General features: G+C 58.2%; 40 protein-coding genes and 1 pseudogene. 23 read left to right on the plus strand and 18 right to left on the minus strand.

Going from position 1 to position 41483, the window contains the following annotated elements; all coding sequences use genetic code 11:
- Positions 1 to 139: 139 nt before the first annotated feature.
- The 10 genes from nrdR to VGC62_RS02300 all read left to right on the plus strand — a co-directional run bounded on the left by nrdR (position 140) and on the right by VGC62_RS02300 (position 8040).
- Positions 140 to 604 (plus strand): transcriptional regulator NrdR, encoded by a 465-nt coding sequence (gene nrdR / locus VGC62_RS02255; protein WP_331185451.1) that lies wholly within the window; start codon positions 140 to 142, stop codon positions 602 to 604.
- 2 nt (positions 605 to 606) lie between these two features.
- Complete coding sequence (ribD, locus tag VGC62_RS02260) at positions 607 to 1740, plus strand: bifunctional diaminohydroxyphosphoribosylaminopyrimidine deaminase/5-amino-6-(5-phosphoribosylamino)uracil reductase RibD (protein WP_331185452.1); 1134 nt, start codon at positions 607 to 609, stop codon at positions 1738 to 1740.
- Positions 1741 to 1929: 189 nt separating this feature from the next.
- Positions 1930 to 2601 (plus strand): riboflavin synthase, encoded by a 672-nt coding sequence (locus VGC62_RS02265; protein WP_331185453.1) that lies wholly within the window; start codon positions 1930 to 1932, stop codon positions 2599 to 2601.
- A gap of 15 nt (positions 2602 to 2616) precedes the next feature.
- A complete protein-coding gene (ribBA, locus tag VGC62_RS02270; protein WP_331185454.1) occupies positions 2617 to 3708 on the plus strand; it encodes a bifunctional 3,4-dihydroxy-2-butanone-4-phosphate synthase/GTP cyclohydrolase II in 1092 nt (363 codons plus the stop codon).
- 133 nt (positions 3709 to 3841) lie between these two features.
- Positions 3842 to 4318, plus strand: a complete 477-nt coding sequence (gene ribE, locus VGC62_RS02275) for a 6,7-dimethyl-8-ribityllumazine synthase (RefSeq protein ID WP_331185455.1) — start codon at positions 3842 to 3844, stop codon at positions 4316 to 4318.
- Complete coding sequence (gene nusB / locus VGC62_RS02280) at positions 4315 to 4812, plus strand: transcription antitermination factor NusB (protein WP_331185456.1); 498 nt, start codon at positions 4315 to 4317, stop codon at positions 4810 to 4812. The genes ribE and nusB overlap by 4 nt, the downstream gene beginning before the upstream one ends.
- Before the next feature lie 41 nt (positions 4813 to 4853).
- Positions 4854 to 5819: a thiamine-phosphate kinase gene (gene thiL / locus VGC62_RS02285; protein ID WP_331185457.1), complete on the plus strand. Its 966-nt coding sequence runs from the start codon at positions 4854 to 4856 to the stop codon at positions 5817 to 5819.
- Positions 5816 to 6343, plus strand: a complete 528-nt coding sequence (locus VGC62_RS02290; protein WP_331185458.1) for a phosphatidylglycerophosphatase A — start codon at positions 5816 to 5818, stop codon at positions 6341 to 6343. Before thiL ends, VGC62_RS02290 begins: the two co-directional genes overlap by 4 nt.
- A gap of 265 nt (positions 6344 to 6608) precedes the next feature.
- Positions 6609 to 7226: a GTP cyclohydrolase II gene (gene ribA, locus VGC62_RS02295; protein WP_331185459.1), complete on the plus strand. Its 618-nt coding sequence runs from the start codon at positions 6609 to 6611 to the stop codon at positions 7224 to 7226.
- A 19-nt stretch (positions 7227 to 7245) separates the two neighbouring features.
- A complete protein-coding gene (locus VGC62_RS02300) occupies positions 7246 to 8040 on the plus strand; it encodes a cobalamin-binding protein (RefSeq protein WP_331185490.1) in 795 nt (264 codons plus the stop codon).
- A 121-nt stretch (positions 8041 to 8161) separates the two neighbouring features.
- Here the strand turns inward: VGC62_RS02300 and VGC62_RS02305 are convergent, their stop codons facing one another.
- From VGC62_RS02305 to VGC62_RS02330, 6 genes are all read right to left on the minus strand, one after another.
- A complete protein-coding gene (locus VGC62_RS02305) occupies positions 8162 to 10051 on the minus strand; it encodes a TonB-dependent receptor domain-containing protein (RefSeq protein ID WP_331185460.1) in 1890 nt (629 codons plus the stop codon).
- 100 nt (positions 10052 to 10151) lie between these two features.
- Entirely contained in the window at positions 10152 to 12053 is a 1902-nt protein-coding gene (gene dxs, locus VGC62_RS02310; RefSeq protein ID WP_331185461.1) for a 1-deoxy-D-xylulose-5-phosphate synthase, read from the minus strand.
- Between the two features lie 97 nt (positions 12054 to 12150).
- Positions 12151 to 13038: a (2E,6E)-farnesyl diphosphate synthase gene (ispA, locus tag VGC62_RS02315; protein WP_331185462.1), complete on the minus strand. Its 888-nt coding sequence runs from the start codon at positions 13036 to 13038 to the stop codon at positions 12151 to 12153.
- Positions 13035 to 13277 carry an exodeoxyribonuclease VII small subunit gene (locus VGC62_RS02320; protein ID WP_331185463.1) on the minus strand — a complete coding sequence of 81 codons (243 nt, stop codon included), beginning with the start codon at positions 13275 to 13277 and terminating at the stop codon, positions 13035 to 13037. Before VGC62_RS02320 ends, ispA begins: the two co-directional genes overlap by 4 nt.
- 577 nt (positions 13278 to 13854) lie before the next feature.
- Positions 13855 to 14865: a hypothetical protein gene (locus VGC62_RS02325; protein WP_331185464.1), complete on the minus strand. Its 1011-nt coding sequence runs from the start codon at positions 14863 to 14865 to the stop codon at positions 13855 to 13857.
- Positions 14866 to 15055: 190 nt separating this feature from the next.
- Complete coding sequence (locus tag VGC62_RS02330; RefSeq protein WP_331185465.1) at positions 15056 to 15346, minus strand: PsiF family protein; 291 nt, start codon at positions 15344 to 15346, stop codon at positions 15056 to 15058.
- Between the two features lie 215 nt (positions 15347 to 15561).
- Here VGC62_RS02330 and VGC62_RS02335 point away from each other — a divergent pair, with 215 nt between their 5' ends.
- Positions 15562 to 16446: a DMT family transporter gene (locus tag VGC62_RS02335; protein ID WP_331185466.1), complete on the plus strand. Its 885-nt coding sequence runs from the start codon at positions 15562 to 15564 to the stop codon at positions 16444 to 16446.
- A 38-nt stretch (positions 16447 to 16484) separates the two neighbouring features.
- On the opposite strand, the gene VGC62_RS02340 is transcribed toward VGC62_RS02335, so the two are convergent.
- Positions 16485 to 17375 (minus strand): triacylglycerol lipase, encoded by an 891-nt coding sequence (locus tag VGC62_RS02340; protein WP_331185467.1) that lies wholly within the window; start codon positions 17373 to 17375, stop codon positions 16485 to 16487.
- Between the two features lie 269 nt (positions 17376 to 17644).
- Between VGC62_RS02340 and VGC62_RS02345 the strand changes: the two genes are divergently transcribed.
- Positions 17645 to 18172, plus strand: a complete 528-nt coding sequence (locus VGC62_RS02345) for a ferritin-like domain-containing protein (protein ID WP_331185468.1) — start codon at positions 17645 to 17647, stop codon at positions 18170 to 18172.
- A 125-nt stretch (positions 18173 to 18297) separates the two neighbouring features.
- Here VGC62_RS02345 and VGC62_RS02350 read toward each other — a convergent pair whose 3' ends face one another.
- Positions 18298 to 20367, minus strand: coding sequence for an AsmA family protein (locus VGC62_RS02350; protein WP_331185469.1), 2070 nt, complete (start codon positions 20365 to 20367; stop codon positions 18298 to 18300).
- A 329-nt stretch (positions 20368 to 20696) separates the two neighbouring features.
- Here VGC62_RS02350 and VGC62_RS02355 point away from each other — a divergent pair, with 329 nt between their 5' ends.
- The 6 genes from VGC62_RS02355 to VGC62_RS02380 all read left to right on the plus strand — a co-directional run bounded on the left by VGC62_RS02355 (position 20697) and on the right by VGC62_RS02380 (position 25101).
- On the plus strand, positions 20697 to 20921 hold the full coding sequence (locus VGC62_RS02355; protein WP_331185470.1) for a hypothetical protein: 225 nt from the start codon (positions 20697 to 20699) through the stop codon (positions 20919 to 20921).
- Positions 20922 to 21081: 160 nt separating this feature from the next.
- On the plus strand, positions 21082 to 21714 hold the full coding sequence (locus tag VGC62_RS02360; protein ID WP_331185491.1) for a TetR family transcriptional regulator: 633 nt from the start codon (positions 21082 to 21084) through the stop codon (positions 21712 to 21714).
- 192 nt (positions 21715 to 21906) lie between these two features.
- A complete protein-coding gene (gene ureE / locus VGC62_RS02365) occupies positions 21907 to 22407 on the plus strand; it encodes an urease accessory protein UreE (protein WP_331185471.1) in 501 nt (166 codons plus the stop codon).
- Positions 22404 to 23078: an urease accessory protein UreF gene (locus tag VGC62_RS02370; RefSeq protein ID WP_331185472.1), complete on the plus strand. Its 675-nt coding sequence runs from the start codon at positions 22404 to 22406 to the stop codon at positions 23076 to 23078. The genes ureE and VGC62_RS02370 overlap by 4 nt, the downstream gene beginning before the upstream one ends.
- A 36-nt stretch (positions 23079 to 23114) precedes the next feature.
- Positions 23115 to 23732 carry an urease accessory protein UreG gene (gene ureG / locus VGC62_RS02375; protein WP_331185473.1) on the plus strand — a complete coding sequence of 206 codons (618 nt, stop codon included), beginning with the start codon at positions 23115 to 23117 and terminating at the stop codon, positions 23730 to 23732.
- Positions 23733 to 23949: 217 nt separating this feature from the next.
- Entirely contained in the window at positions 23950 to 25101 is a 1152-nt protein-coding gene (locus VGC62_RS02380) for an AGE family epimerase/isomerase (RefSeq protein WP_331185474.1), read from the plus strand.
- A gap of 151 nt (positions 25102 to 25252) precedes the next feature.
- Here VGC62_RS02380 and VGC62_RS02385 read toward each other — a convergent pair whose 3' ends face one another.
- The 8 genes from VGC62_RS02385 to VGC62_RS02420 form a co-directional block, all read right to left on the minus strand.
- Positions 25253 to 26017 carry an SDR family oxidoreductase gene (locus VGC62_RS02385; protein ID WP_331185475.1) on the minus strand — a complete coding sequence of 255 codons (765 nt, stop codon included), beginning with the start codon at positions 26015 to 26017 and terminating at the stop codon, positions 25253 to 25255.
- A gap of 784 nt (positions 26018 to 26801) precedes the next feature.
- Positions 26802 to 27518, minus strand: a complete 717-nt coding sequence (locus VGC62_RS02390) for an ABC transporter ATP-binding protein (protein ID WP_331185476.1) — start codon at positions 27516 to 27518, stop codon at positions 26802 to 26804.
- Complete coding sequence (locus tag VGC62_RS02395) at positions 27515 to 28390, minus strand: ATP-binding cassette domain-containing protein (RefSeq protein WP_331185477.1); 876 nt, start codon at positions 28388 to 28390, stop codon at positions 27515 to 27517. The genes VGC62_RS02390 and VGC62_RS02395 overlap by 4 nt, the downstream gene beginning before the upstream one ends.
- Entirely contained in the window at positions 28387 to 29685 is a 1299-nt protein-coding gene (livM, locus tag VGC62_RS02400) for a high-affinity branched-chain amino acid ABC transporter permease LivM (protein ID WP_331185478.1), read from the minus strand. Before livM ends, VGC62_RS02395 begins: the two co-directional genes overlap by 4 nt.
- Before the next feature lie 2 nt (positions 29686 to 29687).
- Positions 29688 to 30602 (minus strand): ABC transporter permease subunit, encoded by a 915-nt coding sequence (locus VGC62_RS02405; RefSeq protein ID WP_331185479.1) that lies wholly within the window; start codon positions 30600 to 30602, stop codon positions 29688 to 29690.
- Between the two features lie 188 nt (positions 30603 to 30790).
- The gene (locus VGC62_RS02410; protein ID WP_331185480.1) at positions 30791 to 31924 is read right to left on the minus strand and encodes an ABC transporter substrate-binding protein; all 1134 of its coding nucleotides are present in this window, start codon (positions 31922 to 31924) and stop codon (positions 30791 to 30793) included.
- A gap of 355 nt (positions 31925 to 32279) precedes the next feature.
- On the minus strand, positions 32280 to 33563 hold the full coding sequence (locus tag VGC62_RS02415) for an FAD-binding oxidoreductase (protein WP_331185481.1): 1284 nt from the start codon (positions 33561 to 33563) through the stop codon (positions 32280 to 32282).
- A 146-nt stretch (positions 33564 to 33709) separates the two neighbouring features.
- Positions 33710 to 35200, minus strand: coding sequence for an aldehyde dehydrogenase family protein (locus VGC62_RS02420; RefSeq protein WP_331185482.1), 1491 nt, complete (start codon positions 35198 to 35200; stop codon positions 33710 to 33712).
- Positions 35201 to 35358: 158 nt separating this feature from the next.
- On the opposite strand from VGC62_RS02420, the gene VGC62_RS02425 reads away from it, so the two are divergent.
- The 4 genes from VGC62_RS02425 to VGC62_RS02440 all read left to right on the plus strand — a co-directional run bounded on the left by VGC62_RS02425 (position 35359) and on the right by VGC62_RS02440 (position 40036).
- The gene (locus tag VGC62_RS02425; RefSeq protein ID WP_331185483.1) at positions 35359 to 36264 is read left to right on the plus strand and encodes a LysR family transcriptional regulator; all 906 of its coding nucleotides are present in this window, start codon (positions 35359 to 35361) and stop codon (positions 36262 to 36264) included.
- Between the two features lie 470 nt (positions 36265 to 36734).
- Entirely contained in the window at positions 36735 to 37934 is a 1200-nt protein-coding gene (gene pncB, locus VGC62_RS02430) for a nicotinate phosphoribosyltransferase (RefSeq protein WP_331185484.1), read from the plus strand.
- 63 nt (positions 37935 to 37997) lie between these two features.
- Entirely contained in the window at positions 37998 to 38825 is an 828-nt protein-coding gene (gene nadE / locus VGC62_RS02435) for an ammonia-dependent NAD(+) synthetase (RefSeq protein ID WP_331185485.1), read from the plus strand.
- 188 nt (positions 38826 to 39013) lie between these two features.
- On the plus strand, positions 39014 to 40036 hold the full coding sequence (locus tag VGC62_RS02440) for a DUF1338 domain-containing protein (protein ID WP_331185486.1): 1023 nt from the start codon (positions 39014 to 39016) through the stop codon (positions 40034 to 40036).
- A gap of 80 nt (positions 40037 to 40116) precedes the next feature.
- Here the strand turns inward: VGC62_RS02440 and azu are convergent, their stop codons facing one another.
- Entirely contained in the window at positions 40117 to 40563 is a 447-nt protein-coding gene (gene azu / locus VGC62_RS02445) for an azurin (RefSeq protein WP_331185492.1), read from the minus strand.
- Positions 40564 to 40977: 414 nt separating this feature from the next.
- Between azu and VGC62_RS02450 the strand changes: the two genes are divergently transcribed.
- Positions 40978 to 41160, plus strand: a complete 183-nt coding sequence (locus VGC62_RS02450) for a hypothetical protein (protein WP_331185487.1) — start codon at positions 40978 to 40980, stop codon at positions 41158 to 41160.
- A 133-nt stretch (positions 41161 to 41293) separates the two neighbouring features.
- On the opposite strand, the pseudogene VGC62_RS02455 reads toward VGC62_RS02450, so the two are convergent.
- Positions 41294 to 41483 (minus strand): annotated as a pseudogene (locus VGC62_RS02455) (transglutaminase family protein); the annotation flags it as partial.

A 41483-nucleotide genomic window follows, 5' to 3' on the forward strand; every position in this document is an offset into this window, starting at 1 on the left:
CAAGGGGGTGTTGCGCAGTATCGTCGAGGACGCCATCTTTCACAGCGTCTGATGCGCGTCTGTATACCGCAAACCCCGAGGCTTGTCTTGCCAGCGGGATGCGCTACCATGGCCTTCCCTTTTATTGTTGCCTGCCACCATGCACTGTCCCTTTTGCGGTGCCAATGACACCAAAGTCATTGACTCACGCCTTGTTGCCGAGGGCGATCAGGTCCGTCGGCGTCGTGAATGCGTTGCCTGCGGCGAGCGGTTCACCACCTTCGAGACTGCTGAACTGGTGCTTCCCCGGCTGATCAAGCAAGACGGCAGCCGCCAACCTTTCGATGAAGACAAACTGCGTGCCGGCATGCAGCGTGCGCTGGAAAAGCGCCCGGTCAGCGTCGAACGCCTGGAAGCGGCCATCGCCCATATCAAGAGCAAGCTGCGCGCCACCGGCGAGCGCGAGGTCAAATCGCTGATCGTGGGTGAATTGGTGATGGGTGAGCTGCAAAAACTCGATGAAGTCGCATACATCCGCTTTGCTTCCGTTTATAAACGGTTCCAGGACCTCAACGAATTTCGCGAAGAAATCGATCGCCTGGCACGTGAGCCGGCTAAAGAGTGAGCATGCCTTCAACTGAGCAAGCAGCACTGGATGCCTTTTATATGGCCCACGCGCTGGAACTGGCGCGCAAGGGTTGGTATTCGACACACCCCAATCCGCGTGTGGGCTGTGTCATCGTGCGCGACGGTGCGATAGTCGGCGAGGGCTGGCATGTGCGTGCCGGCGAGCCGCATGCAGAGGTCCACGCCCTGCGCCACGCAGGTGACAAAGCTCGCGGCGCAACGGCTTACGTCACCCTTGAACCCTGCAGTCATCACGGGCGTACGCCACCCTGCGCCGATGCGTTGATTGAGGCCGGTATCACGCGGGTCGTCGCAGCCATGCAAGACCCTAATCCTGAAGTCGGCGGGCGCGGTCTGCTTCGGCTGATGAGCGCCGGAGTGAGCGTACAAAACGGCGTGCTGCAAAGCGCAGCGCGTGCGATCAATAAAGGCTTTCTCAAGCGCATGGAGCATGGCTTGCCGTATGTGCGGGTGAAAATGGCGATGAGCCTTGACGGCCGCACCGCCATGGCCAGCGGCGAAAGTCAGTGGATTACCGGTCCTGAAGCACGTTCGGCGGTGCAGCGATTACGCGCGCAATCGAGCGTCGTGCTGACCGGCGCAGACACCGTGCTGGCCGACAATGCACGACTGACCGTACGCCCGGATGAGCTGGGTTTGAACGCAGAGCTCACAGCCCTTGCGATTACCCGGCCACCGCTGCGCGTATTGATCGATGGCCGTTTGCGGGTGCCGCTCGATGCGCCTTTTTTCAAAGCCGACAGGGCATTGGTGGTGACCTGCGCTGCGGCCTCGGCCCGCGAGCGCTATCACGCCGAAGGCCACGAGATGCTGGCGTTGGCGGGCAGCGGAGGGCATGTCGATCTGCGTAAATTACTGATCGAACTTGCCGCGCGTGGCGTCAACGACGTGCTGGTTGAAGCTGGGCCTAAATTGGCCGGAGCCTTCACTCGCATGGGGCTGGTCGATGAATTCCAGATTTTCGTTGCCAGCAAGTTCATGGGTTCCAGCGCACGTCCTTTGCTTGAGCTGCCGCTGGCACAGATGAGCGAGGCCCTGGAACTTGAAATCATCGAAATGCGCGCTGTCGGAAGGGATTGGCGTGTGATCGCCATACCTGCCAGCACCACGTGAAGCTGATGCGCCAGGTAATAGCGCGTTGAAAATAGGCTCGGACTGTTCATTTGAAGGCCAGCAGACTGTGCATCCTCGCCTGTTTTGCCTTGGTTTCCCTTTGTTCGCGACGTTTCACGCGGCGCTGGAACACTGACGTATAATCGCGGCTTTCGTTTTCAGCGCTGGCCTTGTTCTCCTGGAGGACCCATGTTTACCGGCATTATCGAATCTATCGGCAGCATCCGCGCCTTGACCCCTAAGGGCGGCGATATCCGCGTTTATGTAGAGACGGGAAAACTCGACCTCAGCGACGTCAAACTGGGTGACAGCATCGCAGTGAACGGCGTTTGCCTGACCGCCGTGGAGCTGCCGGGCGATGGTTTCTGGGCTGACGTCAGCCGCGAAACCCTGGATGTGACGGCGTTCGTCGATCTGAAAACCGGCAGCCGGGTCAACCTGGAAAAAGCCCTGACGCCGACCACCCGCTTGGGTGGTCACCTGGTCAGTGGTCATGTCGACGGTGTCGGCGAAGTCCTGTCCCGCGAAGAAAACGCCCGTGCGATTCAATTTCGCATGCGCGCACCACGTGAGCTGGCCAAGTACATTTCACACAAAGGTTCGATCACCGTCGACGGCACGAGCCTGACGGTCAACGCGGTCAACGGCGCCGAGTTCGAACTGACCATCGTCCCGCACACGCTGGCCGAAACCATCATGGGCGACTACCGTCCGGGCCGTAAGATCAATCTTGAAGTCGACTTGCTGGCACGTTATCTCGAACGCCTGTTGCTGGGCGACAAGGCGGCTGATCCGACACCAGCCCAGGGCGGCAACATCACCGAAAGTTTTCTGGCCGCCAACGGCTACCTAAAATCCTGATTAAGGGGGTGCCGCGTGGCGCTCAATAGCATCGAAGAACTGGTTGAAGATATTCGCCAAGGCAAGATGGTCATCCTCATGGATGACGAAGATCGCGAAAACGAAGGCGATCTGATCATGGCTTCCGAGTGCGTCAAGGCCGAACATATCAATTTCATGGCGCGTTTTGCTCGCGGCCTGATCTGCATGCCGATGACCCGCGAGCGTTGCGAGACCCTCAAGCTGCCGCTGATGTCCCCGCGCAACGGCTCAGGTTTCGGCACCAAGTTCACCGTTTCCATCGAAGCCGCCGAAGGCGTGACCACCGGTATTTCCGCCGCTGACCGCGCACGCACGGTGCAGGCCGCTGCGGCAAAAGACGCCAAGGCAGACGACATCGTCAGCCCCGGTCACATCTTCCCGTTGATGGCCCAGGCGGGCGGCACATTGTCGCGCGCCGGCCACACTGAGGCCGCCTGCGACCTGGCGCGCATGGCCGGTTTCGAGCCGAGCGGGGTGATTTGCGAAGTGATGAACGACGACGGCACCATGTCCCGCCGTACCGAACTCGAAGCTTTTGCCATCGAACACAACATCAAGATCGGCACTATTGCCGACCTGATTCATTACCGAATGATCCACGAGCGTACCGTTCAGCGGATTGCCGAGCAGTCGCTGGACAGCGAACTGGGTCAATTCAATCTGGTGACTTACCGCGATTCCGTCGAAGGTGATGTCCACCTGGCCCTGACGCTGGGCAAGATTTGTGCGGAAGAACCGACCCTGGTTCGGGTCCACAACATGGACCCCCTGCGTGACCTGTTGATGGTCAAGCAGCCCGGTCGCTGGAGCCTGCGTGCAGCCATGGCGGCGGTCGCGGAAGCTGGCAGCGGTGTGGTTTTGTTGCTCGGCCACCCGCTTGATGGTGATGTGTTGCTGGCGCATATCCGTGAAACGGCCGAGAACACCACCATCAAATCGCCGACCACTTACAGCACTGTCGGCGCCGGTTCGCAGATCCTTCGTGACCTGGGCGTACGAAAAATGCGCTTGATGAGTTCGCCAATGAAGTTCAACGCGATATCCGGTTTCGATCTGGAAGTTGTAGAATACGTGCCCTCCGAATAAAGACCGGCAGATGAGTGCGTGTGAAACCCTACTGATTTCGCACGCTTCGTCCCGTCGTTCTCGCTTCGTGACCTAAAATCCCTGAAAGCGTGCGCTAGATGCACGCTTGCTCTTTAAGACGAGACTCAGTCGAATGACCCTGAAGACCATCGAAGGTACCTTCATCGCCCCACAAGGTCGCTATGCCCTGGTGGTTGGCCGCTTTAACAGCTTTGTCGTGGAAAGCCTGGTGAGCGGTGCCGTTGATGCCCTGGTTCGCCATGGCGTGAGCGAAAGCAACATCACCATCATCCGCGCGCCGGGTGCTTTCGAAATTCCACTGGTCGTGCAGAAAGTTGCTCAGCGTAGTGAGTTCGCCGCCATCATCGCGCTGGGCGCTGTGATTCGTGGCGGTACGCCGCACTTTGAATACGTGGCTGGCGAATGCACCAAGGGTCTGTCCCAGGTGTCCATGGAGTTCGGCGTACCCGTCGCGTTCGGCGTGCTGACTGTCGATTCCATCGAACAAGCCATCGAACGTTCCGGCACCAAGGCCGGTAACAAAGGTGCTGAAGCTGCGCTGTCCGCCATCGAGATGGTCAGCCTGTTGGCGCAGTTGGAGGCCAAGTGATTAACGACGAAAGCGACCAGTTCAACCCGCGTGACGCCAAGTCGCCTGACGCTGCCAAGAACAGAAGCGCCAAACGCCGCGAAGCGCGTCAGCTTGCGACTCAAGCGCTGTATCAGTGGCACATGGCCGGTCATTCGCTGAACGAAATCGAAGCGCAGTTTCGCGTCGACAACGACTTCAAAGATGTCGACAGCGCTTACTTTCATGAGCTGCTGCATGGCGTTGCGACCAACAAGACCGAGATCGACACTGCCCTTGCACCTTGCATGGACATCACCATCGACGAACTCGACCCGGTTGAACGGGCTGTCCTGCGTCTGTCGACCTACGAATTGCTCAAGCGCATTGATGTGCCGTACCGCGTGGTGATCAACGAGGGCATCGAGCTGGCGAAAGTTTATGGTTCCACCGACGGCCACAAGTTTGTCAACGGCGTGCTCGACAAGCTGGCTCCGCGTCTGCGCGAAGTCGAAGTGAAGGCCCACAAGCGCTAAGGGCCTCCGGGTTTTGGCCCGGAACCTAAGTGTTTAGCGCCATGGGCGAATTCGAGCTGATCCGCAATTACTTCGCCGCAGCGCCCTGCGCGCAGGCGGGGGAAGGGGTTGTGCTAGGGATCGGCGACGACTGCGCCCTGTTGTCGGTGCCGCCGGGCGAACAGCTGGCGATTTCTACCGACACGCTGGTAGTCGGGGTGCATTTTCCCGACGCCTGCGATCCGTTCCTGCTGGGCCAGCGTGCCCTCGGCGTTTCTGCCAGCGACCTGGCGGCCATGGGCGCCACGCCCCTCGCGTTTACCCTTGCCCTGACCTTGCCAGAGGTTTCTGCCGACTGGCTGCAGGCGTTCGCTCAAGGTTTGAACCAAATGGCACAAGGCTGCTCGATGCGCTTGATCGGTGGCGACACTACCCGTGGGCCCTTAAGCCTGACCATAACGGTGTTCGGTCGCGTGCCTTCAGGCCTGGCCTTGACTCGTAGTGGCGCCACGCCGGGCGATCTGTTGTGTGTTGGCGGGCCGCTCGGCGATGGCGCCGGCGCGTTGCCGCTGGTGTTGAACCAGCGTCGCACCGAGGCGTCTACCGCTCAGGCCTTGCTGGCACGCTATTGGTCACCGCAGCCGCAACTGGAGTTGGGGCAGGCATTGCGGGGCAGGGCTACGTCGGCGCTAGACATTTCTGACGGGTTGCTCGCCGATTGTGGGCATATCGCACTGGCGTCGGGTGTCAGGTTGTTGGTCGAGCGCGACAGGGTTCCGCTGTCCGCGCCGCTACTGGCCTTTTTCGGACAGGATGCAGCATTGCAGGCAGCGCTCAGTGGCGGCGACGACTACATACTGGCGTTCACGCTGCCACCATCATTGCTGGCTGACCTGATTGACGAGGGTTGGCCGATATCAGTCATCGGTCATGTGGCCGAAGGGCAGGGCGTAACGCTCGTCGATGCCCATGGCCAGGACGTCACTCCGATCACTCGGGGCTATCAACATTTTCGGGAGACACGGTGACAGATCATCCTAATCAGGTCCCAGTGGAAAACGTTCCGCACTCGGTGTGGACCAATCCCTGGCATTTTCTGGCGTTCGGCTTCGGCTCCGGCACGCTGCCCAAGGCTCCCGGCACTTGGGGCTCGATGGTCGCAGTGCCGTTCATCCCGCTTTGGCAAATGCTGCCGGACTGGGGTTACTGGCTGATGCTAGGCATCACGATGCTGTTCGGCTTCTGGTTGTGCGGCAAAGTTGCCGACGATCTGCGAGTCCACGATCACGAAGGCATCGTCTGGGATGAGATGGTCGGGATGTGGATCACCTTGTGGCTGGTGCCCGAGGGCTGGCCCTGGTTGTTGGTGGGTTTTTTGGTGTTCCGCTTTTTCGACATCCTCAAGCCTTGGCCGATTCACTGGATAGACAAGCACGTGCATGGCGGCGTTGGCATTATGCTGGACGACGTGCTGGCCGGGGTTTTTGCCTGGCTGGCGATGCAGGGGCTGGTGTGGGGCTGGGCGAAGATGTGGACGTTGGGCTTTTTCTGACAGAATTCGGCCGTCGTTGGAGGCTTGTCCGCGAGTTTTTGTAGGAACGCATTCATTCGCGATGTGGTGGGACAGTCGACGAGGCTGAATCGTCTGCCTTGGCCTTCGCGAATGAATTCGCTCAGAGGGTTGCGTTGTCTGGCGGGGCGTTTCATCAAACCTCCCGATCTGTTTACCCCATAATTCAGCCTAAGCTTCTGTTGAAAGCTGCTGTTACAATGCCGCCTTGCGAATTTCCAGTCCCCATACTGATCAGGAGCACACGGTGCCCGTCGTCTTTGTCGCCGCTTCCAAGCTGCCTACCCCTTTTGCGCAATTCACCATGAACGGCTTTCTTGAGCAGGAAAACGGTCGCGAGCATGTGGTGCTTACTCTGGGTGATTTCTCGGACGGTGCCCCCGTGCTTGGCCGCGTGCATTCAGAATGCCTGACGGGCGACGCCCTGTTCAGCCAGCGCTGCGACTGCGGCTCCCAGCTTGAGGCCGCCTTGCGTGCCATCGCGGTTGAGGGCCGTGGCGTTCTGCTGTACCTGCGCCAGGAAGGCCGTGGCATCGGCTTGATGAACAAGATCCGTGCGTATGAATTACAGGACGGCGGTGCTGATACCGTTGAGGCCAACGAGCGTCTGGGGTTTGCTGCCGATCAGCGCGATTACGGGATCTGCCTGCCGATGCTCGAACATCTGGGCATCAAGTCGCTGCGGCTAATGACCAACAATCCGCGCAAGGTCAAAGCCCTGACCGAGATGGGTATCACGGTTGCCGAGCGGGTGCCGTTGCACACCGGCCACAATCCGCACAACAAACTGTATCTGGCGACCAAGGCCGGCAAGCTCGGCCATATGATGGGCAATGAGCACCAGAGTGAGGTCGATCCGGCGTGACACCGGGCAACGTGGCCTGATGCGTTGGATTCTGGGCTGGTTTCTATTGGCGTTTGGCGCTGCCGATGCTGCCGAGCGTGTGATCAGTCTTGCACCTTCCCTTACTGAAATCGTCGTCGAACTGGGCGCCGCTGACCTGTTGGTCGGCGTGTTGGAGGGCGGCGAGCGTCCTGAGCAAGTCGCTGGATTGCCGTCGGTTGGACGCTATGGCCAGTTGGAAATGGAGCGTTTGCTCAGCCTGAGTCCGGATTTGTTATTGCTCTGGCCTGGCAGTATCGGCATTGCCCAGCGTGATCAACTGCAACGGCTGAACATCCCGACCTTCACTGCCGAGCCGCATACGTTGGATCAGTTGGCCGATCAGTTCGAGCAGATTGGTGCGCGTCTCGGGCGCGCTGAAAGCGGCAAGCGCATGGCGTCGCAGTTTCGCCAGCGATTATCGGCGTTGCGTCAGCGTTATCGTCGCGAGATGCCGTTGCGCGTGTTCTATCAAGTTTGGGATCAACCGCTGTATACCGTTGGCGGTGGCCAGATCATCAGCGACGCCTTGAGTGTGTGTGGCGCGCAGAACGTATTCGCCGATCTGCCACAGCCTGCGCCGCAGGTGAGCCTTGAGAGCGTATTACAGCGCAACCCGCAGGTGATTGTGGCTGGTTCGCCCAGTCAACGCGATGCCTGGAAAGCCTGGCCGCAGCTCGCGGCGGTCAGTCATCAGCGATTGTTGCTGGTGCCGGACAAAGGACTGGAACGGCCGAGCGGGCAGATGATTGAAGCAGTGGCGAAGCTGTGTGCGGTGGTCGCGCCGGAACGCTGAAGGTCAGGTGTGCGTTTTTAAAGGGGTCTCGTTTTTAAAGGGGTCTGATTTATTTAAATCGACATAGGCTTGGCGTGCCGGTGCAAATTAAATAAATCAGACCCCTTTAAAACAAAAACATTTAAAACAACAACTTCGGCGTCCAGGTCACGCCGAGCATCCACGTCCTGCCTTCTTCTCGATAGCCGTAATTTGCGCCGTCGAAGCTGTACAAGGTGCGGCTGTAGCGTTTGTCGAGCGCGTTGTCGATCTTGAACTCCAGCTTCACTTCATCACTGGCTTTCCAACTGCTGCGCAGCCCAAATAGTGCATAACCGCCAATAGTTTGCTGATTGGCCTCGTCGTTGTAACTGCCGCTCACCGCCTGCCAACTGGCGCCCAGGCCGAGGCGGTCGAACTGGCGATCCATGTCCAGACTCAACGTGCGACGCGCGCGGCGGTTCAAGGTATGCCCGGTGTCACGGTCCCGAGGGTCCATGATCGACAGTCCAAGGTTGCCGTTCCAGCCGAACAATTGCTGTTTGAGTGACGCTTCGAAGCCATTGATACGGGCCGCCGCAATGTTCTCCGGGCGGTAGTTGGCGTCCAGCGCGATGGCGTCTTTGAGGTCGGTGCGATACAGCGACGCTTCCAGGCGAGTGGTGTCGCTCAAGCGGCTACGCCATTGCAGCTCATAACTCTTCGAATGTTCAGGCTTGAGGTCGGGATTACTGTAGTCGGGGTAATACAAATCGTTGAAGGTCGGCGCCCGAAAGCCTTCGCTGTAAGACATCAACAGGTCGTTGCGATCATTCAGCGGCACGGTCAGCGTGCCGCTCCAGGTGTTCTGGTTGCCGAATTGCTGGTTTTGATCGCGACGCACGCCCAGCTCCGTGGAGAAGTGTTCCCCCTTGTAGCGATGCTGCACAAACACGGCGCGGTTCCAGCGGCTGTCCTCATCGAAAGGCGTGCTGCTGTTGACCCGATCTTCGTACCAGTCGCCGCCGATCATCAGGCTGTGTTGGTCGTTGAGTGCCAGGTCGTTCTGCCAGTTCAGCGAATCGCGGTAGGTGTTGAACACATAGCGGTCGTCACTGAGCTTGTCGAACGTCTTCTCGCGATTCTCGCTGTGGCCGAGTTCCAACCGGGTTTTCCAGTGTTCATTCACCCGTGCATCGACGTAGGTTCCCAGGCTGCTCAGTTCAAAATCGCTATATTGCTGCTGTCCGACACTGTTGAACGTGACCGGATCGAACAGCCCAAACGGGTTGTCGAACTCGGTTTTGCCCCGGTTATCCAGCGCGTTCAGGCCAATCTCGACATCGTCGCCAAGCTGATGACTGATGCTCAGGCTCAGGGATTTATTGCGATAAGCATCGTGGTCATCGTCGCTGGTGAAGGACGGGCCGGTGCGGTCGATGCCTTGGGTTTCATCGACGCTGGCGCCGAGATTGAACCGCGTTTGTGCATTACCGCCCGACAGTCCGAGGCTGCGCTGCCATGTGTCGTGATTGCCAAAACCCATGCGCAGGCGTGGTTGCAACGGCTGGTCATCGCCGCGTCGGGTGAAGATCTGGATGACCCCGCCAATCGCATCGGCGCCGTAAATCGCTGAGCGTGAACCGCGCAGCACCTCCACTCGCTCGATTTGATCGACGTTAAGAAATTGCAGCGCGCTGTCGGCCGACGTGGCGTTGGCGATCCGAACCCCATCCACCAGCACCAGGCTTTGCGCAGCCTTGGTGCCGCGAATGTAAATCCCCGGCAGACTGCCTCGCCCGCCGCTCGGCGAAACTTGTACCCCCGGCACGCGATTTAACAAGTCAGTGACATTGCTCGGTTGCAGGCGGTCGATATCGTCACGGGTAAACACGGTGTTGGCGGTGCTGCTGGCGCTGCGCTCCTCGACCTGACGATTAGCGCTGATCAGCATATCTGGCAGTTTCAGGGCGCTGTCGCGGTCGGGAAGATCGGCGAAGGCCTGGACCGTGGGAATCATTGATAAAACAAGGGCGAAGCGGGGAAGTGTCATGAGGTGACCCTGAACTGTAGAAGCCAACGTGTTGGCGAGGATTAATGAGGTGTGTCAGGTACACCGCCTCGCGAACACGTTCGCTCCTACAGGGTTTGCATTAAATCGGCTGAATCTTCCGCAAGCGCTTGACGATCGACGCTTCGATCCCCGCCGCATCCAGCCCGCATTCGGCCAGCATCTGCGCCGGCTTGGCGTGTTCGACGTAGAGGTCCGGCAGGCCGAGGTGGAGTACGGATATGAGAATGTCCTCCCTCGCCAGGAACTCGCTGACAGCAGCGCCGGCGCCCCCCATGATGGCGTTCTCTTCGATGGTTACCAGCAAGTCGTGACTGGCGGCCATTTCGAGTACCAGTGCCTCATCCAGCGGTTTGACAAAACGCATATCGACCACTGTTGCGTCCAGCTTTTCGGCCACTTTCAGCGCCTCAGCCAGTTGCACGCCAAACACCAGGATGGCGACCTTGCTACCCTGGCGGCGCACGATGCCTTTGCCGATTTCGAGCGGCTCAAGGCTGCTGTCGATCACTGCGTTCGGGCCAGTGCCGCGTGGGTAGCGCACGGCTGCCGGGCCATTGAACAGGTGGCCGGTGCTGAGCATCTTGCGCAGTTCGTTCTCGTCGCTCGGGGTCATCACCAGCATGCCGGGGATGCAGCGCAGGTAAGACAAATCAAAACTACCCGCGTGAGTCGGACCGTCTTCGCCTACCAACCCTGCGCGGTCAATGGCGAACAGCACATCGAGATTCTGTACGGCAACGTCATGGATCAGTTGATCGTAGCCGCGTTGCAGAAAAGTCGAATAGATCGCAACCACCGGCTTGGCGCCTTCACAGGCCATACCTGCTGCCAGCGTGACCGCGTGCTGCTCAGCGATGGCGACGTCGAAGTAACGCTCCGGGAAACGCTCGCTGAATTCAACCAGGTCCGAGCCTTCTTTCATGGCGGGGGTAATCCCGACCAGACGCGAATCGGCGTCGGCCATGTCGCACAACCATTGGCCAAACACACCGGAATATTTTGGGCCGCTGGCCTGTTTTGGGGAGGCGGCAGGGGCGTCCAACGGGTCGAGCTTGGTGATCGCGTGGTAGCCGATGGGGTCGACCTCGGCTGGCGCGAAGCCCTTGCCTTTTTTGGTCACCACATGCAGGAACTGCGGGCCCTTGAGGTCACGCATATTGCGCAGGGTGGCGATCAGCGTCGGCAGGTCATGGCCGTCGATAGGCCCGATGTAGTTCCAGCCCAGCTCTTCGAACAGGGTGCCGGGCACCAGCATGCCTTTGGCATATTCTTCGGTGCGCCGAGCGATTTCCCAGGCACCTGGCAAGCGCGACAGCACTTTCTTGCTGCCTTCGCGCATGCTGGTGTAGGTGCGGCTGGAGAGAATCTTGGCGAGGTAATTCGACAGACCGCCAACGTTGCGCGAGATCGACATGTCGTTGTCGTTGAGGATCACCAGCATGTCGGCGGCGACTTCAGGCGCGTGGTTCAACGCCTCGAAGGCCATACCGGCAGTGAGTGCGCCATCGCCAATGACCGCAATGGCTTTACGGTTGTGGCCTTGCAGGCGCGAGGCGATTGCCATGCCCAGTGCGGCGCTGATGGAGGTGCTGGAATGGCCCACGCCGAATGTGTCGTACTCGCTCTCGCTGCGACGCGGGAAGGCTGCAACACCGCCTTTCTGGCGCAGGGTCGACATTTGCTGTCGACGCCCGGTGAGGATCTTGTGCGGATACGCTTGATGACCAACGTCCCAGACCAGCCGGTCGTCGGGGGTATCGAACACGTAATGCAGGGCAATGGTGAGTTCGATCACACCAAGGCCTGCACCAAAATGCCCGCCAGTCTGGCCAACGGTATAAAGCAGCTCCAGGCGCAGTTCGTTAGCCAGGGCTTCGAGCTGTGCTTCACCTAATCGGCGCAGCCCATCCGGCGTCGCTGCGGTGTCGAGCAGAGGCGTGGACGGGCGCTCGCGGGGAATCTCTTTGAACGTCGTGGGCATCAGGCGAATCGTTATAAGTAAAAGAGGCGGCAGTTTACCTGATGCTTTGCACGCTGCCCATGAACTGCAACTATTGGATGCTCATGTCGCGCCTGAATCAGTTGCGGCGTTCGACGATGTAACGGGCCAGCGCTCGCAGTGGCTCTGCTGCCGCGTCGAAAAGTCGGAGGGCCGTCAGCGCCTGATCGCGCAGTTCCAGCGCGTAATGTTTGGCCTCTTCCAGCCCCAATAAGGCGGGATAGGTCGGTTTGTCTCGGGCGATATCGGCGCCCTGGCGTTTGCCCAGGGTGGCGGTATCGCTTTCGATGTCGAGAATATCGTCCTGCACCTGGAACGCCAGGCCGATGGCGCGGGCGTAAATTTGCAAAGCGTCCAATTGCGCCTGGGTAGCGTGGCCGCTGGCCAGTGCGCCAAGCCTGACGCTGGCCTCGATCAAGGCACCGGTTTTGTGTCGGTGCATGAAGGCGAGGGCGGTTTGATCGAGCTTGAGGCCAACCGAACCGAGGTCGATGGCTTGACCGCCGACCATGCCCGCTGGCCCAGCAGCATGGGCGAGGGCGCTAACCATGTTCAGGCGGGTGTCGGCTGACTGAGGCGTGAGGTGCGGGTCGGTCAGTACACTGAAGGCCAGGCTTTGCAGGCCGTCACCGGCGAGGATCGCGCAGGCTTCATCAAAGGCTTTGTGGGTGGTGGGCTGGCCGCGACGCAGATCGTCGTCGTCCATCGCCGGCAGATCGTCGTGTACCAGCGAATAGGCGTGGATCAATTCGACTGCACAGGCTGCGCCGTTGGCTTGGTTGGCAACCCCGCCAAGGGCTTCACATGCGGCATAGACCAGCAGCGGACGTACGCGCTTGCCACCGTTCATTACGCTGTAGCGCATGGCCTCATAAAGGCGGGTCAGTTGCGGGCCGGGGGTGACGAACAGACTGTCCAGCGCCGCATTGACGCGCGCCTGACTGAGCGCTAGATAGTCGGCAATCATTCTGGCTGTTCCGCGTCGAAGGGTTCCTCTGCCAGTTCGCCATCGCGCTCCAGCAACACCTGAACCTTCTGCTCAGCCTGCGTCAGAGCGCTTTGGCACTCGCGGGTCAGGCGGATGCCTTGCTCGAAGGCGGTCAACGAATCTTCCAGCGACAGCTCGCCGTTCTCCAGACGCTCGACCAGCGTTTGCAAATCGGTGAGGGACTGTTCGAAATCCAATGCAGCTTTCTTGCGGGCCATGGCGGCTATCCCGGTAGACGTTAAACGGGCGCGACACTAGCAGAGCGAGGGCCTTGGGGCAAATGAGAGATCGCCGGGCATCCAGACGCCGCTGTCGCCCGGCAAACAGGTTTCACCCTGAACTGAACCCATAAAGCATTTGCGATGACGGCTTGTAGGAGCCAACTTGTTGGCGAGGCGACGCATGAGGTGTGTCTGAAACACCGCCTCGCGAACAAGTTCACTCCTACAATGCGTGCTGGCCCCGCCCCGCCATGAACTGCGGACCCGTCCATAAAGCATTGCGATGACGACTTGTAGGAGCCGACTTGTTGGCGAGGCGACCAACGCGGTGCGCCTGAAACACAGCCTCGCGAACAAGTTCATTCCTACAGTTCGTTCTAGCCCTACCGTGCGTTCTCGCCCTGCCCCCATAAAGCATTAGCGATCACCCGCCACATTGAAGACATACGCCATCCGCAGCAGTGACGCATTTGATACGGCCACGCTTTTCAGCAAAAAAACCTGCTGAAAGCTTGACCGGGAACAGAGTGTCTACGGCTGATCAAGCGCATCTACAAAGTCGGCGAGCCGCCCGCTAGACCAAATCCGCACGTCTGAGCTCGCTCTTCAAATACGCGTAATAAATCGGCCCGGCCACCACGCCAGGCAAACCGAACGCGGCTTCGAAAATCAGCATCGCCAGCAACAATTCCCACGACTTGGCGCTGATCTGCCCGCCGACAATGCGCGCGTTAAGGAAGTACTCGACCTTGTGAATCACAATCAGATAAATCAATGCCGCCAGCGCCACCCAGATCGACAGCGACATCCCGACGATAAAGATCAGCGTGTTCGACATCAGATTCCCCACCACCGGCAACAAGCCCAACAGAAAGGTCAGGACAATCAGCGTCTTGGTCAGCGGCAGGTGTACACCACACAACGGCAGGATCACGGCGAGAAAGATTGAAGTGAACGCAGTATTGAGCAGGGAAATCTTGATCTGCGCGAAGACGATGTTGCGAAAGGCCTGACTCAGCAGGTGCAGACGCTCAAACAACGCGGCCGCCAGCGGTTTGCGCTTGGTGACATCGGGAATCCGCTGCAAGGCGATGATCGCGCCAAGCACCATACCAATGAGCAGCGTGACGAACATATGCGCCGCGCCCTTGCCCAGCAATTGCAACTCGCCCACGTGTTTGGTCAGCCATTCCCCGAGAGAGACACGGAACTCGGTGGCACTGGCTGGCAGGTAACTGTCGACGAATGGCGGAAGCTGTCCACGCGCGCGGTCCACCAGCACCATGAACTTATCCAGCGAGGCGCCAGGATTCTCGGCCTCGTGAAGCAAAAAGCTGATGGCCCCGGCAAATAACAGCGCCAGGGCGGTTACCACCAAGGTGCCAAGCAACGCCACCGCCAACCAGCGGGCACGCTCGCCGGCGATCAGGCGCTGAAGCTGCGGGGTGAGCATGTCGACCAGCTCGTACACCAGCAACCCGGCCAGCAAACTGGGTAAAAGGTTGAGCGGAAGGACCAACAATAAGCCGCCGAACACAAGAATCCAGCTGGCCAGGAAAACATGACGGGGCGAAAACGTTGGCATACAGCCTCAAAACGAGCGGCCTGAAGAGGTGGGCAGTCTGCCAGCGATCTGAGTGGAGAACCAGCGGTCCGAAGACCAAGGCAGACCGTCACGCTAAGACACTGCGATTGCAACCCGGATCATCGGCCGCAATCGCAGGAAATACAGCGCCGCCAGCGTGTTTCCGACGCTCGGACAACGGGCCAGGAATTTATTTCTTCTTGAGACAATCACTCATAAAACTTTTCCGTGCATCGCCTTTCAGGGCTTGAGTGCTAGCGGTGGCGTTACAGGTTTTCATTTTTTCCTGCTGAGTCGCAACAGGTGGCGGGGCGGCCTTGAGGCAGGTGCTCATGAAGGCTTTACGCTCGTCGCCTTTGAGGGATTTGGCGCTGGCATCGGCGTTACAGGTAGTCATCTTGTTCTGTTGCGCGGTGGCGGCAAAACCCTGGGCGCACATCAACAGCCCCACGACCAACAAAGGAACACGCAGCATCTTCATCTATTCATCTCCAGGATCGCCGCACAACTGGCGGCATTCGGTGCAGTGTAGACAAAAACTGTTGCCGCATATATCAGTCGAGCCTGGGCTTATACCCTTACGAAAACCCCGCCCCGCTGCCCATTGCGAATAACCCGGCATTCGATGCAAAGGTCAGGTGGACGCCACAGCCGACAAGCGGATAATGCGCGCTCATCTTTGCGACGGTTGCCCCCATGCAATACCTTTATCCCTTGCTGACCGTCTGCATCTGGGCGGGCAATAACGTCATTACCAAAGCCGCAGCGGGTCGCATCTTTCCTGCCGAGATCGGCTTTTACCGCTGGCTGCTCGCGGGCATCCTATTCACGCCGTTTTTGCTGGTGCCTGTGCTGAAGAACTGGGCAATCATCAAACCCAATCTCGGCAAAATCGCCGTACTTGCGGTATTGGGCATGGCGATTTACCAGAGCCTGGCGTACTTCGCCGCAGCGCTCACCACCGCCACCAACATGGGCATCATCCTGTCGCTGGTGCCTATCGTGACCCTGGCGATGTCCATGGTCACATTGGGCAACCGCCTGACCATGGGCACGCTGGTGGGCGCCGTGCTGTCGTTTCTGGGCGTTTTGTTTGTGGTGTCGCAGGGCAGTTTAACGGTGCTGATGGCCCACGGCGTCAACATGGGCGATTTCATGATGCTCATCGCGACCGTGGCGTACGCGACTTACAGCACGCTGCTGAAGAAATGGAAACTGGGCCTACCGCCATTGCAGTTGCTGTATCTGCAGATTCTGGTGGCGATTGTGGTGCTATTGCCGTTGTTCGTTTTTTCGCAGAAAACCGGGCTCAACCTGAACAACGTTACGCTGGTGCTGTACGCCTGCATCCCGACATCCATGCTTGCACCGTTGCTGTGGATGAAATCAATCAGCATCCTGGGGCCGAGCCGCACGACGCTGTTTTTCAACCTGATCCCACTGCTGACCGCTCTGATCGCCGCCATTGTCCTGGGTGAGCAGCTTGCCCTGTATCACTTGTTCGGCGGCGCACTGACCTTGGCAGGTGTCATCCTGGCAGAACGCTGGACCACACCGTTGCGCCCTTCCCCAACGGTGTGAGCCGGCACCTGGGTGATCCCCGTCATCGGGGCAAACCGTTAAAGGCCAGCGGCCTTAAGACGCGCGGCATGTTCAAGAAATAGCCCGACAGGATTGGCCCCCTTGCCCACCCGGCCAAGGCTCTGGTTGACGATGTCGAAATGGTCGAGCGGATAGTCATCCCCGATGACCGTGCCCAAATGCGAACTGAAGCGCCCGACCATGCCATCAGATTGCCCTCGCTCTTTTGTGAACGTGCTGGCGAATATCCGACAGGTCACATTCGTACCGTCCAGGCGGTTCCATCCTCTATTGGTGCGCCCCGGTTGCAGGGTGCCGGACCAAGAGTAATAACGCACACCGTTGACCAGTTCTGCGCCCTGCCCGCCCCACGTGGTGGGTAGCCCCTGCGGGAACTGGCTGTTGAAACTCGCCATGCCTTGAGTCGTCAGCGAAAGGTGCGCCGCATCGAGATCAGTCGGCAGACGGGTGCCACGGTAACCGGTGTCCAGCAGGTGCATCGCCCACCCCACCACAAGGAGCGCGGCGTTGAGCAACCGTCCACGCGCGGTGTGAATGGGAAAGCGCGACTCGATGTAATCGGCCAGTTCCGAGCCATGGTTGGGCCCGGCGACGGAGGTGACAGATGCCACCAGATCCGGGCGTTTGGCGGCGGCATAACGAATGGTGATCGCGCCTTGGCTGTGACCGATCAGGTTGACCTTGGCGGCGCCTGTTTCCCGCAGGATTTCCTCAATGCGCCCCAGCAGTTGCTCGCCCCTGATCTCGGATGAGTTCAGCGCCGAGACCATCACCGGAATCACCGTCGCGCCGCCACGACGCAACGCAGGCACGATGCCGAACCAATATGGATAAACCACCAGTTTCACAAACCCAAAGAACCCCGGCACCAACACAATGGGATAACGCGTGGCCTGGTCTTGCGTCATGAGCGTGCTCCTTGCGCTGAGGATAAAGCAGCTTCGGCGCCCGCCCCGTGGCAGCGCCTAAGGCAATACGGTAACAGTAAGCCGATGACAGACTGGATCACCGCACTCATGCCCTGCAACAGACGCTAGTCATTGGCAAATCAGATAAAACTTTTCCGCTGGCTCACTACTCACAGATAAGGACCCGATCATGCCAGGCGCCAGTCAATGCAATAGACGACTGACGCACCAAGAGCGCGAAGGGATAACCGGATTAGCCCTGGAGATTGATGATGACCGAACTATCGAGTGTGAGCACCCTGCGCGAGCGCGCACGGAAGAATGTTGAAAATGGGGCTGTGACCGAAAGCTACAGTGCCGATCGCGAAACCGTATTGCGCCTGCTCAACGAATCGCTGGCCACTGAGTTGGTCTGCGTGCTGCGTTACAAGCGCCACTACTTCATGGCCAAAGGCGTGAAAGCCCATGTCGCCGCCGAGGAGTTTCTGGAGCACGCCACGCAAGAGGCCGAGCATGCCGATAAGCTGGCAGAGCGTATTGTGCAGCTGGGTGGCGAGCCGGAATTCGACCCGGACACGCTGTCGAAAAACTCCCACGCGCAGTACGTCGCGGGTAAAACGCTCAAAGAAATGGTGACCGAAGACTTGGTTGCTGAGCGAATTGCGATTGACAGCTATCGCGAAATTATCCAGTACATCGGCGACAAGGACCCCACCACGCGCCGCCTCTTCGAGGAAATCCTTGAGCAGGAAGAAGAGCACGCCGATGACATGGCGGACCTGCTCGACGGGCTCTGATTGACACCCCTGCAACGCAAAAGCCAGGACCGAGTCCTGGCTTTTTTTGTAGCGGCTGTCCCGATAACCCAGTCGGAAGTCAGTTTTTGCAGGATTTTTTGCTAGCCAAACGATCGCCGTGCCACTTACTTCACGGTCTTCGGCGCCTTGCCTGAGCGCATCTGCTCCAGCAGCACCGCACATTGGTTAGGTTGATTACCGCCGCTAGGCGCGACCAACGCCAACAGCCCTGCCGCTGGCCCAACTGCTGCGGCCAGCAATACCATCCCGGCACCGCGCAGCAACAACGGCCCGGATTCAACCCCCGCACTCGGCTTGGCAAAGGCGCCACGCACATACAACGGCGAACGCAGCGAGAACACACGGAAGCCTTTGGACTCAGGGCTGATCTTCATGTCCAGTTGTTCGGTCTTGAAATTGGCCGTGCCGTCGATATAGATGATCGCGTTCTCGGTGTCGAACACCGACAGCCTGGTAGTCGCCAGCCCATTCTTGATACCTAAGTCAGTCGCGGCACAATTGATCTTCACTTCCTTATCACCGAACAGCCTGCCGACCACATAGTTACCAACATTAAGACCTGCGATCTCCATCAGGTCACGGCTGATCGCGCCGTCGTTGATCAGCATCTTCATTTCGCCGTTGGCCGTGCCTAATAATGCAGCGACCGAGTTGCCTTTGCCGCTGATATCGGCGTCGCCATTGAGCTCGCCAAAGCTGGTTTTCATTGGTTCAAACGTCGGAAACAACTGCTTGAGCTTGAAATTTCGCGCACTCAGCTTCGCCCGCCCTTCCAGCGGCTGAGTGTGTCCGTTCAAGCGAATATCGGCGTCCAGCTTGCCGCCCGCAACGCCGAACCGCAGTGGTTGCAGGCTAAGCTGACCATCGTTCAGCACCACATGAGTGTAGAGATCGGTAAACGGCAGCTCGGCGCTCTGCACGATTTTCTTGCCGGTGAACTCCACGTCAGCATCCATCGCGCCCCAGCGGTCGGTCTTGAACTCTTCAACGGGCAACACCTTATCTGCTGGTTGCTTGCTCTCACCGCCACGATTCTTCTGCTGCGCGTTGGAATCGGCACCGATCAATGGCTTCAAATCAGCCATCAGCAGTTGATTGGAAACCAGCGCACCCGTCAATTTTGGCCGGGGCTGACTGGCGACAAAACTCAGATCACCATGGATATCGCTGTCGCCAATCTTGCCGTTGAAGCTCTGGTATTTGAATGATGCCCCTGCCGTGTCATGCAGATGAGCAATCAGGCGACCGTCGGTGGCATAAGGAGGAGAATCCGGCAGGGTCACGCCAGTCAGCGGATACAGATTACCCAGACTATCGCCAGACAGCTTCAGACGCAGGTCGAGTTCGCCGAGGTTTTGCGGATCGATCACGGTCCCCGCGACCGCCACGTGGGTTTTACCGGCGCTGACATCGGCCTGAACCGGAAACGGCAGCGCTGCGTTTTTTAGCGCCAACAACCCACCGAACTTGCCACTGCCATTGAGTTTCTGACCGTGATATTGCCCTTTGGCGGTAAAACCGAATGCGTAATCCTGGGTTGACGCACCTTTGTCCTGGACCTTCTGCGCCTCGCTACTGCCGACGATGTCACTGAACGGAATCGGTTTGCCCAGCGGATCAATCACCACGTCGACTTGGGTATTGAGGGTCTGATCGTTGACGCTCACAAAGCCTTTATCGAAGCCGATGGCGCCAATGTCCATGACCCACTTTGAGGGCTCGGCATTCGGATCGCTTTGCGGTAGATCAAACACCCAGTTGGCGCGACCGTCCGCCAGACGCTCAAGTTTGGCGTTGGGCTCGGTCAAGTCGATGCGGGGGATGGAGAGGATCTGCGTCAGTAACGGCAATGGCGAGAGTCGAAATTCAACGCGCTTGAGAGTGACCATTTGCGCAGTCTTCGACCATTCAGGGTTGCCCAGCGTAATGTCTTCAGCCGACAGGTGCGGCCACGGCACCCATGCACGCCAGCCGCCTTCGTTTGGCTCACGACTCCAATTCACCGCCAGATTACCGTTGATGGCAAACGGTCGATGAAGGGCTTCAGAGACTTTTTCGTTCAGTGTGGGTTTGATCCTGTTCCAGTCAAAGGTCGCGATAACGATGATCAGGATGGCAATCAAGAGCACCAAAATGGCGCCTGTCCAGGCAAAAATCTTACGGCTTCGCGTCATTGCGTTTTCTCCCCAATACCGACGCGTCATCCAGTGCGCGTCGCAAACGTCTTAGCGCTTGGACTGACAAAAGTCCTGCGGGTTTGGTTGCCGTGAAGAGTTTTCGATACAACACGACCGTTCGGGGGTTCCACAATGGCGCAGCGAAGGCTCTGAAATCACCCTTACAGGGCAAAACGTAGCCGCTGGAGGCCTTGATTTACGTGGCTTTGCTTGCACAATCATTTTTGTCGATTGTTACCATCATTTCTATGAACTTTTATATCGACAAACCCGCTGTATGATCCGCTCCACATTTTTTAAATGCCCTTCGGGGGAGCAACCCAACCATGAAACACCCACTGCTGCTTAGCCTGACTCTTTCTCTTCTCGCCACCAGCGCGTTCGCCATGCCTGCCAGCGAACAACCTGTCATCGGCGAAATGAAAGACAGTCAGCAAGCAGTCATGTCGACCCTCGCTCAGGACGGCAAAGATCGTTTGATTCAGCAATACCAACGTGTGGCCGACAACGGTCCTGATCGCCTGATTCAACAGTACCAGCGAGTTTCATGATCACATCGACTGCTGATGAGAAAGCCCGGCCACCGTGCCGGGCTTTTTCTATTCGATCTGCCTGCATGCGGCCATAGCTGTCCAGAAAACCGGGTTCGACGCAGCGCAAGCGCATTTGTTAGAGTGCAGCGCAATGCTCAGCCAGAACACTGCCCATCCCATGCTGCCCCGCGCCGAACAAAAACAGCAAACCCGCCACGCCTTGCTCGATGCAGCCAGAGGCCTGATGGACAGCGGACGAGGATTTGGCAGCCTGAGCCTGCGCGAAGTGGCTAAAACGGCGGGGATCGTGCCGACAGGGTTTTATCGTCACTTCAACGATATGGATCACCTGGGCCTGGCGCTGGTCAGCGAGGTGGGTCAGACCTTCCGCGAAACTATTCGCCGCGTCAGACACAACGACTCAATCGAGACAGGCATCATCGACGCGTCGGTACGGATATTTCTCGATGACGTGGCCGCCAACCGGTCTCAATTTTTGTTTTTGGCCCGTGAGCAATACGGCGGCTCGTTAAAAGTGCGGCAGGCGTTGGGGGCTCTGCGCGAAGCCATCATCGCGGACCTGACCACCGACCTTGCGTCCATGCCCAAGTTTCAGCACCTCAACACCAACGATTTGGCAGTGATGGCTGACCTTGTGGTGAAAAGCGTGTTTGCCATGCTGCCCGAACTGATAGACCCGCCACCTGCGACCTTGGCCGAACACCTGACGCCACGCGCCAAGATTACCCAGCAACTGCGCTTCATCTTTATCGGCGCCAAGCGTTGGCAGGGGCTGGGAAGTACCGAGTAGTCCTGCAAAATCGCTCCCACCGCCACAAAAGCATCAAATCAGTGCAAGCTCATCGATGGCGCACCAAAACAGAACGAAGCCGCGCCCACTCTCTAGCACTCCTCCTTGAAATGTAGGTTGTTTCCTACAGTTATCCCGGTTGGCAAGCCCCTTGCTCTGGCTATTGCATCGCTCTTGGCTGGAAACTTTCTGATGCTGGTGATTCACCAAAGAATCGAACCTCAAGCCCAATGGGCTGCCGAACTGCATTTGAATTTCGAAGCTCGTAGCAAGAGTCGCCTGCGCTGCTTCAGTGCAGAAGGTGAAGACGTCGGGCTGTTTCTTGAGCGCGGCCAGCCACCGCTACGCGACGGCGAATTCCTCAGGGCCGAAGACGGCCGCGTCGTGCGTGTCTGCGCGCGCCCTGAACAACTGATGCACGTGACGTGCAGCAGCGCTTTGGAGCTGACACGTGCCGCTTACCACTTGGGCAATCGCCACGTCGCATTGCAAGTGGGTAACGGCTGGCTGCGCCTGCTCGACGATTACGTGCTCAAGGCAATGCTTGATCAGCTGGGCGCTACCAGCGAATCCATCGAAGCGCCCTTTTCGCCGGAACATGGCGCTTATGGCGGCGGTCATCATCACTCGCGCGCAGGTGAAGAAGATTTCAACTACGCGCCAAAGATTCACCATTTCGGCGTTCGTCTATGAACAGCGCCTGGGCGCTTTTGCGTCTGGCCAGTCCGCAGTTGCCGATTGGCGGCTACAGCTACTCACAAGGGCTGGAAATGGCGGTGGAGCAATCGATCGTCACCGATCCTGCCAGCGCCGGACGCTGGATCGGCGATCAATTGCTGCTCAATCTGGCTCGCTTCGAAGCACCATTGTTGCTGGCCCACTGCATAGCCGCCACCGAGGATAACTGGAGCACACTGTTGCAACTGAGTCAGGAACATCGCGCCAGTCGCGAGACCCGCGAGCTGCATCTGGAAAGCCGACAGATGGGCTACTCACTGCGGCAATTGCTGATCGGACTGCCCGAAATGGATGAGCCCGCACGGCGTTTTCTCGAACAGTTGGATGAACCGCACCTGGCCCTGTGCTGGGCCCTGGCCGCGCGCGCCTGGCATATCACGCCTCAGGATGCGCTGGCTGCCTGGCTGTGGAGCTGGCTGGAAAATCAACTGGCGGTTCTGATGAAAACCCTGCCGTTGGGCCAGCAGGCCGCACAACGACTCACCAGCGAGCTGTTGCCGTTGCTGCAACGCGCGCAACAGCACGCCACCACACAAGACCCTCGACACATCGGCAGCGCCCCGTTCGGCCTGGCGTTGGCGAGCATGGCCCACGAACGCCAATACAGCCGACTGTTTCGGTCCTGACTGGTTGTGCCTAAAAAAGATCAACGGAGAACCTCAATGAACAGCCAACCCTTGCGCGTCGGTATCGGCGGCCCAGTCGGATCCGGTAAAACCGCGCTGACCCTGGCCCTGTGCCTGGCGCTGCGCGACCGCTATAACCTGGCCGTCGTCACCAACGACATCTACACCCGCGAAGACGCCGACTTTCTGGTGCGCAACGAGGCACTGGCGCCAGAGCGCATCATCGGTGTGGAAACCGGCGGCTGCCCGCACACGGCCATTCGCGAAGATGCCTCGATCAACCTGGAAGCCGTCGACCAGTTGAACCGCCGCTTTGAAGGGCTTGATCTGATCATCGTCGAATCGGGCGGCGACAATTTGTCTGCGACCTTCAGCCCTGAACTGTCGGACCTGACGATTTACGTGATCGACGTCTCGGCCGGCGACAAACTGCCACGTAAAGGCGGCCCAGGCATCTGCAAATCCGACCTGTTGGTGATCAACAAAATCGACCTCGCACCACTGGTGGGCGCGTCGCTGGAAATGATGGACCGCGACACTAGGAAGATGCGTGGCGACAAGCCGTTCGTGTTCAGTAACCAGAAGACCGGACAGGGTCTTGAAGCCATCATCGCCTTCATCGAACGTCAGGGACTGCTGACCGAAGCCGCCTGAGATGTCCAGCCCATGTGTTTTTTGCCGGGGGGCGAATCTGTTGTAGGCATTGCCGGGGCCATGAAGGCTACGATTGCGATGTGTCAGGAAAACCCATCGCAGCCTTCGTAATCTCCGCCAGCTCAGACGGGTGTTAATCAGTCACCCCGCTCTCCCCCTGCAATCCTCGCCGCCTGCTACCATGTCGCGCAATTTGCCCTTGCTGTGACGCCAATCGATGCCTGACGCCCTCCCTCCTGCCGACAAGTCGCAACTGAACGCGCTGTTCACCGCCGTGCATCAGCACTTCATGCAAGTGATCGTGCCCATGTGGCTGCATAGCGGCTGGAACGCCGAGCTGGCGCTGCCGTACGAAGCCGTTGACGCACACCATCAGCCGTTGCCACCGCAGCGCTACCGGGCGATGGCCTGTGCGCGGCAGCTGTTTTTGTTTTCCAGCCTGATAAACGATCCTGCCGTGCCTGAAGCCAGTGCCCGCGCCGCCGCGTTATTTCGTTCTCTGCAGCGGCATTTTCACGACTCAGAGCACGGCGGCTGGTTCTACAGCATCGATCCACAGGGCGCACCGCTAGACCGCCGCAAGGACCTCTACACCCATGCTTTCATTGTCTTCGCCTGTGCGCATTACTGGGCAAAGGTTCGGGAGCCCCTGGTTGAATCGACCCTCAACGCCGCGCTGCACGTAGTGACCGAGCGTTTCTCTGAGGGTGATGGGTTGTATGACGCCGTGTTGGCCGAGGATTGGTCTTCGCTGGGCGCTGGGCCGCTGCAGAACCCGTTGATGCATCTGGCCGAAGCGTTCCTGGCCACACTGCAAGTACGCGAAGACCCCGAAACACTGGCAGCGCTGGCAGCACTGGTCGCTGGCATGCAACAGCGCTTCGTCGATGTCGAGCATGGGGTGATGTTGGAAAAACCGCTGGACGCTGTGGATAACTGGTTCGAGCCGGGGCATCAGTTCGAATGGTTCTTTCTGCTGGAGTCCTCCGAGCATCTGCGCGGCAGCCCGTTGCATCGCTCGCTGACCCAGGCTTTCGCCTACGCACAAGTGCAAGGTGTCGATCCAAAAACCGGCGCTGTGGCGGCCATGCTGCATGCAGATGGATCAATGAAGGACACCACGCAACGGATCTGGGCTCAGGCTGAATACCTGCGTGCCTTGACCTTGCGCCCCGACAGCGAAGCCTTATTGACGTGCCAGCTGAGCGCGCTGCAACAACGCTTTCTGCATGCCACAGGCTGGAACGAATGCCTAGACAGTAACGGCAACGTCAGCCGCAGCGACATGCCCTCCACGACGCCCTATCACTTGGCGACCTGCTACATCGGCCTGGCGCACTACTTCAAAGCTGACGCCGCCGCTCTGTAGGAGCCAACTTGTTAGCGAGGCGACCAGCGCGGTGTGTCTCTAACGCCGCCTCGCGAACAAGTTCACTCCTACAGCCGATCCCCCGCCACATTGGAAACTTCCGTCAATGGCACGCAGCGACGGATGAACAACAGCGGGCAATCGTGGGCGATTAGCCACGAGTCCGATCAATCGCAAAACCGGCCCAGGTCTGGCTCACGGGCATCAGTTCGAGGCTATTGATGTTGACGTGCGCCGGGGTGTTCATGATCCAGAAAATGGTGTCGGCAATGTCCTGCGGTTGGATCGGCTCGGCGCCGGCGTAGGTTGCGTCGTACTTGGCTTTATCCCCACCGAAACGTACCAGCGAGAACTCGCTTTCACACAGGCCCGGCTCAAGGTTGGTCACACGCACACCGGTGCCAATCAGGTCGTTGCGCAGGTTCAGCGAAAACTGACCGACAAACGCCTTGGTGCCGCCGTACACGTTACCGCCCGGATACGGGTAGTTGCCTGCCACCGAACCAAGGTTGACGATACTGGCGCCGCGACCATGGGCAATCAGCCGCGAGAGCAACAAGCGGGTGGCATAGACCAACCCTTTGACGTTGGTGTCGATCATGGTGTCCCAATCGTCCAGATCGCATTTGGGCGCAGGATCGATCCCCAGCGCCAGGCCTGCGTTGTTGATCAGGCCACGGATCGTCGCGAACTCTTGCGGTAACCCGTCGATTGCTGCCTGCATGGCTGCACGATCACGCACATCCAGCACCAGCGTGTGGACCTTCGTCTGCTTCGACAATTCGGCGCTCAGGGCGCTCAGACGCTCTTCACGACGGCCAGTCAGTACCAGCGACCAACCAGCCTCGGCAAAACGACGAGCGCAAGCTTCGCCAAATCCGGAAGTAGCGCCGGTGATGAACACGGTAGAAGTCATTTCGTTCTCCTGACTAAGGGCTGTGGGCTTATCGGGATAAGCGCTTTATTAATGCAATCGAATTTCACGCAACGGGGGTGACGTGTAGGAAAGCTCTGGAGAATGCCCGCGCAAAGGGCTCAGGGGCAAGTAGCTGCATGAAGACGATTACACTCGCCGTTAGCTGTACAAAAAACAGCCAACCACCCTAAAGCCTTATGCCATCAGGGCTTCAGATAGTTTTACCCACCTTATCCACAGTCAGACCCACAAAATCCGGGGGCAACTCATTAAAGACCAGGTCATGCCATAAACATCGCTCAATCAACCCCGACCAGGTTTTTGGCCGAATCTGCTGAAACGTATCCGCCACAAAATCGTAACAACGATAAGCAAGCGAACCTTTGAAACCATTGCAGCTAGAGATTGCGCTACCTGCGGCGGTCTTTCCAACGGTTGCACACAGAGTTATCCACAGGAACAGCGATGCTAAAACCTGTATAAAAAACCAGATCGCGGCACATTGACAAAGCCCTCAAAAATACCGTCCGAAACAACTGTTCATAATTTGATCGCATCGCTACAGCCCTTGATCTACAAGGCTTGCAGCCACCTACTCCCAACTTATTCACAGTCGGCTCCACAGTAAAACTGAACAAGTCAAAACCGTGACAAAACAACCATTTGCAACGGCTTTGTGGCGCACTTTGGCAACTGCTCAAAATTGTTTTCCACAATTGAAAAACAAAGCGCCCCGAGTGAAATCACCCGGGGCGCGTTTGCTTGCAATCAAGCCTTTTGAGAATCAGTGACCGCCGAGATAGGCGTTCCTCACTTCATCGTTAGTCAGCAGTTCCTGACCAGTACCTGTAAGACGAATCTCACCATTGACCATCACATATGCACGATCCGACAGCCGCAGCGCGTGGTTGGCGTTTTGCTCAACCAGGAAGATCGTCATACCGCTCTTCGCCAATTCCCGCAGCGTCGAGAAGATCTGCTTCACGATGATCGGCGCCAGACCCAGGCTGGGTTCATCCAGCAACAGCAACTTGGGACGACTCATCAGCGCGCGGGCAATCGCCAGCATCTGCTGCTCACCGCCAGACATGGTCATCGCACGCTGGTTACGGCGCTCCTTGAGCCGTGGGAACAGCTCGAACATGCGCTGCATGTCTTCGCTGGCGAATTTATCGCCAATCGGGATGGTGCCCATCATCAGGTTCTCTTCCACCGACATGTCGGGGAACACCCGACGCCCTTCCGGCGACTGCGCAATGCCGTGGGAGGCGATGTAGTGCGAGGACTTTTGGGTGATGTCGGTGCCCTGATAGATGATCTGCCCGCTGGCTGCGCGCGGCTGACCGAAGATCGACATCAGCAGGGTGGACTTGCCCGCGCCGTTGGAGCCGATTAGGCTCACGGTTTCGCCTTCATCAATGTGCAGCGAGACTTTTTTCAGGGCCTGGATCGGCCCGTAATACACGTCGATCTCTTTCAGTTCGAGGATCGGCTTACTCATACCAACTCCTCTTCATCAGCACCCAGATACGCGGCAATCACTTTCGGATCGTTGCGGATCTGCTCCGGCCCGCCCATGGCAATCACATTGCCGTGGTCAAGCACGACGATATCGTCGGAAATCCCCATGACCATGCCCATGTCGTGTTCGATCAGCACAATGGTCATGTCGTGCTCGTCGCGCAGCAGGCGGATCATGCCACTCAGCGCTTCGGTTTCTTGTGGGTTCAGGCCTGCGGCCGGTTCGTCCAGGCAGATGACTTGCGGACGGGTACACATGGCGCGGGCTATTTCCAGACGGCGTTGCTGGCCGTAGGACAATTCACCCGCCAAGCGGTTGGCGCAGTCCACCAAGTCCACCACTTCCAGCCAGTAAAACGCCGTGCTCATGGCATCTTCTTCGGCTTTGCGATAACCCTTGGTGTTGAGGATGCCAGCCAGCATGTTGCGGTTAACCCACATGTGCTGAGCCACCAAAAGGTTCTCGATGACCGACATTTCCTTGAACAGGCGAATGTTCTGGAAGGTACGTGCCAAGCCGGCCCGGTTCACCAGATGCGTGCCGCCGAACATTTTGTAGAACACCCGGCTGGCGAAGCTTTTGGGCGACACAAAATCCGTCACCTGAAACGGCTCGCCCAGCAGTTGGATCACGTTGGTCGTGGTGCCGCGCGTATGCAGATTGATCCGACCGCCGGTGGCTTTGTAGAAACCAGTCAGGCAATTGAAGACTGTGGTTTTGCCTGCGCCGTTCGGGCCGATCAAGGCGAAGATCGAATTACGACGCACCTTGAGGCTGACATCACTCAGGGCCTTGATGCCACCGAAGTGCATCATCAGGTTTTCGACGGACAGAACGATTTCGTCGCTCATCGCACGCCCTCCGCTTTCACCAGGACGCCTTTGCGTGGACGCACGCCGGTACGGCTGATACGAATCAGGCCACGAGGCCGCCAGATCATCATCAGCACCATCAGGATGCCAAACAGCAGCACGCGGTACTCGGCGAAGCTGCGCAACAACTCAGGGGCAACGGTCAAGACGAATGCCGCGATCACCACGCCCACGGTCGAGCCCATGCCACCCAGTACGACGATGGCAAGAATCAATGCCGACTCGAAGAAAGTGAATGAGGTTGGGTTGATGAAGCCTTGATAGCTGGCGAAAAATACCCCAGCCAGACCCGCTGTCGATGCGCCGATGGTGAACGCCGAAAGCTTGACCAATACATGGTTCAGACCCATGGAGCGGCAGGCGATTTCGTCCTCACGCAGGGCTTCCCAGGCCCGACCAACTGGCATGCGGGTCAGGCGGTGCTTGACGTAAAGCACGGCCACCACCACCAGGAACAGCACCCCATAGATAAAGATAAATTTCAGGTCCGGGTTGTAGTCGAAACCGAAATATTCGTGAATCGGGATACCGCCATCTTTGGCGCGACGGCCAAACTCCAAGCCGAAAAAGGTCGGCGCAGGTACTGCAACGCCGTTCGGGCCACCCGTGAAGGACAGCCAATTGTTCAGCACCAGACGAATGATTTCACCGAAGCCCAAGGTCACGATGGCCAGATAGTCGCCATGCATACGCAACACCGGAAACCCCAGAATGCAACCCGCCAGCGCTGCGGCAATGGCAGCCAGCGGCAATGCCGACCAGAAACCCAACCCCAAATATTGATAACCCAAAGCAAGACCATAAGCACCGATGGCGTAGAACGCCACGTAGCCCAGATCGAGCAAGCCGGCCAGGCCGACCACGATGTTCAGGCCCAGGCCCAGCAACACGTAGATCAGACCGAGAATGACGACCGTCAGCACGTACTTGTCAGCAAACACCGGGAACACGATGGCGATCACGATCATGGCCGGAATAATGAAACGCAGTCGCGACTTGTAGTCCGGTGGCAGCACATGCACGCCAGAGCCTGCGCTTTCGAAGCTTTGCGTGATAGCTACGCCTTTGGGCGTCTGCATGAACAGGCTCAGCAACAGACGACCGACCATCACCACGCCGACCAGCACGGCCACGCGAGTGGGTTGTAGGTTGAAACCGTAACCGTCGAGCACGATGCCGACGATAGGGCCGAAGACGATCAACGCGAGCAATCCGGCAATGACCGCGTCGATCACACTTTGTTTGATGTCGATGGGTTTGATAGGAGCGGACATACTTACACCTTCGCCACGAGTGGGCGACCCAGCAGGCCTTGAGGACGGAAAATCAGAATCACCACCAACAGGCCGAAACTGAACACGTCTTTGTAATCGGAGTTGACCAGCCCGGAGAATTGCGACTCGGCAACCCCAAGGATCAACCCCCCGAGCATTGCGCCCGGCAACGAACCAATCCCGCCCAAGACCGCAGCAGTGAAGGCCTTGATACCGATGACGAAGCCGGCGAAAAAGTCGAAAGTGCCGTAGTTCATAGTGATCAACACACCGGCCAACGCCGCCATGGCCGCACCGATGACGAACACATAGGAAATGACCCGGTCAGTGTTGATGCCCAGGATCGACGCCATCTTGCGATCCTGTTGAGTGGCGCGGCACATCCGGCCCAGCTTGGTGTACTTAATGATGTAGGTGAGCACACCCATGCCGACGAAAGCGGCAATCAGAATGAAAATCTTGGTGTAGGTGATCTGCACGAAGCCTGTGCCGATATCAAAACGCCAAGCGCCTTCGAGCAGGGTCGGTACGCCTTGTTGGCGCGGCCCCTGGGCGATCTGCGCATAGTTTTGCAGGATCAGGGAAATGCCAATGGCACTGATTAGCGGTGCCAGACGAGTCGAGTTACGCAATGGCTTGTAGGCCACCCGCTCGATGACGAAGCCATACACACCCGTCACCACGATGGTGAAGATCAGCGTGCCGAGAATCAGGAAAGGGAAGGACTCAACACCGAAGAACGACAGCACGGCCAAGCCGATTGCCGCTAGATAGGCAGAGATCATGTACACATCGCCGTGGGCGAAGTTGATCATGCCGATAATGCCGTACACCATCGTGTAACCAATGGCGATCAGGCCGTAGACCGAACCAAGGGTCAGGCCGTTGATCATTTGTTGCAGGAAAATACCGTCCATCACGCACGCTCACAAACTTTAAAGGCCACGGTGGAACCGGCCCGCGAACACCCTCGTGAGGTGTGGCGGGACGGACGCATATGGCTACAGAAGAAATCACAGGCCGCCGAGGTGCAGACCCCATTAACCGGACGGCTGATTACGCGAGTCCAACCTCGTGTAATCGGCAATCGGACTCAGCACTCAACTTACTTCTGCTTTTCGAGCTGATGGTATTTACCGTCTTTGTCCCACTGGTAAACCACGTAGTCGGAGACTTTCAGGTCGCCCTTGGCGTCCCAGGATTTCTCACCCATAACAGTTTTCACAGGGTGGGCTTTGAGGAACTTGGCAGCGTCTTCGCCTTTGTTCGACTTGGCGCCGTTGAAGCCAGCGGCCAGAGCCTGGACCGAAGCATAAGCGTACAAGGTGTAGCCTTCAGGCTCGTAGCCAGCCTTGCGGAACTGGTCTACCACAGCCTTGCTGTCTGGCAGCATGCGCGGGTCGGCGCCGAAGGTCATGTACACGCCATCGACGTACTGCGCGCCGCCAGCGGTGGTGACCAATTCGTCGGTAACGACGCCATCGTCGGACATGAACTTCACGTCTTTCAGACCTTGCTCACGCAACTGGCGAACCAGTGGGCCGGCTTCCGGGTGCAGGCCACCGAAGTAGACAACGTCAGCGCCAACGGAGCGAATTTTGGTCACCAGGGCGCTGAAATCTTTCTCGCCGCGAGTCAGACCTTCTTCCAGAACAGGCTTCACGCCACGCGCGGTCAGTTGCTTGGCGGTAGCGTCTGCCAGGCCTTTGCCGTAGGTGTCCTTGTCGTTGATGACAGCGACTTTCTTGCCTTTGAGTACGTCGACGATGTAATCGCCAGCGACGATGCCCTGCTGATCGTCACGACCGCACATGCGGAACATCGCGCCCAAACCACGCTCGGTAACGGTTGGGTTGGTCGAACCCGGCGTGATCGCGATGATGCCAGCTTCGTCATAGACTTCCGACGCAGGGATGGTCGACGACGAACAGAAGTGGCCGACAACACCAGCGACTTTGTCCTGGGACATTTTGTTGGCAACCGCGACGGCCTGTTTAGGTTCGCAAGCGTCATCGCCCTGGACCAGAACGATTTTCTCCCCGTTGATACCGCCAGCAGCGTTGATGGCATCGGCGGCTGCCTGAGCGCCCTTCATGTACTGCAAACCGAACGAGGCGTTGGCGCCAGTCATTGGGCCAGCGACGCCAATCTTGACGTCAGCTTGGGCAAAAGAAGCTGCACCCAATGCAGTAGCGACTGCGAGTGCCAGAAAGCCTTTCCTGTAAAACGTCTGCGACATGAGTTGGTGCTCCTAGGTTTTTAATTAGCACTGCGACCACACGTTGCTCTGAGCAAGTGGCGTGCCATCGGTTTTTTATTCTAAAAAAAGTCGTCATCTTGTTGTTATTCGACTGTTTCGAGCCCTTTTCAACTGGGCGTGCAACCGGCTAAACCGCGCAAGGTGCAACCCTGCGTTAAAAAAGAGCAACCAAGCCAAATAACATGCGCAACCGTTCCGTACCGAGATGTACAACCCTGTTGTTACAACGTGCGTCACCGAACTGCACACCGCCGGTGCGGTGACGCTACGGGACGCACCATTTCAGGTTAGTGGATGCGCGAAAAAGCGCAGCTGGTTGAAGGGTTTTTTCCGCTTAAATCACGATGCGAAGGCATTGGCCCGCATGGTATAGCGAAAAGCCAGCCTCATATAAAGCGCTGCGCAAGCCAATTGCCGACAGCGGCTGCATGCCTGCGAAGGGGATCGGCAGCGCTTTGGCATTACCAGTACACAGATAATCGGCGAAGGCTTTACCCACAACCGTGCCCGTGGTGTTGCCACGACCGTTGTAACCAGTAACTGCGACCAATCCTGGGGCAGGCTCGAACATGCGCAACAGGTGATCAGGCGTAAAGGCGATGCATCCTGTCCAGGTGTATTGCCAATCGACCTTCTTCAGATACGGGAAATAATGCTGCTGAACCCGATCAGCCCAGGCTTTCAAGAACCAGGTCGGCTTTTGATTACCGTTGCCCAGACTGCCGAGCAACAAGCGGCCATCAGCGTCGCGACGAATGCTGCTCAGCACCTGACGCGTGTCCCATGAGCCCTGCCCGCCCGGCAAAATCTGTTTAGCCGCCTCTTCGGTCAGTGGCGCCGAAGCGACCTGGTAGTAATAACCGGGGAAAAAGTTACGTCGCAGTTCGCTCCATTCGCCTTCGGTATAGGCGTTAGACGCGATCACCACTTGCTCGGCGATTACCGCACCGTGCTCGGTGACGACGCACCAGCGGTCACCCTGACGCTCCAGTTTTTTTACTGGCGAATGATCGAAGCGCTGACCACCGAGCTTGCCAACCGCAGCAGCCAAACCACTGGTGTAGGCCATCGGATTGATGGTGCCGGCGCGACGGTCAAGCAGCGCCGAGGTGATTTCCTTGGTGCCGGTGGCGTCCTGACACGCCTTGCCGGTTAGCAGCTCGACCGGCGCACCACGACGTTTCCATTGTTCTTCACGGCTGCGCAAGTCCGCCTGGCCGCGGGCGTTGTGCGCCATGTGCAGCGTGCCTTTGCGTTGTGCCTGACAGTCGATGGCGTATTTTTCGATCAGGCTGAACACCAGCGAAGGTGCGTCGCCGAGCATCTTGTTAAGCTGACTGCCAATGGGCTCGCCGAAACCGGCCTCGATTTCGTCGGGAGGAATCCACAGCCCTGCATTAACCAATCCTACGTTACGCCCGGAGCCGCCCTGGCCGGTGCGATGGGCCTCCACCACGGCGACCTTCTTGCCTTGTTCGAGCAAATGAATCGCCGCCGACAACCCGGTAATGCCCGCGCCGATGACGCAGACATCCACTGTAACTTCGCCCTTCAACGCCGGCGCCTCAGGCCTCTGCGGCGTCAGCGTTTCCCACAGACACTCTTCGCGTAGCGACATCGCAAAACCTCGGAAAGAGACACAGCCAAAACCTTTTTTCCAAATATCACAGATGTAGGCGCGTGGCTTGTCCCGCGATCGGCTGCACAGCAGATCGCGGGACAAGCCACGCTCCTACCGCCAGAATCATCTGGCCGTTCTAGATATCAATCAAACGTAATCCCCTGCGCCAGCGGCAACTCGCGGGAGTAGTTCACCGTCGCGGTCTGGCGACGCATATAGCCTTTCCACGCATCGGACCCCGACTCACGACCACCACCGGTTTCCTTCTCGCCGCCGAACGCCCCGCCGATCTCCGCGCCGCTCGGGCCGATGTTGACGTTGGCGATTCCGCAATCGCTGCCCAGCGCCGAAACAAACTGCTCGGCCTCACGCACATCTGTGGTGAAAATGCACGAAGACAAGCCCTGCGGTACGTCGTTGTTCAGGCGCACGGCTTCAGCGAAGTCGTCATAGCCAATGACATACAAAATCGGCGCGAAAGTTTCGCTGCGCACCACATCGCTCTGCTCCGGCATTTCAACAATCGCAGGTGACACGTAATACGCATTGGGGAATTGATCTTCCAACTGACGAGTGCCACCGAATACCTTGCCGCCTTCGCTCAGGGCCTGCTCCAGCGCGTCCTGCATATTTTCGTAGCTGGCTTTGTCGATCAACGGGCCGATCAAATTGCCTTGCAGCGGATGACCGATGCGCACTTTGGCGTAGGCTGCTTTGAGGCGCTCGACAAATTCCGCCTTGACTGAATGGTGCGCGATCAAGCGACGCAACGTGGTGCAGCGCTGACCGGCTGTGCCCACCGCGCTGAACAGCACGCCGCGTACCGCCAGGTCCAGATCGGCGCTTGGCGTGAGGATCATCGCGTTGTTGCCGCCCAACTCAAGAATGCTACGAGCGAAACGTGCCGCAACTTTGGGCGCTACTTCACGGCCCATTCGCGTGCTGCCGGTGGCGCTGATCAGTGCGACACGCGGGTCGTCGACCAACGCAGCGCCAGCATCACGGCCCCCGATGACCACTTGCGTCAGGTATTCAGGCGCATCCGCAAACCCCTTGACGACACGATCAAACAACGCTTGGCAGGCCAGCGCAGTGAGTGGGGTCTTTTCCGAGGGTTTCCAGATCACCGAGTTGCCACAGACCAACGCCAGCGCGGTGTTCCACGACCAGACCGCTACCGGGAAGTTGAACGCGCTGATCACGCCCACAATGCCCAGCGGATGCCAGGTTTCACGCATGTGATGGCCTGGGCGCTCCGACGCGATAGTCAAACCGTACATCTGGCGAGACAGGCCGACGGCGAAGTCGCAGATATCGATCATCTCCTGCACTTCACCCAGACCTTCCTGAGTGATCTTGCCCGCTTCCCACGACACCAGTTCGCCCAGATCCGCCTTGTGCGTACGCAACGCCTCGCCGAACAAACGAATCAGCTCACCGCGACGCGGCGCTGGCACCTTGCGCCAGGCTTCGAACGCATGATCGGCGCGGGTGATGCGCTGCTCGACTTCAGCGGCACCTTCCCAACTGACGGAAGCGACCTTGCTGCCATCAACAGGAGTATGAACAGGCGTGTCGCCCTTCTGATACAGAACGGGGTCGACACCGAGGCGAGTGAGCAGATCGGTAAGCATGGTTTCTCCTGATTCTTGAGCGCTGACTAGCGAATGCGGAATACTGAAATTCGGTTATTTCGTCAGCTTGTAGTAATAACTGGCCTGAAGCAGTCCAACAAACGACCATTAGGCGAGATATCATTCCTTTTTTTCATGCTGATGCATAAGGCCTGAATATGCTGAACAAACGCCACCTGCCTTCGATCACCGCCCTGCAATGTTTTGAAGCCGTTACCCGGCACCTGAGTTTTACTCGCGCGGCCGAGGAGCTGAATCTGACCCAAAGCGCGGTGAGCAAACAAGTGGCGCAACTGGAAGATTTGCTCCAGCACTTGTTGTTCCGTCGGGTGCGTCGACGCCTGCAACTGACCCCCGCAGGCGCGCTTTACCTGGGTGAAGTGCGCAAGATCCTGAGCCAGGTCGAAATGTCGACCCACTTCCTACGCTCCTACGGCGGCGAGACTGAGGTCCTGCGGGTGTCGACACCTTCAACCTTCGGCGCACGCTGGCTGGTGCCGCGATTAAAAGGCTGGCGTCTGCGTCATCCACACATTCATCTAGACCTGATCAACGAACAGGAGAGCGATGATCTGGCGCAGGGCCGTTGCGACGTGAGCTTCTATTTCGGCCAGGGTGCGCGGCCTGGGGCCGAATGCGTGAAGTTGTTCAGCGAGGAGCTGATCCCGGTTTGCTCGCCCGGCAGCTTGCCTGACACGCCATTTAACGAACCCACGCAACTAAGCGAACTGGTATTGCTGCAAAGCGCGTCACGCCCGCAAGCCTGGCACGACTGGTTCGAGAGTCAGGGCTATCAGACCGAGCACAGTTATCATGGGCCGCGTTTCGATACCTTCTATATGTGCATTCGCGCAGCCCAAGTGGGGTGCGGCGTCGCGCTATTGCCACGGTTTCTGGTGGAAGAGGAACTGGTCGACGGCAAGCTGGTTATCCCCTGGACTCACGCGCTGCCGAGTCGCGACGCCTATCACCTGGCGTACCCCGAGCACGCGGCGGACGTGCCCAAGATCAGGGATTTTGTGGCGTGGATGCTGGAGCAGTTGGATCAGCCAACGCCGGAGTGACACCTCAATTGTAGGAGCGCGGCTTGCCCCGCGATCTGGCGCGCAGCGGCAGTAAACCCGGTGTGCGCGGTCTGCCTGTCACACCCTGTGCGCAGGTTTTACGACGGGTTCCCCGCCGGTCGCGGGACAAGCTCAGCTCCAACATGTGGGGGCGGGGTCAAAACGCATTGTAGGAGCCAACGTGTTGGCGAAGCGACCAACGCGGTGCGCACTTCACTGAGCCACCGCATCGCCAACACGTTGGCTCCTACAGACGAGATGAATCGCGTTAGTTGGGGGTGTGCGCAGCTGATAGGCGATCCGGGTAAAGCCAAACAAATCTGCCCCAATGCTCCCTGCGCTGGCATTATGTCCGGCATCATCAATAACAAACCGAATTTACCGCAGCAGGCTCGACTGCCGGTTGAAGCAACACCCGACTTGAATTCCATTGGCCGCGTCTGGCGGCCGCTGCTGGCTGGAGCGACACAATGAGTGAGAGCGCCTTCACGGATCGCATCGTGCAAAACCTGCTCGACACCGACCTCTACAAGCTGACCATGATGCAAGCTGTGCTGCACAACTACCCCAACGTAGAGGTGGAGTGGGAGTTTCGTTGCCGTAACGGCGAGGATCTACGGCCGTACTTGATGGAGATTCGCCACCAGATCGAGCAACTGTGCGAGCTGTCTCTGAGCACCGAGGAGACGAATTTTCTCGACCGCATCAGCTTTATGAAGCCAGACTTCCTGCGCTTCCTCGGTCTGTTCCGCTTCAATATGCGCTATGTGCAGACCACCATTGAAAACGACGAACTGTGCATTCGCCTCTGCGGCCCTTGGCTGCACGTGATCCTGTTCGAAGTGCCACTGCTGGCCATCGTCAGCGAGGTGCGCAATCGCCATCTTCATCCGCATGTTCAACTCAGCGAAGCGCGGGACCAGCTGTATCGCAAGTTCGACTGGCTGACCGCCACGGCCACACCCGATGAGCTGGCCGAGCTGAAGGTTGCTGACTTCGGCACGCGTCGGCGGTTTTCCTTCGCCGTGCAAGAAGAAATCGTCTCCGTTCTGAAAGCCGATTTCCCTGGCCAGTTCGTCGGCACCAGCAACGTGCATCTGGCACGCAAACTCGACCTCAAGCCTCTGGGCACCATGGCCCACGAATGGATCATGGCCCATCAGCAACTCGGCCCGCGTCTGATCGACAGCCAGATCGCCGCCCTCGATTGCTGGGTCCGGGAATACCGAGGGCTACTGGGCATCGCGCTCACCGACTGCATTACCACCGACGCATTTTTGCGCGATTTCGATTTGTTTTTTGCCAAGCTATTCGATGGTCTGCGCCATGACTCAGGCGACCCCGTGCAATGGGCGGAAAAGTGCATCGCTCATTACCTGCGGCTCGGGATTGACCCGATGAGCAAGACTTTAGTGTTCTCCGATGGGCTCAATCTGCCCAAGGCATTGGAAATATTCCGTACATTGCGCGGTCGGATCAATGTCAGCTTTGGTATTGGTACCAATCTGACAGCCGATATACCCGGCGTTGCGCCGATGAACATCGTGTTGAAAATGATCGCCTGTGCAGGCCAGCCGGTGGCGAAGATTTCCGACGAGCCAGGCAAGACCCAATGTAAGGACCCCAATTTCGTGTCCTACTTGCGTCATGTATTCAAGGTGCCAGCCTGACCCGAGCACCCGTACCCCCTCTTTGATATGCCTACTTTTCTTCTTCTGTATAAGGAGTGAATCATGCAAGCCGTACAGCTCGAGATCGCAAAAGAGCTCAAGGTCCAAGCGCCTTTCGCCAATCCAGGCGAGCTTGAAACCGAGATCGCGCGTCGCGTTCAGTTCATCAAGGACTGCCTGCAGAATGCGCGGCTCAAAGTGCTGGTGCTGGGTATCAGCGGCGGGGTCGACTCGCTGGCTGCCGGGCTGCTGGCGCAACGCGCGGTGAACGAACTGCGTGAAAGCACTGGCGACAACGCCTACCAGTTCATTGCAATGCGCCTGCCGTATCACATTCAGCACGACGAACACGAAGCCACCGCGTCGGTCGATTTCATCAACCCGGATGAACGCCATACCGTGGACATCGCACCGTCGGTGAAAGCCTTGGTCGAGCAAGTGAAGGCTTTCGAAGGTCAGTCTGAAGCGGCTGTGGACTTCGTCAAAGGCAACATCAAGGCACGCACGCGAATGATGGCGCAGTACACCGTCGCCGGTGTACGCGGCGGGTTGGTGATCGGCACCGACCATGCGGCGGAAGCAGTGATGGGCTTTTTCACCAAGTTCGGTGACGGCGCCTGTGACCTGGCGCCACTGAGCGGGCTGGTGAAAAATCAGGTCCGCGCCATCGCTCGCCGTTTTGGAGCGCCGGAAAATCTGGTCGAGAAAATTCCGACTGCTGACTTGGAAGACCTGGTCCCCGGTAAACCGGACGAAGCGTCCCACGGCGTGACTTATGCCGAGATCGACGCCTTCCTGCACGGCGAGCCGCTGCGCCAGGAAGCATTCGACATCATCGTCAACACCTACCGCAAGACCCAGCACAAACGGGACTTGCCGTATGCTCCGTAGGAACCGCGGCAAGCGCTAAGCTGCAAGCGGCAAGCTGAGCAAGGTCTTGAACTGGCAGCTTGCCGCTCACAGCTGGAACGCGGCGATCAATAGAAAAAGGAATGAACCCGTCGATTTTTTTCGCTTGTCGGGTCTCGCCATCATGGCTTACATAGCGGCCTAACTTTCCATAGTCAGAGCCGCTGCCCATGTCGTCCTTCCAAGGCCTTTTCTCGCTTGTTGCATCGACCGTCGGCCAACCTGCCGCCGACTGGCTAAAAGACCACGTTGAAGTACCTGCGCGCTTGCACGCATTCGCCTGGCGTGAAGAGGCGATCCACCGCGTGTGGCTGGCCGAAGCGCTCAACCTGTGCCTCTTCCACAAGCTGGTGGAAACGGTGCCGGACGGGCGTCGGTATGTTGATGAGCAAGCACAGAACGGTCGCAAAGTGGTGTTCGACCACGGTGCCATACGCACGGTGGACTGGGCGAACAATGGCGAGTTGCCTCGTGGCCGCCAGGCATTTGCTCGGATACTTGAGCCGCTGGGCTTCAGCGACGTACGCACTTACCCGTTGACCAAGCTGAATATGACCGGTTGGGGTTATCGCCAGTTGGATCTGCCGGAGGACATCTCGCAATTCTTTGTCTCGGAACTGCATCCCGGACGCTTGAGCGAAGCCTTCCAGCAGGCCGTTAGCCGAGTCGTCGGTTCGAGCCGCGATCCCTTGACTGCCGAACACCTGAGCATCCTCAAGCGCCTGCAAGTCACCCGCCATTGCAGTCTGGAAGAAGCCACGCAGTTGCTGCCAGGCATCTATTGGGCATTTGGTCGTCAACACGGTGTTGTGAGTGAAGCCGACTACCGCCAATTGCTCGGCGAAAGTGCAGAAATGGCCTGGATCGCCACCGAAGGCAATAGCTTCAACCATCTGACAGATCGGGTCGTTGATCTGCAATCGGTGGTGGAAGAACAGATTCGCCGAGAACGCCCGATGAAGGACAGCATTGAAGTGTCGACGTCAGGCCGCGTGATGCAAACGGCCTACAGGGCCTGTACCGTTGAGCGTGCCCTGCTCGACAGTAACGGGCAGTTGCAGGTGCATCGAGTGCCAGGATCTTTCGTTGAGTTCATTCAGCGCAAGATCAACCCGGACAACGGCAAGATCGACCTGAACTTTGATAGCAGCAATGCTCAGGGTATTTTCAAAATGACAGGTTCGACAGTCTGATCAGTGAGTACATTGGCACGACAGCCAAAAGCTGCAACAACGGCGACCCGAGGCATTGAGTCGCCGTTTTGCGAGTGCGCTTATTTCAGCGTCACAACGCCTTTCATCATGCTGATGTGGCCAGGGAACGAGCAGAAGAACGTGTAATCCTGCCCCGCTTCAAGTTTTGCCACATCAAAGCTCACCGAGTCCTTCTCGCCGGCCCCGATGACTTTGGTGTGAGCGATCACACGTGTGTCGCCTTCTTTGAGGTACTGCTTGTCAATGCCAGCGCTCAAACCATCAGTGGCAATTGGCTGAGCGTCGGCGGTTTTACTCAGCACCCAGTTATGGCCCATGACGTTTTTCGGCAAGCTGCCGGAGTGTTCCAAATTGACCGTGAAGGTCTTGCAGCTTTTGTCGATCTCAATGGCTTTGGTGTTGAAGGTCATCTGGTCCGTCGAGTCGACGGTGACCGAGCACTCTGCCGCCAGTAAGTGACCGCTGGTCAGGGTCAGCAGGGATACAGCTACCAGTTTGCGAATCATCATGAGTCTCCAGAAAGGTTATTTTTGATTTTGTTGTATGCGAAGACCGCACAAACTAAAAACAATTTCCAATGGCGTACCCCAAAAGATCGACTGATAAGCCGCTCTATCAGGATCATCGAGATAATCAAGCAGCCCATCGTAAGGGGCCGAACTACCATAGCGACATCATCACAAATGAGTAATTGCCATGGCACTTAGTAGCCTTTTCCGTAATGTGCTCGTCGCCTATGCCTGTGGCGCCAGTGGAATTTACGTGAGTGCCCCTCAGTTGGATAGTGAGCAGGGACCTCTACCAAGGGATACCAACCCGGCTTGACGCACCATGAACGTGCCGTCCGACAGCGTTTAAGTGTGCCGTGCGGCTTTCTCAGGCAGAATGAGCACACTTCACTACTGCCCAGAGGATTGCCCATGGCCAAACCCAACTATTCCTTCGCGAAACGTCAGAGAGATTTGGCCAAAGAGCAGAAGAAAGAAGAGAAGCTGCAGCGCAAACAGCAAGCAGTGCAGGATGAAGCGGCTGTAGAAGGCGAGACTGTAGACGATCAGGCAACCGGTGAGTCCGAAGAAAAACCTGAATCTCCTGCTCAGTGATCCATTGAATTCGTGGGTGTTCTTGTAGGAACTACCGAAGGCTGCGATTGCGGTGTGTCATATAACCCGCATCGTAGCCTTTGGCAGCTCCAACGGAGCGCATCCGCAATTGCACTGTCGAGCGCTGCCAAACTCAGCCCGTTATCGGCATCACCGTCACCCGCACTTCCGGATCATGGCTCCCGCCGCCAAGAATCACGCCCCGCAACGGCGAAACGTCCGAAAAATCCCGGCCCCACGCCAGACTGATGTGCTCCAACGCAGGTTGGACATTGTTGGTCGGATCGAAATCGACCCACCCCAACACCGGACAAAACACCGAT

Source organism: Pseudomonas sp. (genome assembly GCF_036404235.1).
In the GTDB taxonomy this organism is placed as follows: domain Bacteria; phylum Pseudomonadota; class Gammaproteobacteria; order Pseudomonadales; family Pseudomonadaceae; genus Aquipseudomonas.

Excerpts from the sequence above, each read along its gene's own strand:
- VGC62_RS02360 (WP_331185491.1), top strand. The coding sequence starts at position 21,082 with ATGCTGCCCCGCGCCGAACAAAAACAGCAAACCCGCCACGCCTTGCTC.
- pncB (WP_331185484.1), top strand. The coding sequence starts at position 36,735 with ATGAGTGAGAGCGCCTTCACGGATCGCATCGTGCAAAACCTGCTCGAC.
- VGC62_RS02340 (WP_331185467.1), bottom strand. The coding sequence starts at position 17,375 with ATGACGCAAGACCAGGCCACGCGTTATCCCATTGTGTTGGTGCCGGGG.
- azu (WP_331185492.1), bottom strand. The coding sequence starts at position 40,563 with ATGATTCGCAAACTGGTAGCTGTATCCCTGCTGACCCTGACCAGCGGT.
- VGC62_RS02390 (WP_331185476.1), bottom strand. The coding sequence starts at position 27,518 with ATGAGTAAGCCGATCCTCGAACTGAAAGAGATCGACGTGTATTACGGG.
- VGC62_RS02350 (WP_331185469.1), bottom strand. The coding sequence starts at position 20,367 with ATGACGCGAAGCCGTAAGATTTTTGCCTGGACAGGCGCCATTTTGGTG.
- ureG (WP_331185473.1), top strand. The coding sequence starts at position 23,115 with ATGAACAGCCAACCCTTGCGCGTCGGTATCGGCGGCCCAGTCGGATCC.
- VGC62_RS02325 (WP_331185464.1), bottom strand. The coding sequence starts at position 14,865 with ATGCCAACGTTTTCGCCCCGTCATGTTTTCCTGGCCAGCTGGATTCTT.
- nrdR (WP_331185451.1), top strand. The coding sequence starts at position 140 with ATGCACTGTCCCTTTTGCGGTGCCAATGACACCAAAGTCATTGACTCA.
- VGC62_RS02405 (WP_331185479.1), bottom strand. The coding sequence starts at position 30,602 with ATGGACGGTATTTTCCTGCAACAAATGATCAACGGCCTGACCCTTGGT.
- ribD (WP_331185452.1), top strand. The coding sequence starts at position 607 with ATGCCTTCAACTGAGCAAGCAGCACTGGATGCCTTTTATATGGCCCAC.
- VGC62_RS02425 (WP_331185483.1), top strand. The coding sequence starts at position 35,359 with ATGCTGAACAAACGCCACCTGCCTTCGATCACCGCCCTGCAATGTTTT.
- livM (WP_331185478.1), bottom strand. The coding sequence starts at position 29,685 with ATGTCCGCTCCTATCAAACCCATCGACATCAAACAAAGTGTGATCGAC.
- VGC62_RS02395 (WP_331185477.1), bottom strand. The coding sequence starts at position 28,390 with ATGAGCGACGAAATCGTTCTGTCCGTCGAAAACCTGATGATGCACTTC.
- dxs (WP_331185461.1), bottom strand. The coding sequence starts at position 12,053 with ATGCCCACGACGTTCAAAGAGATTCCCCGCGAGCGCCCGTCCACGCCT.
- VGC62_RS02265 (WP_331185453.1), top strand. The coding sequence starts at position 1,930 with ATGTTTACCGGCATTATCGAATCTATCGGCAGCATCCGCGCCTTGACC.
- VGC62_RS02420 (WP_331185482.1), bottom strand. The coding sequence starts at position 35,200 with ATGCTTACCGATCTGCTCACTCGCCTCGGTGTCGACCCCGTTCTGTAT.
- VGC62_RS02355 (WP_331185470.1), top strand. The coding sequence starts at position 20,697 with ATGAAACACCCACTGCTGCTTAGCCTGACTCTTTCTCTTCTCGCCACC.
- VGC62_RS02410 (WP_331185480.1), bottom strand. The coding sequence starts at position 31,924 with ATGTCGCAGACGTTTTACAGGAAAGGCTTTCTGGCACTCGCAGTCGCT.
- VGC62_RS02440 (WP_331185486.1), top strand. The coding sequence starts at position 39,014 with ATGTCGTCCTTCCAAGGCCTTTTCTCGCTTGTTGCATCGACCGTCGGC.
- VGC62_RS02320 (WP_331185463.1), bottom strand. The coding sequence starts at position 13,277 with ATGGCCCGCAAGAAAGCTGCATTGGATTTCGAACAGTCCCTCACCGAT.
- VGC62_RS02370 (WP_331185472.1), top strand. The coding sequence starts at position 22,404 with ATGAACAGCGCCTGGGCGCTTTTGCGTCTGGCCAGTCCGCAGTTGCCG.
- VGC62_RS02305 (WP_331185460.1), bottom strand. The coding sequence starts at position 10,051 with ATGACACTTCCCCGCTTCGCCCTTGTTTTATCAATGATTCCCACGGTC.
- ureE (WP_331185471.1), top strand. The coding sequence starts at position 21,907 with ATGCTGGTGATTCACCAAAGAATCGAACCTCAAGCCCAATGGGCTGCC.
- thiL (WP_331185457.1), top strand. The coding sequence starts at position 4,854 with ATGGGCGAATTCGAGCTGATCCGCAATTACTTCGCCGCAGCGCCCTGC.
- VGC62_RS02380 (WP_331185474.1), top strand. The coding sequence starts at position 23,950 with ATGCCTGACGCCCTCCCTCCTGCCGACAAGTCGCAACTGAACGCGCTG.
- nadE (WP_331185485.1), top strand. The coding sequence starts at position 37,998 with ATGCAAGCCGTACAGCTCGAGATCGCAAAAGAGCTCAAGGTCCAAGCG.
- VGC62_RS02415 (WP_331185481.1), bottom strand. The coding sequence starts at position 33,563 with ATGTCGCTACGCGAAGAGTGTCTGTGGGAAACGCTGACGCCGCAGAGG.
- VGC62_RS02385 (WP_331185475.1), bottom strand. The coding sequence starts at position 26,017 with ATGACTTCTACCGTGTTCATCACCGGCGCTACTTCCGGATTTGGCGAA.
- VGC62_RS02330 (WP_331185465.1), bottom strand. The coding sequence starts at position 15,346 with ATGAAGATGCTGCGTGTTCCTTTGTTGGTCGTGGGGCTGTTGATGTGC.
- VGC62_RS02345 (WP_331185468.1), top strand. The coding sequence starts at position 17,645 with ATGATGACCGAACTATCGAGTGTGAGCACCCTGCGCGAGCGCGCACGG.
- ribE (WP_331185455.1), top strand. The coding sequence starts at position 3,842 with ATGACCCTGAAGACCATCGAAGGTACCTTCATCGCCCCACAAGGTCGC.
- VGC62_RS02450 (WP_331185487.1), top strand. The coding sequence starts at position 40,978 with ATGGCCAAACCCAACTATTCCTTCGCGAAACGTCAGAGAGATTTGGCC.
- VGC62_RS02300 (WP_331185490.1), top strand. The coding sequence starts at position 7,246 with ATGCGTTGGATTCTGGGCTGGTTTCTATTGGCGTTTGGCGCTGCCGAT.
- VGC62_RS02335 (WP_331185466.1), top strand. The coding sequence starts at position 15,562 with ATGCAATACCTTTATCCCTTGCTGACCGTCTGCATCTGGGCGGGCAAT.
- ispA (WP_331185462.1), bottom strand. The coding sequence starts at position 13,038 with ATGATTGCCGACTATCTAGCGCTCAGTCAGGCGCGCGTCAATGCGGCG.